The organism is Ferrimonas kyonanensis DSM 18153, assembly GCF_000425405.1.
Lineage (GTDB): Bacteria > Pseudomonadota > Gammaproteobacteria > Enterobacterales > Shewanellaceae > Ferrimonas > Ferrimonas kyonanensis.
This window is the reverse complement of the sequence record NZ_KE384366.1, coordinates 111437-169107: the sequence shown is the minus strand read 5'-3', so window position 1 is coordinate 169107 and position 57671 is coordinate 111437. Positions and strand designations below refer to the sequence as shown.

General features: G+C 59.7%; 56 protein-coding genes and 1 tRNA gene (1 of these 57 cut by a window edge). 35 read left to right on the top strand and 22 right to left on the bottom strand.

What is annotated here, in order from left to right; genetic code table 11:
* The 4 genes from H598_RS0119555 to H598_RS0119540 all read right to left on the bottom strand — a co-directional run.
* On the bottom strand, positions 1–1866 hold the 5' portion of the coding sequence (locus H598_RS0119555; protein WP_028114509.1) for an efflux RND transporter permease subunit. The gene continues 1263 nt to the left of window position 1, outside the view; the window shows 1866 of its 3129 coding nt (coding positions 1–1866); the start codon lies at positions 1864–1866; its stop codon lies beyond the left edge, outside the window.
* Positions 1863–2969 (bottom strand): efflux RND transporter periplasmic adaptor subunit, encoded by a 1107-nt coding sequence (locus H598_RS0119550; RefSeq protein ID WP_051252893.1) that lies wholly within the window; start codon positions 2967–2969, stop codon positions 1863–1865. Before H598_RS0119550 ends, H598_RS0119555 begins: the two co-directional genes overlap by 4 nt.
* Before the next feature lie 130 nt (positions 2970–3099).
* Positions 3100–3450: an iron-sulfur cluster insertion protein ErpA gene (erpA, locus tag H598_RS0119545; RefSeq protein ID WP_028114507.1), complete on the bottom strand. Its 351-nt coding sequence runs from the start codon at positions 3448–3450 to the stop codon at positions 3100–3102.
* Between the two features lie 54 nt (positions 3451–3504).
* Positions 3505–4269 (bottom strand): DUF6776 family protein, encoded by a 765-nt coding sequence (locus H598_RS0119540; RefSeq protein WP_028114506.1) that lies wholly within the window; start codon positions 4267–4269, stop codon positions 3505–3507.
* Positions 4270–4325: 56 nt separating this feature from the next.
* On the opposite strand from H598_RS0119540, the gene H598_RS0119535 reads away from it, so the two are divergent.
* Together H598_RS0119535 and hemL are read left to right on the top strand one after the other, a co-directional pair.
* Positions 4326–5990, top strand: coding sequence for a chloride channel protein (locus H598_RS0119535; RefSeq protein ID WP_035416289.1), 1665 nt, complete (start codon positions 4326–4328; stop codon positions 5988–5990).
* Positions 5991–6221: 231 nt separating this feature from the next.
* Positions 6222–7508 carry a glutamate-1-semialdehyde 2,1-aminomutase gene (hemL, locus tag H598_RS0119530; protein ID WP_028114504.1) on the top strand — a complete coding sequence of 429 codons (1287 nt, stop codon included), beginning with the start codon at positions 6222–6224 and terminating at the stop codon, positions 7506–7508.
* A 73-nt stretch (positions 7509–7581) separates the two neighbouring features.
* Here hemL and dbpA read toward each other — a convergent pair whose 3' ends face one another.
* Positions 7582–8961, bottom strand: coding sequence for an ATP-dependent RNA helicase DbpA (gene dbpA / locus H598_RS0119525; protein WP_028114503.1), 1380 nt, complete (start codon positions 8959–8961; stop codon positions 7582–7584).
* Positions 8962–9335: 374 nt separating this feature from the next.
* On the opposite strand from dbpA, the gene pyrB reads away from it, so the two are divergent.
* The 4 genes from pyrB (at position 9336) to H598_RS27125 (ending at position 11529) form a co-directional block, all read left to right on the top strand.
* Positions 9336–10259 carry an aspartate carbamoyltransferase gene (pyrB, locus tag H598_RS0119520; protein WP_028114502.1) on the top strand — a complete coding sequence of 308 codons (924 nt, stop codon included), beginning with the start codon at positions 9336–9338 and terminating at the stop codon, positions 10257–10259.
* 2 nt (positions 10260–10261) lie between these two features.
* Positions 10262–10723: an aspartate carbamoyltransferase regulatory subunit gene (gene pyrI / locus H598_RS0119515; protein ID WP_028114501.1), complete on the top strand. Its 462-nt coding sequence runs from the start codon at positions 10262–10264 to the stop codon at positions 10721–10723.
* Between the two features lie 291 nt (positions 10724–11014).
* Complete coding sequence (locus tag H598_RS0119510) at positions 11015–11392, top strand: hypothetical protein (protein WP_028114500.1); 378 nt, start codon at positions 11015–11017, stop codon at positions 11390–11392.
* An 11-nt stretch (positions 11393–11403) separates the two neighbouring features.
* A complete protein-coding gene (locus H598_RS27125) occupies positions 11404–11529 on the top strand; it encodes a hypothetical protein (protein ID WP_281171328.1) in 126 nt (41 codons plus the stop codon).
* Between the two features lie 189 nt (positions 11530–11718).
* Here H598_RS27125 and H598_RS0119500 read toward each other — a convergent pair whose 3' ends face one another.
* From H598_RS0119500 to H598_RS0119485, 4 genes are all read right to left on the bottom strand, one after another.
* Positions 11719–13326, bottom strand: coding sequence for a polysaccharide deacetylase family protein (locus H598_RS0119500; RefSeq protein ID WP_028114499.1), 1608 nt, complete (start codon positions 13324–13326; stop codon positions 11719–11721).
* Positions 13327–13504: 178 nt separating this feature from the next.
* Positions 13505–14317 (bottom strand): DUF2797 domain-containing protein, encoded by an 813-nt coding sequence (locus H598_RS0119495; protein WP_028114498.1) that lies wholly within the window; start codon positions 14315–14317, stop codon positions 13505–13507.
* 110 nt (positions 14318–14427) lie between these two features.
* Positions 14428–14703 (bottom strand): YihD family protein, encoded by a 276-nt coding sequence (locus tag H598_RS0119490; protein ID WP_028114497.1) that lies wholly within the window; start codon positions 14701–14703, stop codon positions 14428–14430.
* A gap of 131 nt (positions 14704–14834) precedes the next feature.
* On the bottom strand, positions 14835–15704 hold the full coding sequence (locus tag H598_RS0119485; protein WP_028114496.1) for a LysR family transcriptional regulator: 870 nt from the start codon (positions 15702–15704) through the stop codon (positions 14835–14837).
* Positions 15705–15948: 244 nt separating this feature from the next.
* Between H598_RS0119485 and H598_RS0119480 the strand changes: the two genes are divergently transcribed.
* The 10 genes from H598_RS0119480 to rsmS all read left to right on the top strand — a co-directional run bounded on the left by H598_RS0119480 (position 15949) and on the right by rsmS (position 25522).
* On the top strand, positions 15949–17079 hold the full coding sequence (locus H598_RS0119480; protein ID WP_028114495.1) for an S-(hydroxymethyl)glutathione dehydrogenase/class III alcohol dehydrogenase: 1131 nt from the start codon (positions 15949–15951) through the stop codon (positions 17077–17079).
* 48 nt (positions 17080–17127) lie between these two features.
* On the top strand, positions 17128–17967 hold the full coding sequence (fghA, locus tag H598_RS0119475) for an S-formylglutathione hydrolase (protein ID WP_028114494.1): 840 nt from the start codon (positions 17128–17130) through the stop codon (positions 17965–17967).
* 120 nt (positions 17968–18087) lie between these two features.
* Positions 18088–18492 carry a thiol-disulfide oxidoreductase DCC family protein gene (locus H598_RS0119470; protein WP_028114493.1) on the top strand — a complete coding sequence of 135 codons (405 nt, stop codon included), beginning with the start codon at positions 18088–18090 and terminating at the stop codon, positions 18490–18492.
* Entirely contained in the window at positions 18447–19214 is a 768-nt protein-coding gene (locus H598_RS0119465; protein ID WP_211227329.1) for an SDR family NAD(P)-dependent oxidoreductase, read from the top strand. The genes H598_RS0119470 and H598_RS0119465 overlap by 46 nt, the downstream gene beginning before the upstream one ends.
* A 133-nt stretch (positions 19215–19347) precedes the next feature.
* The gene (locus H598_RS25060) at positions 19348–20226 is read left to right on the top strand and encodes an HAD-IIB family hydrolase (protein ID WP_051252892.1); all 879 of its coding nucleotides are present in this window, start codon (positions 19348–19350) and stop codon (positions 20224–20226) included.
* Entirely contained in the window at positions 20199–21437 is a 1239-nt protein-coding gene (locus H598_RS0119455; RefSeq protein WP_028114491.1) for a glycosyltransferase family protein, read from the top strand. The genes H598_RS25060 and H598_RS0119455 overlap by 28 nt, the downstream gene beginning before the upstream one ends.
* A complete protein-coding gene (locus H598_RS0119450) occupies positions 21424–23139 on the top strand; it encodes an alpha-amylase family glycosyl hydrolase (protein ID WP_028114490.1) in 1716 nt (571 codons plus the stop codon). Before H598_RS0119455 ends, H598_RS0119450 begins: the two co-directional genes overlap by 14 nt.
* Before the next feature lie 167 nt (positions 23140–23306).
* Complete coding sequence (locus H598_RS0119445) at positions 23307–24605, top strand: BamA/TamA family outer membrane protein (protein ID WP_028114489.1); 1299 nt, start codon at positions 23307–23309, stop codon at positions 24603–24605.
* Between the two features lie 163 nt (positions 24606–24768).
* Entirely contained in the window at positions 24769–25155 is a 387-nt protein-coding gene (locus H598_RS0119440) for a hypothetical protein (protein ID WP_028114488.1), read from the top strand.
* A 217-nt stretch (positions 25156–25372) separates the two neighbouring features.
* Positions 25373–25522 carry a pleiotropic regulatory protein RsmS gene (rsmS, locus tag H598_RS0119435; RefSeq protein ID WP_028114487.1) on the top strand — a complete coding sequence of 50 codons (150 nt, stop codon included), beginning with the start codon at positions 25373–25375 and terminating at the stop codon, positions 25520–25522.
* On the opposite strand, the gene mrcB is transcribed toward rsmS, so the two are convergent.
* Complete coding sequence (gene mrcB / locus H598_RS0119430; protein ID WP_028114486.1) at positions 25519–27918, bottom strand: penicillin-binding protein 1B; 2400 nt, start codon at positions 27916–27918, stop codon at positions 25519–25521. The two genes, rsmS and mrcB, sit on opposite strands and share 4 nt — an antisense overlap.
* Positions 27919–30381 (bottom strand): ATP-dependent helicase HrpB, encoded by a 2463-nt coding sequence (gene hrpB, locus H598_RS0119425; RefSeq protein WP_028114485.1) that lies wholly within the window; start codon positions 30379–30381, stop codon positions 27919–27921. It lies immediately after the preceding gene.
* 135 nt (positions 30382–30516) lie between these two features.
* Between hrpB and thpR the strand changes: the two genes are divergently transcribed.
* Together thpR and H598_RS0119415 are read left to right on the top strand one after the other, a co-directional pair.
* Positions 30517–31029: an RNA 2',3'-cyclic phosphodiesterase gene (gene thpR / locus H598_RS25055; RefSeq protein WP_051252891.1), complete on the top strand. Its 513-nt coding sequence runs from the start codon at positions 30517–30519 to the stop codon at positions 31027–31029.
* A gap of 136 nt (positions 31030–31165) precedes the next feature.
* Entirely contained in the window at positions 31166–32041 is an 876-nt protein-coding gene (locus H598_RS0119415; RefSeq protein ID WP_028114484.1) for a GGDEF domain-containing protein, read from the top strand.
* 56 nt (positions 32042–32097) lie between these two features.
* Here H598_RS0119415 and pepB read toward each other — a convergent pair whose 3' ends face one another.
* Positions 32098–33369, bottom strand: a complete 1272-nt coding sequence (gene pepB / locus H598_RS0119410; RefSeq protein WP_028114483.1) for an aminopeptidase PepB — start codon at positions 33367–33369, stop codon at positions 32098–32100.
* A 95-nt stretch (positions 33370–33464) separates the two neighbouring features.
* On the opposite strand from pepB, the gene H598_RS0119405 reads away from it, so the two are divergent.
* The 9 genes from H598_RS0119405 (at position 33465) to panD (ending at position 40784) form a co-directional block, all read left to right on the top strand.
* Positions 33465–34109 carry an NAD(P)H-binding protein gene (locus H598_RS0119405; RefSeq protein ID WP_028114482.1) on the top strand — a complete coding sequence of 215 codons (645 nt, stop codon included), beginning with the start codon at positions 33465–33467 and terminating at the stop codon, positions 34107–34109.
* Between the two features lie 25 nt (positions 34110–34134).
* Entirely contained in the window at positions 34135–34845 is a 711-nt protein-coding gene (gene sfsA / locus H598_RS0119400; protein ID WP_028114481.1) for a DNA/RNA nuclease SfsA, read from the top strand.
* A gap of 160 nt (positions 34846–35005) precedes the next feature.
* Positions 35006–35452, top strand: a complete 447-nt coding sequence (gene dksA, locus H598_RS0119395) for an RNA polymerase-binding protein DksA (protein ID WP_028114480.1) — start codon at positions 35006–35008, stop codon at positions 35450–35452.
* 120 nt (positions 35453–35572) lie between these two features.
* A complete protein-coding gene (gluQRS, locus tag H598_RS0119390; protein WP_035416287.1) occupies positions 35573–36460 on the top strand; it encodes a tRNA glutamyl-Q(34) synthetase GluQRS in 888 nt (295 codons plus the stop codon).
* Between the two features lie 135 nt (positions 36461–36595).
* Complete coding sequence (pcnB, locus tag H598_RS0119385) at positions 36596–37969, top strand: polynucleotide adenylyltransferase PcnB (protein WP_425402379.1); 1374 nt, start codon at positions 36596–36598, stop codon at positions 37967–37969.
* The gene (folK, locus tag H598_RS0119380; protein ID WP_028114477.1) at positions 37969–38487 is read left to right on the top strand and encodes a 2-amino-4-hydroxy-6-hydroxymethyldihydropteridine diphosphokinase; all 519 of its coding nucleotides are present in this window, start codon (positions 37969–37971) and stop codon (positions 38485–38487) included. The genes pcnB and folK overlap by 1 nt, the downstream gene beginning before the upstream one ends.
* A 78-nt stretch (positions 38488–38565) precedes the next feature.
* A complete protein-coding gene (gene panB / locus H598_RS0119375; RefSeq protein WP_028114476.1) occupies positions 38566–39360 on the top strand; it encodes a 3-methyl-2-oxobutanoate hydroxymethyltransferase in 795 nt (264 codons plus the stop codon).
* Between the two features lie 11 nt (positions 39361–39371).
* On the top strand, positions 39372–40223 hold the full coding sequence (gene panC / locus H598_RS0119370) for a pantoate--beta-alanine ligase (protein ID WP_028114475.1): 852 nt from the start codon (positions 39372–39374) through the stop codon (positions 40221–40223).
* A gap of 180 nt (positions 40224–40403) precedes the next feature.
* Positions 40404–40784, top strand: coding sequence for an aspartate 1-decarboxylase (gene panD / locus H598_RS0119365; protein ID WP_028111008.1), 381 nt, complete (start codon positions 40404–40406; stop codon positions 40782–40784).
* Positions 40785–41094: 310 nt separating this feature from the next.
* Here the strand turns inward: panD and trmB are convergent, their stop codons facing one another.
* From trmB to mpl, 6 genes are all read right to left on the bottom strand, one after another.
* Positions 41095–41814 (bottom strand): tRNA (guanine(46)-N(7))-methyltransferase TrmB, encoded by a 720-nt coding sequence (trmB, locus tag H598_RS25050; protein ID WP_051252890.1) that lies wholly within the window; start codon positions 41812–41814, stop codon positions 41095–41097.
* A gap of 55 nt (positions 41815–41869) precedes the next feature.
* Entirely contained in the window at positions 41870–42640 is a 771-nt protein-coding gene (locus H598_RS0119350; protein WP_028114474.1) for an ABC transporter permease, read from the bottom strand.
* On the bottom strand, positions 42637–43575 hold the full coding sequence (locus H598_RS0119345) for an ABC transporter ATP-binding protein (RefSeq protein WP_028114473.1): 939 nt from the start codon (positions 43573–43575) through the stop codon (positions 42637–42639). Before H598_RS0119345 ends, H598_RS0119350 begins: the two co-directional genes overlap by 4 nt.
* A gap of 150 nt (positions 43576–43725) precedes the next feature.
* A complete protein-coding gene (gene hpt, locus H598_RS0119340) occupies positions 43726–44262 on the bottom strand; it encodes a hypoxanthine phosphoribosyltransferase (RefSeq protein WP_028114472.1) in 537 nt (178 codons plus the stop codon).
* Positions 44263–44279: 17 nt separating this feature from the next.
* Positions 44280–44906, bottom strand: coding sequence for a flavin prenyltransferase UbiX (locus H598_RS0119335; protein WP_028114471.1), 627 nt, complete (start codon positions 44904–44906; stop codon positions 44280–44282).
* Complete coding sequence (mpl, locus tag H598_RS0119330; RefSeq protein WP_028114470.1) at positions 44903–46258, bottom strand: UDP-N-acetylmuramate:L-alanyl-gamma-D-glutamyl-meso-diaminopimelate ligase; 1356 nt, start codon at positions 46256–46258, stop codon at positions 44903–44905. The genes H598_RS0119335 and mpl overlap by 4 nt, the downstream gene beginning before the upstream one ends.
* 225 nt (positions 46259–46483) lie before the next feature.
* Between mpl and H598_RS0119325 the strand changes: the two genes are divergently transcribed.
* The 3 genes from H598_RS0119325 to H598_RS0119315 all read left to right on the top strand — a co-directional run bounded on the left by H598_RS0119325 (position 46484) and on the right by H598_RS0119315 (position 48553).
* Positions 46484–47815, top strand: coding sequence for a Na+/H+ antiporter NhaC family protein (locus tag H598_RS0119325; protein ID WP_028114469.1), 1332 nt, complete (start codon positions 46484–46486; stop codon positions 47813–47815).
* A gap of 75 nt (positions 47816–47890) precedes the next feature.
* On the top strand, positions 47891–48220 hold the full coding sequence (locus tag H598_RS0119320) for a hypothetical protein (RefSeq protein WP_028114468.1): 330 nt from the start codon (positions 47891–47893) through the stop codon (positions 48218–48220).
* Positions 48221–48292: 72 nt separating this feature from the next.
* Positions 48293–48553, top strand: coding sequence for a hypothetical protein (locus tag H598_RS0119315; RefSeq protein WP_028114467.1), 261 nt, complete (start codon positions 48293–48295; stop codon positions 48551–48553).
* Positions 48554–48603: 50 nt separating this feature from the next.
* On the opposite strand, the gene H598_RS25045 is transcribed toward H598_RS0119315, so the two are convergent.
* A complete protein-coding gene (locus tag H598_RS25045; RefSeq protein ID WP_084144543.1) occupies positions 48604–50793 on the bottom strand; it encodes a S9 family peptidase in 2190 nt (729 codons plus the stop codon).
* Between the two features lie 95 nt (positions 50794–50888).
* The gene (locus tag H598_RS0119305) at positions 50889–51284 is read right to left on the bottom strand and encodes a bactofilin family protein (protein WP_028114466.1); all 396 of its coding nucleotides are present in this window, start codon (positions 51282–51284) and stop codon (positions 50889–50891) included.
* Between the two features lie 279 nt (positions 51285–51563).
* Here H598_RS0119305 and H598_RS0119295 point away from each other — a divergent pair, with 279 nt between their 5' ends.
* Both H598_RS0119295 and ppa read left to right on the top strand, forming a co-directional pair.
* The gene (locus tag H598_RS0119295) at positions 51564–52532 is read left to right on the top strand and encodes a class 1 fructose-bisphosphatase (protein ID WP_028114464.1); all 969 of its coding nucleotides are present in this window, start codon (positions 51564–51566) and stop codon (positions 52530–52532) included.
* A 32-nt stretch (positions 52533–52564) separates the two neighbouring features.
* The gene (gene ppa / locus H598_RS0119290; RefSeq protein ID WP_028114463.1) at positions 52565–53095 is read left to right on the top strand and encodes an inorganic diphosphatase; all 531 of its coding nucleotides are present in this window, start codon (positions 52565–52567) and stop codon (positions 53093–53095) included.
* Between the two features lie 54 nt (positions 53096–53149).
* Here the strand turns inward: ppa and H598_RS0119285 are convergent, their stop codons facing one another.
* Positions 53150–54289, bottom strand: a complete 1140-nt coding sequence (locus H598_RS0119285; RefSeq protein ID WP_028114462.1) for a tetratricopeptide repeat protein — start codon at positions 54287–54289, stop codon at positions 53150–53152.
* Between the two features lie 208 nt (positions 54290–54497).
* On the opposite strand from H598_RS0119285, the gene H598_RS0119280 reads away from it, so the two are divergent.
* Entirely contained in the window at positions 54498–55637 is a 1140-nt protein-coding gene (locus H598_RS0119280) for an MFS transporter (RefSeq protein WP_051252899.1), read from the top strand.
* Positions 55638–55667: 30 nt separating this feature from the next.
* Positions 55668–56489 (top strand): TIGR03899 family protein, encoded by an 822-nt coding sequence (locus H598_RS0119275; RefSeq protein WP_028114460.1) that lies wholly within the window; start codon positions 55668–55670, stop codon positions 56487–56489.
* Here H598_RS0119275 and cobA read toward each other — a convergent pair.
* On the bottom strand, positions 56451–57254 hold the full coding sequence (gene cobA, locus H598_RS0119270) for a uroporphyrinogen-III C-methyltransferase (protein WP_028114459.1): 804 nt from the start codon (positions 57252–57254) through the stop codon (positions 56451–56453). The two genes, H598_RS0119275 and cobA, sit on opposite strands and share 39 nt — an antisense overlap.
* Before the next feature lie 340 nt (positions 57255–57594).
* On the opposite strand from cobA, the gene H598_RS0119265 reads away from it, so the two are divergent.
* Positions 57595–57671, top strand: a tRNA-Pro gene (locus H598_RS0119265).

Sequence of the window (57671 nt, the reverse complement as noted above, 5' to 3'; positions counted from 1 at the left end):
ATCCCAATCCAGCAGATTCAGGCGAATGTAGCCGGCCCGGTCTTCGCCACCGGTGCGGCTGTAGAGAGTCTCCAGGCTGTCCATTCCCAGCAGCCGCTGCTCCACGTCGCGCATGATCTCGTCCTTCTCGTCGATAGACAGATCGCCATAGGCGCGCACATACAGATTCAGTCCCGGCGGCTCCACATCGGGGAAAAACTCCACCCCGGCGCCAAATTTCACGTAACTGCCAACAATGGTGGCCAGCACCAGCAGCACCGCCAACAACACCTTCCACGGATGGCTGATGGCCAACGCCAAGGTACGAATGTAGGTACCGGTAAAGCCGGACAGCGAGGTCAGTTCCCCCTCTTCGGCCAGACGCTGATTCTCCCTCTGGGTCGGCGTCATCGGCAGCGGCTTGCCAAACAGGCTGCCCATGGCCGGCACAAACACCAGCGCCATCACCAGCGAGGCGGTCAGGGTAGCGATCAGGGTCATCGGCAGGTACTTCATGAACTCACCCATGATGCCCGGCCAGAACAGCAGCGGCGCAAACGCCGCCAGGGTGGTGGCCGTGGAAGCGATGATCGGCCAGGCCATGCGCTGGGCCGCCTCCAGATAGGCGGCGCGCCGGTCGGCGCCGTCGGTCATGCGCCGGTCGGCGTACTCGGTCACCACGATGGCGCCGTCCACCAGCATCCCCACCGCCATGATCAGCGCGAACAGCACCACCATGTTGACTGTCAGCCCAAACACCGCCAGCACCAATAGACCGGTCAGGAAGGAACCTGGAATCGCCAGCCCCACCAGGCCGGCGCTGCGCATTCCCAGGGCGGCAATGATCACAATCACCACCAGTAGAATGGCCGAGGCGACGTTGTTTTGCAGATCCGACAGCATCTGCTCCACCTCTTCGGAGCGATCGCCGGTAAAGGTCACCTGCAACGAGTCCGGCCACTGCTCACTGGCCTTGGCCATCACCGCCTTGACCTTGGCCACGGTGGCGATGATGTTTTCCCCGGGGCGCTTTTTGACCTCCAGCGAGATCGCCTTGTTGCCATCCAGGCGAGCGTAGGAGTTGGGATCTTTGAAGGCGCGGCGCACCGTGGCCACGTCGCCAAAGGTGATCACCTGCTCTCCCTGCACCTTGATGGGCATCTCCATCACATCCTTGATGGTTTCAAACACCGACGGCACCTTAACCGCAAAGCGGCCGCGGCCGGTGTCCATGGTGCCGGCGGGCACCAGGCGGTTGTTGCGCGACAGCAGGTTGAAGATGTCGTTCTGGTCGAGCTGATAACTCTCCATCAACAGCGGATCCACCAGAATCTCGACGATGTCATCGCGATCGCCACCGATCTCCACCTCCAGCACCTCGGGAAACGACTCCAGCTTGTCCCGCAGCGCCTTGGCGATCTGCACCAGGGTTCGCTCCGGAATCGGTCCGGACAGGGTTACCGTCAGCACCGGGTTTTCCTCGGCCATGGTCACTTCGTGCACTTCGGGCTCTTCGGTATCGGACGGCAACTTGGCCTTGGCCAGGGTCACTCGGTCGCGCACGTCCGCCAACGCCTGTTTCGGATTCAGCCCGGCCTCGAACTCCAGCACAATGGAGGCATGGCCCTCGGAGGCGGTGGAGCGCATCTCGTCCACGCCCTCGATGGAGCGCAGTTCGGTCTCCATCGGCCGCACCAGCATTCGCTCGGCGTCTTCCGGCGAGATGCCGTCGTGCACAATGGAGATGTAGATAATGGGGATGGTGATGTCCGGCTCCGACTCCTTGGGGATCTGCACATAGGTGACCGCCCCGGCCAGCAGCAGCATCACAAACACCATCAGCACCGGTCGTACCCGGCTCAGCAGTCCGGCCAGCAGGGTACTCATGCGCCGTCTCCCTGGTCGTACTCCACCTCGACCGGGTCGCCATCGCGAACGAAGCCCTGGCCCTGAGTGATGATCTCCACCTGCTTGCCAACGCCACCGGTCCACACCCCTTCGGCATCGGCCATCACCACCTCAATGGGGATGAACTTGACCAGACCGTCTTCGACCGACTTGACCCCCAGGTTGCCGGCCTCGTCCAGCGCCAGCAGCGCCGGACTCACCTTGATGGCGTAATGGCTGTCCAGCGGCAACGACAGCTCGGCACTCTTACCGGCCCACAGGCTGCCATCGGCGTTGTCGAATGCCACCTCGATGTCGAAGGTGTTGGTGCCGCCATGGGACACGGTGGCGATGTAGCGCACCGTGCCCTGGGCGGTTCTGCCATCGACAAAACGGGCGCGGGCCGCCTGACCCAGGCTCAACTGGGCGATGTCACTTTCGGTGACATTGGCTTTGACCACCAGGGGGTCGAGGTCCGCCAGCTCACCCACAGGGTCGCCGACGCCGACGTAATCCCCCTGTTCCACCATGCGCTGGTGGAACACGCCACTAAACGGCGCCCGAATCTGGGTATGATCCAACGCCAGCTGCAGCCGCTTCAGCTCTGCCCGGGCCAGCTCCAGCGCACTGAGATTCTGCGCCAGTTGAGACTTGCCTTGCAGGCCCTGGTTAGCCAACTTGCTGGCCGCCTGGTAATCGAGCTCCCGCTGCGCCAATACCGCCTCGGCACTCTGCAGTTGCTCCGGCAGATCCCGAGCATCCAGTTCGATCAACAGCTGGCCCTGGCTCACCTTGGCACCGCGCTTGGCGTGCACTTTCAACACCCGGCCGCCGATCTCCGCCGCAATCCGGGTCATGCGATCCGGCTCGGTACGGCCGTACAGCTGCACCTCGCGAGTGACTTCGGACGAGGTGATGCGTTTCACCGTCACTCGGGTCACTGGTACCTCGCTGGTGGCGGTATCCTCGGTGAGCGGCGCTTCTTCGGCAGCATTGCCGAATTGGCCGGAGGCCACCCACAGAACCAATAACACGCTGATGGTGCTGGCGATAACATAGGGGTGACGGTACCAGCGACGGGCTGGCGGGGTAATCTTGTTCACGAGTGAGTAACTCCTTTTACGTCGACGTTACAAGGTTACGTGAAAGCCGCGGTCGGAAAAAGGGAGCTCACATCCTCTGAAACAAAAAAGGCACCTCAAAGGTGCCTTTTTGCATTGTGGCGATCGTAATTCAGATGGAGAACGACGCGCCGCAGCCACAGGTGGTGGTGGCATTAGGGTTGTTGACGAAGAAACGACTGCCTTCCAGCCCTTCGGTGTAATCCACCATACCGCCAACCAGATACTGCAGGCTCATGGCGTCGACGATCAGGGTCACGCCCTCTTTGTCGATGGTGGTATCTCCGTCATTCACCTTCTCATCGAAGGTAAAACCGTACTGAAAACCGCTGCATCCACCGCCGGTAACATAGACCCGCAATTTCAGATTAGGATTCTCTTCCTCCTCCAACAGCCCTTTCACCTTAATGGCGGCGGCATCGGAGAATTGGATCGGCATTGCTTGTTCTGCTGCAGCTGTCATGCGTACCTCTAAAACGTCTGTCTGCGCGGATTATCTAATACCCGACTGTTAGGTTCAAGTTTTGTCCGTTACCGATGTCGGCGATCCCTCATCGCTGGCCGGCTGGGTCAGCACCGCAAACTCGTACACCTGCTCGGTGGAGGCCGCCTTCTGGCCCCCGCCGGCGGCGGTTTTTACCTTCACCGTCAGCCGTTCAGGAACGAAGTGCTCAGGCAGATCAAAGCTGCCTTCCAGTTCTTGAAAGTAACGGAACGAGAATTTCAGCTGTGACCGTTCCACCCCAAGACGCTCCAGGTTGAGCGTGGTCGGACTGCCATCCTGGCTGCCGGTCAGCAACATCGAGGCCTGACCTTTGGCAAACCGCTTACGCTTCTTCTGCTGGGTCAGCACCAACTTGTAGCGGAAGTGACCGGGACTGTGACTGTTCTCCACCGCCACTTCATGAATCACCACCCCGTCGGCATTTTGCTCCGGCGCCATGATGTTGCGATAAAAGGTCAGTTCGGTTTCCGCCTGGGCCAGTTGCTGACGCAACTGCGCCATCATGGCGACGGTATCAGCCTGGGAGCGACGTTCGGTTTCCAGCTCGATCTCCAATGCCGCGTGAGACTCGGTCAACACCCGAATCCGCTCCTTTTGCAGTCGCTCCGCCACCTCGGCGTTTTCCTGCTGCTGTTGCAAGGTCAACCGCTGCGGCCAGGACAGCAGGTAGCCAGCGGCCACCGCCACCAGCAGGATCGCCACCAAAACCAAGCCTCTGGGATTAAATTGGCGCTCAAACTGTTTGAGACCGTGCCAACGATGTTTCCAATTCTGCATAGTGAAACAAACTTTTTGTTGTTAGACTTTAGTCACTTGAAATCGCTTTCAATATTATGTTCCGGAACAGCAACCTAACGCTCTCTCAGGCAAAGCTCAGCATCCACCTGTGCCTGCTTGGCCTGCTTGTGGGCCTGGCAGCGGGTGTGCTGCTGCTGCTGTTTCGGGTCGTCATCGATTTAGGCCAGGGCTTCATCCTCGACAGCCCGGACGATTTTAGCGGCCTGCCGCCACAATGGCGAGCGCTTCTGCCCATCGCCGGTGCGGCAGGGATCGCAATTATCGCCGCGGTTACCGCCAGCAAATACCGCCGTCTGGGGATCGCCTACGTCATCCACCGCATTAAACTTCACTACGGCCGCCTGCCGTTAGGCAGCGCCATGAACCAGTTCTTCAGCGCCGTCATCGCCCTGGCCAGCGGCTTCTCCGTTGGCCGTGAAGGCCCGGCGGTGCACCTGGGTGCCACGGTGGCCACCGGCTTTGCCCGTCGCTGGAAACTGCCGGACAACGCCTTGTCGATCCTCGCCTCTTGTGGCATAGCGGCTGGCATCAGCGCCACCTTTAACTCGCCGCTGGCGGCGGTGCTGTTTGTGCTGGAGGTGGTGTTGCGGGAATACCGCATTCACAGCTTCCTACCGATACTGATCGCTTCGGTCACCGGCAGCGTGGTCACTCAGAGCGTGTTTGGTAACACCCACCTCTACGGCCACTTCAGCATGGACGTGATCCCCCTGGCCCAATACCCGCTGCTGCTGGGCACCGGGTTGATCATCGGCTGCGTCGCCGCCGGGTTCAGCCATGGCCTGCTGACCATCACCGAAACCACCAGTCGCTGGCCACTGACCCTGAAGCTGTTGTTGGCCGGAGCCTGCACCGCCGCCATCGGCCTGCAGCTGCCGCAGGCATTGGGCACCGAGCATGCCGCCGTCTCCATCGCCCTCAGTGACAACCCCGGGCTGTGGCTGTTACTGGCGCTGCTTGGGGCCAAGATCCTCGCCACCTGGGTGGCCCTGGGGCTGGGCATTCCCGGCGGCATCATCGGCCCGCTGTACGGCATCGGAGCAGTACTGGGCAGCCTGATCGCCTGGGGCATGACACCGCTGTTTCCGCAGATGCAGGCCTACATTCCGCTGTACGCGGTACTGGGCATGACCGCCATGATGGGCGTCTGCTTGCACGCCCCCATGGCGGCCTTGCTGGCGCTGCTGGAGCTGACTCAGGATGCCAGCATCATCCTGCCCTCACTGCTGGTGACCCTGCCCGCCTATCTGCTGGCCTACAGCGTGTTTGGTTCCCGATCCATCTTCCTGCGGCAACTGGACGCCATGGGGCTGGACTACCGGGTGTCGCCGACGGAGCTGGGGCTGCAAAAAACCGGCGTCATGGCCATTGCCGACCGCCAATTTGTCATCGGCACCCCCAAACAGACCGATGAACAGCTGCTGCAACTGATGAACGACGCCCACCAACAGCGGCTGCTGCTGCGACTGCCTCAAGGCTGTGAGCTGGTGGCCCTGCACGCCAACTACGACGACGATACCCCCCTGACCCGCACCGAGGCCTTTGGCCTGCCGATGACCGCCACCCTGGCGGAGGTACACAAGTTGCTCAACCGCAACCGTCAGAAGGCGGTGTACATCTATGATGAGCACCCGGAGCACCCGGTGGGCATCATCACCTGGTCCATGCTCAGGCAGGAGATACGGGCACGGCGATTTTAGAATGACTAATGACGCAACTGTGATGGCCGTCCTTGCCAACACAGGTCACAAAATGCCACCCTGCTTCGATCTACCGGGGAACTGTATTCAGGTGGCATTTGTCGATACCATGCACACAGTTTCCAGACGCATTCAGGGGTTCGTCCGGCCAATGCCCGCACGGACTCCGACCGTACACTTAATTACTCATGACCGGGTGTGCCTCGGCCACCCAACCCAGGAAGGATAACGATGAATCGCTCCGAATCCCTGTTCGAACAGGCTCAAAAAACCATCCCAGGTGGTGTGAACTCTCCCGTACGCGCCTTTAAAGGCGTGGGCGGTACTCCGGTATTTATCGAGCGCGCCGACGGCGCCTACCTGTACGACGTCGACGGCAAGCAGTACGTCGATTACGTCGGCTCCTGGGGCCCCATGATTCTGGGCCACAACCACAGCGCCATCCGCGAAGCGGTGGTCAAAGCGGCCGACAACGGCCTGTCTTTCGGTGCTCCGACCGCCTCCGAAGTGGAGATGGCCGAACTGGTGTGTGACATCCTGCCTCACGTTGAGCAGGTGCGCATGGTTAACTCCGGTACCGAAGCCACCATGAGCGCCCTGCGCCTGGCCCGCGGCTTCACCGGCCGTGACAAGTTCATCAAGTTCGAAGGCTGCTACCATGGCCACGCCGACTGCCTGCTGGTGAAAGCCGGTTCCGGCATGCTGACCTTTGGTGAGCCGACCAGCCCGGGCGTTCCGGCGGATTTCGCCAAGCACACCCTGACCGCCACCTACAACGACCTGGAGTCGGTGAAGGCGCTGTTTGAGTCCAACCCGGGCCAGATCTCCTCCATCATTCTGGAGCCGGTTGCCGGTAACATGAACTGCATCCCACCGGTGGAAGGCTTCCTGGAAGGTCTGCGCGCCCTGTGTGACGAGCACGGTGCCCTGCTGATCATCGATGAAGTCATGACCGGTTTCCGCGTCTCCCTGACCGGTGCTCACGGCCATTACGGCGTCAAACCTGATCTGCTGTGCCTGGGTAAGGTGATCGGTGGTGGCATGCCTGTCGGTGCCTTCGGCGGCCGCGCCGACGTAATGCAGTACCTGGCCCCGGCGGGTCCGGTGTACCAGGCCGGCACCCTGTCCGGTAACCCCATCGCCATGGCAGCCGGTATGGCGCAACTGAACTTGCTGCGCGAGCCTGGCATCTACGACGCCCTGGCCGCCAAGACCGAAAAACTGGCGCTGGGCCTGAAAGCCGCCGCCGACAAAGCCGGTGTGCCGATGAGCGTCAACTACGTTGGCGCCATGTTCGGTGTCTTCTTCACTACCGAAGAGAAAGTGACCCGCTACCAGCAGGTGACCCAGTGCAACATGGAGCAGTTCAACGCCTTCTTCCACGGCATGTTGGAAGAGGGGGTGAACCTGGCCCCGTCCGCCTATGAAGCCGGTTTCCTGTCCTTGGCTCACAGCGATGCCGACATCGATGCCACCATCGCCGCCGCCGAGCGGGTACTGGCTAAGATCGCCGCCTAAGCCGCGACCACAGAAACAAAAAGGGCAGCCGAGGCTGCCCTTTTTTGTTGCCGTTACTCGGCGCGATGATGACTCAGCGGTGCATGCGCACAATCAGGTTGCGGCCCTTAATCTTATCACCCTGCAGCACCTGCAGCGCTTCTTTGGCCCACTGGCGCTCGATGGCCACGTAGGAGAGCCGATCGGCAATCTCAATCTTGCCCACCGCCTTGCCCGGGATCCGCTTTTTGGCGGTCAAGGCCCCAAGAATGTCACCGGCACGCAGCTTACTCTTGCGACCGGCACCGATGGACAGGGTCACCATTGGCGGCACCAGATCGATGCGGGCCGGTACGCTGAGCTTAGAGAACGGCAAGCGCGGGATAGGCTGGCCCTGCAACGCTTCGATCTCCTCCACCCGGTGCAGTTCACCGCCGGCGGCCAGGCTGATGGCGCGGCCCTTGGTGCCCGCGCGGCCGGTACGGCCGATGCGATGCACGTGCACCTCGCTCTCGAAGGCGATGTCGTAGTTGACCACCAGAGACAGATCCTTGATGTCCAAGCCGCGGGCCGCCACGTCGGTCGCCACCAGCACCGATACGCTCTTACTGGCAAAGCGCACCAGAGTCTGATCCCGCTCACGCTGATCCCGATCGCCGTGCAGCGCCACCACGTACACGCCGGCGTCTTCCAGCACCTCGGCCACCTGCTGACAGGCGCGGCGGGTGTTACAGAACACCACAGTTGACTCCGGTTGGTACTGAGCCAGCACCGCCAGCAGCGCGTCGTCTTTCTGGGCCGGGCTCACCTCCACCAGCTTCTGCTCAATCTTCTCCTGGGCTTCGCTGCCTTCGACGGTCACCATCAGTGGATCGCGCTGAACCCGGTGAGTCATGGCGTCGATCTGCTCCGGGTAGGTGGCGGAGAACAGCAGGGTCTGGCGTCGCTGCGGCAACAACTCCAGGATGGCGTCGATGTCGGCTTCGAATCCCATGTCCAGCATCCGATCGGCCTCATCAAACACCAAAGTGTTCAGCGGCTTAAGCCGAATGCGCCCACTTTTCATGTGCTTAAGAATTCGACCCGGAGTACCAACGATGACGTGGGCTCCGTGATCCAGCGAGCCCATCTGCGGCCCCATGGGCACACCGCCGCTGAGGGTCAGTACCTTCACATTAGGAATGGCCCGCGCCAGGCGACGAATCTCTTTGGTGACCTGATCCGCCAGTTCGCGGGTGGGGCACAGCACCATCGCCTGGGTGCCCTGAACCGACAGATCCAGTTTATTCAGCAGCCCCAGGCCAAAGGCCACGGTCTTGCCACTGCCGGTTTTGGCCTTGGCCACCACATCCTGGCCCGCCAGAATGGCCGGTAGGGACTGCGACTGGATCGGCGTCATTTCGCTAAAGCCCAGTTGCGACAAGTTATCCAGACAGGCGCCGGACAGAGGCAGAGAAGAGAAAGCGGTGGACATATCGGTACTCCATGGTCTTCAGTGGCAAACGGCCACGAACGCTGCCATGGGGTGAACCGATGGCAAAAGGGCGGCGACTATAGCACCCTTTGGCCACAGAGTGTACTGCCAGCATCGCCACCTCGCCCTTGCCAGCACCCGCGGTGGTGTCGATTCGATGGCTCGGCTCGGCGCGACTCGGATCGAACAACCCGGCTCAGGGCCGCAAGCGCAAGGTGGCTGACGCCAGCAGACTGAACCCCATTACCGTCCATTAAACCGGCGTTTTTTACCCACCGCCTGTAGGCGAACCGGCGCCATAATGCTACAATTTCGTTCCGGCTGTGTCTGGCCCGCAGACACATTCGGTGAATGCCGAAACCTAGGGATTCAGCATGACAAACCCTCTGTATAATAAGAACATCGTCTCAATTGCGGATCTGTCCCGCAGTGAGCTGGAACTGATCGTTTCCACTGCTCAATCCATTAAAACCACCCCCAGACCGCAACTACTGGCCGGCAAAGTGATCGCCAGTTGTTTCTTCGAAGCCTCCACTCGCACCCGGCTGTCGTTTGAAACCGCGGTGCAGCGCCTTGGCGGCTCGGTCATCGGCTTTGACTCCGGCGGCAATACCTCGCTGGCGCAAAAAGGCGAAACCCTGGCCGACTCGGTGAAAGTCATCTCCTCCTACAGTGATGCCTTCTTCATGCGCCACCCGCAGGAGGGCGCGGCGCGACTGGCCAGCGAGTACTCCAGTGTGCCAGTGATCAATGGCGGCGACGGCGCCAATCAGCACCCGACCCAGACCCTGTTGGATCTGTTTAGCATCTACGAAACTCAAGGGTCGCTGCAGGGGCTGAAGGTCGCCTTCGTCGGTGATCTGAAGTACGGCCGCACCGTTCACTCCCTGGCCCAGGCGCTGTCGCTGTTTGACTGCGAGTTCTTCTTTGTCGCCCCGGAGCCGTTGCGCATGCCGGATTACCTGTGCGAAGAGCTCAGTGATGCCTGCATACGTTTCACCCATGTGGACGATCTGGAGCAGGTGCTGCCGCAATTGGACGTGCTGTACATGACCCGAGTGCAGAAAGAGCGCTTCGATCCCACCGAATACCAGCACATGAAATCCAAGTACGTGCTGTCGGCGGGTATGCTGGGTGGTGTCAAAGACAACCTGAAAATTCTGCACCCGCTGCCGCGGATCGATGAGATCACCACCGACGTCGACGCCACCCCCTACGCCTACTATTTCCAGCAGGCTGAAAACGGTGTCTATGCCCGCCAGGCGCTGCTAGCCCTAGTTTTGTCTGAGGAGCTGTAATCATGGCGAAAAACAAATTGAAAGTGGAAGCCATTGAGCGCGGCACCGTCATCGACCACATCCCCGCCGGCATGGGCGTGCGCATTCTCAAGTTCTTTCAACTGACCGACAAGAACGAACGCATCACAGTCGGCCTGAACCTGCGCAGTGGCGATGAGGCCAAGAAGGACCTGATCAAGGTGGAGAACACCGTGTTCACCGTCGAACAGGCCAACCAGTTGGCGCTGTTTGCCAGCGAGGCCACCATCAATGAGATTCGCAACTTTGAGGTGGTCAACAAGTACCTGGTGCAACTGCCCGAGTCCATCGATGGCGTCTTGCGCTGCCCCAACAGCAACTGCATCACCCATCATGAGCCTGCCACCACCCGGTTCTACGTGCGGCAGAAGCCCCGACAGACGGATCTCAAGTGTCACTTCTGTGAAAAGAGCTTCCATACCTCGCTGTTCAGTGAACTGAACTGATGCCCAGCGGTTACGTCACCGGCGATGGTGATGTAACCGCTTTTATGCCAGTTAATCGCCAGCCTGTTTACCCCGCATACCCGATCCGCTCATTGTGTAATTTTCCCTGACCGGGCAGCGAAAACCCCGCCGCCGGGATCCCGGCAGCGATCGGGGCCGATCAATTGCATGTCGTCATTGGAATTTTGCCCCAATCTGGGCTAGAGTAGCGCCGCTGAAACCGCGGCCTGCGCCGCCCATTGCTGTCCACATCCGGCAGCGCCCCTTCTGCTGTAGACAAGAGAGACAGAGATGAACATTACCGCCGTTGCCGAATTCCCGAAACCGGAAGTCAAGCGTCACCACAAACCTCGCCACCTGAAAAAGCTGGCCATCGGTGAGTTCGCTTCCACCTGCGTTCACATCCGTTTCGACGGCGACATTGCACTGTTCGAAAAGCTGGACGAAGCCGTATTTAACGCCGCCAATGACACCGTGGGCACCTTCCTGGCCTACTTCAATAACCAGTATCATGTGGCCATCCACTTCTTTACTGCCGAAGCCAACATCGAAGAGCAGGCCGCTCGCATCGCCGCGCTGATCGAAGCCACCCTGGGCAGCCAGCCTGAGCTGACCATCTTTGCCGGTGACGAGAACTACGGCGACTGGGATGCCACCTTCCAGAACTAAGGCCTTCGGTCTTGAAAAAAGCCGCCCGATGGCGGCTTTTTTTGTGGCTGGAAATGATGGCCATTGATGGCGGCAACCTGGCAGCCGCACTCAAAAAGAAGCCGCCAGGCGGCGGCTATAAAGCAGGATGGTATTGACGCTAACGATTCATTGGCCTCCTCTTGACGGTTCAGGGCATCACGGCATTCAGCATTGCCGCGCCCCCTGCAGTTCTGAGACTGGATAAACGGACAAATTCCCTCCTCCTTAAGATTGAGTTCTCAACTCAGCCGACACCGTCGGCTCCGGCTACTGCATGCTTATCGAACCCTCTGCGCGGGCCTTCCCTAAATCGGTGGAGTGGCGGCGTTGGGCAGCCGCGACATCCGTTTCTCGGGCCTGGCTTTCAGCCTCGGCGGACAAAATCCCTCGATCATCGCCCTGAACGCCACGTCACTGCAGTTGGCGTCCACCCCCATGCGTTTGACATCAAAGGGGTCGATGCGGCCCTCGTTGGTGCCTCCATGACAGGAGACACACCCCCGGAATCCCAACGCCTTTACCTGTGCCATCACCGCATCGTTAATGTCAGACGCTTTGCCAAACGGATAGGCAAACAGCACGTCTGATGCCCCCAGGTGATGCTCCAGCTGCCGTTTGCTGGCCTGCAGTTCGGCCACCACCTTTGAGAACGATGCCTTGGCACAATTGAGATGAGTCTGGGTGTGAGCACCGATGGTAAATCCTCGCTGCTGCATGCTAGTCAGTTGAGCCCAGGTCATGGTCGGCAAGCCGCGCCCCAGAGCATCCAGATCATGTTGAAACGGTTGGTTGCTGCCGATCATGGCAGTACTGACGAAAAAGGTCGCCGGAATGCCGTGTCGCTCCAGCACCGGCACCGCATTGTCGTGATTATCCAGATATCCATCATCGAAGCTGATCGCCACCAGGGGTTTGGCCGCATCCTTGGGAATGTTGCCGGCCATCAGGCTGGGCAGAGACACCGGGGTACAGTGACGGGCCACCATGGCCATTTGATGCTCAAACTGCTCGATACCCACAGTCAAGCTGTCCCTAAGGTCGTCGTTGACCCGGTGATACGCCAGCACCACCACCCGTTGGCAGCCTCGAAAACCGGCAAGGCCACGCCATAACGGTCGCCAGACATGGCTGTACCCTTGAAAAAACAGCGACTTCATTCGAGTACGCAACCCACTCTGAAGAGAGACCCAGCGCCGCTGTTGCTGCAGTTGCCGACGCTGCTGCAAACTGGGCACCTTCTTACGCCGGGGCAGAGGTTCCTGGGAATGACGCACCATCTCTTCGCAACTGATCATCCCCACGGCACCACACAGCATCTGAATCAGGCACTCCTCCAGCTGAATCTGAAGCCCGCGCTCACTGCTGTAGGCGGACAGCGCCAGCTCCGTCTGCAGCAGAATCGACGCCGGTCGGTGGTCAGGTTCCAGTCGCTGCACGCGGATGGTCACGCTCGGCTTTTGCTCCCACAGGGCCCAGAACAGCGCATCCCGACCCTCATCAAAGGCTGCACCCAACTGAATGGCCAGCGTGCCCCAATGCGGTAACTGGTGCAGAGCCGGCCGTAACGACAGATCGCCGTAAGACAGCCCGAGATCCGCCTGATACTGCTCCACCAACACTCTGATCCTCAGTGAGTTAATGTCGTCCACCACCTTGAACTGAACCCGCGGATGATGACGAAGTCGGCCCGGATCGTACCGGTTGAGGGTATCCGCCAACGGTGAGGGCGAGTTCAAAGGCCAGCGACACTGCGACCAATGCGGTGTCGGCCGACGCCACTGTGAGGCCCAAACGGCGGTGGCTGGCTGTCTCAACACCAGCAGCTGCAGCTTGGGGTACTGCTCCAACAACTGCACCAGTGTCTTGCACAGACAAAAATCCAGCTCGGAGGTAAACACCACCAGTTTGTCCATCACCACCTCGGCACATTCAGAAAACCATGCTCAGACTATTCAAACCCCGTGCCAACTAGTAAGTCATTGAAATAGTTATCTGGGTTTTGCGCGGTGGCGGCCTCGTTGCAAAATGACAGGCAGAATGAAAAACGCCGGCCCTCATGGGCCGGCGTGTTGTGGGTTTCGAGTCCCGAGATCAGCGACTGACGCGGACCTCGTAACCGGTGAACTTACGAATGTTGATCACACCGGTATCGAAGATCAGATACTGGCCCTTTATGCCCAACAGAATGCCGGACACCAACGGGGTCTTGTCGAAGTTGTGGGATGCCACCTTTACCGGAAACTGCTTCACCGGGTAATCGATGGCGACGATGGATTCGTCCAGAATCTCATAGGCATCGTCACCGAACTCAGCGCGAATGGCCGCCAGTTTCTCCTCAATCTTCGGCAACAAACAGTGCGCCTGGGCCTTGAGGTCCAGATCGTCGTTATTGCCTTTGAGCATCGCCCGCCAGTTGGTCTTGTCGTTGATGAACGCCCCCAACGCCACCTCCACCAACCCGGAGATGTATCGGCTGCGCACTCGAATGATCGGCAGCCCCTGAGTGGCACCCTGATCGATCCAGCGTGTCGGCAATTGCGTGTGTCGAGTGATGCCCACCTTCAGGCCCGAGGTGTTAGACAGGTAGACGTAGTGAGGCACCATGCACTGGGCTTCGCCCCACTCCGGCTCCCGGCAGGTGCCAGCGGCAAAATGACAGGTCTCTGGCTTCATGATGCACATGTCACACCGGGCCAGCTTTTTCATACAGGGAAAACAATGCCCTTGAGAATAACTCTTGTTGGTCTTGCGGCCACAGGCATCGCAGAAGATGTTGCCGGTGTGCTCCAGGGTCAGCGACTGGCCAATAACGTCATTTAACGGCAGGGCTTCCTCGCCCACCAACAGGGTGTAGTCGACGTCGCCCGCCAACTGGCTGCGCATCTTTTTCAGGGTTCCTTGCATGCTTGGTTTCTTCTGTCACGGTCGATGGGGCCAGTGTAACAACTCCCACGGTCAGCCCAAACAAAAACGGCCGCTCGAAAGCAGCCGTCTTCATTGATAGCGGGTTAAGCTTATTCGTCGTCGATGCCGCGAGCCTTTAGGATCGCCCCTTTCCAGTCAAAATCCTCGACGTAATCTTTCTTGATGCCGGGGATCATGGTGTCCTTGCTGGTTTCGCCCATCTTCAGCTGATAGATCAGCATGTCGTCGGTCAACTCCGACAGGGGGCCGTCAAAACCGGCTTGATCGGCCACTTTTTGCAGCATCTGCACCAGATTCAGTTCCTGATCTTTCTGCCACACCGGCTCCAGCAATTCCAGCAGTTCTTCAATTCGATGGCACGCCATGGGGTCTCCCTCCGTTCCCGTTTTCAGGCATCATATCCTGCCAAACTGTGATCTCAAGCGCTTTTTGCACTGACAAAATTCATCCGAGCCTGAATCCTGACCATGGCAGCCGAACCGCCCTGTTTGAGACCTCAACTCAGGTGCTCGGCCAGGTGATCCACCAGCAACCGCACTTTAGGCGACAGGTGACGGTTATGGGGGTACAACGCCCAGATACCGTCATCCTGCTCATTAAAATGATCCAGCACCGACACCAACTCACCGCGATCCAGGTAGCGCTGAACGTAGTAACCCGGCAGTTGCACCAGCCCCAGTCCTTTGCAGGCGGCGTCGGTCAACGCCCGGCCACTGTTGCACCTCAGGCTGCCCCTGACCCGAATGCTTCTGGGCTTACCCGACTCCTGAAAGCGCCAGAATTCCAGCGTGCCCACCAGGCAGTTGTGGCGCTCCAGTTCCGACAGCGAATGAGGCACCCCATGGGCCTGCAGATACTCGGGGGCGGCGCACACATACTGGGTACGACTGCTCAGGCGTTTGGCCATCATGCTGGAGTCTTCCAGACGTCCCAGGCGTACTGCCAGATCGAAGCCCTCCTCCACCAAATCGATTTTCTGATTGGTAAGATGCAGTTGTACTTCCAGCTCCGGATACTTTAGGGCAAAATCGTTCACCAGCGGTGCAATGGTGCGCTCGCCATAGGTCACCGGCGCCGTAATTCGCAACCGCCCCCGGGGCGAGCTTTGCAGGTTGCTGATGGCCCGCTCCGCCTCTTCGAGGCCGTCCATTACCTGACGACAGTGACGGTAATACACCCGCCCGACGTCGGTCAGAGACACCTTGCGAGTGGTACGGTAGAACAGCTTGGCCGCCAGCCTGGCCTCCAGCGCGGTGATCTGCCGGCTGACCTGAGCGGTAGAGATCCCCAGACGTTTGCCGGCGGCGGTAAAACTCTCGGTCTCTGATACCGCCACAAATTCACTGACCCCATTCCAATCAGACATCGCCCCCCCTTTGCTTCATTAACGGCTCATCAGTGCCCTACACACAACTTCTCTGCCTCACCCTCGTGCAGGAGGCTAATCTTACCTGACAAATCAGGTCAGCCTGACGCTCAATTATTACCACCAGGTAAAAGTAATTTACCTTAGTGGCCGATTATCAACAATTCAGAAGCAAATATACTACTCAGCATCGAAACGGCGCCAACCGGCGTCCCCAATACAATGATGACAACAGGAAACGTTAATGACTGCACAAATCATTAAATCCAAGGCCGCCGTCGCCTGGGCCGTTGGTGAACCCCTCTCCATGGAAACCGTTGACGTGATGCCGCCGCAAAAAGGCGAAGTGCGGGTCAAGATGATTGCCACCGGTGTCTGCCATACCGATGCCTTTACTCTGTCCGGTGACGATCCTGAGGGAATCTTCCCCTGCATTCTGGGCCACGAAGGCGGCGGCATTGTCGAGTCTGTCGGCGAAGGCGTCACCAGCGTCAAAGTCGGGGATCATGTGATTCCACTGTACACCCCGGAATGTGGTGAGTGTAAGTTCTGCAAGTCCGGCAAGACCAACCTGTGCCAGAAGATCCGCGAAACCCAGGGTAAGGGGCTGATGCCCGACGGCACCACCCGCTTCTCCAAAGACGGTCAACCCATCTACCACTACATGGGCACCTCCACCTTCTCCGAATACACCGTCCTGCCGGAGATCTCCCTGGCCAAGGTTAACCCCCAAGCGCCACTGGAGGAGGTGTGCTTGCTGGGCTGCGGTGTCACCACTGGCATGGGCGCGGTCATGAACACCGCCAAGGTAGAAGAAGGCGCCACCGTGGCCATCTTTGGTCTGGGCGGCATCGGCCTGTCTGCCATCATCGGTGCCACCATGGCCAAAGCCAGTCGCATCATCGCCATCGACATCAATGAGAGCAAATTCGAACTGGCCCGCAAACTGGGTGCCACCGATTGCATCAATCCGCAGCAGTACGACAAACCGATTCAAGAGGTGATCGTCGAGCTCACCGACGGCGGCGTTGACTACTCCTTTGAGTGCATCGGCAACGTCAACGTGATGCGCAGCGCCCTGGAGTGCTGCCACAAGGGTTGGGGTGAGTCGGTGGTCATCGGTGTTGCCGGTGCCGGTCAGGAGATCTCGACCCGGCCGTTCCAACTGGTAACCGGCCGAGTGTGGCGCGGATCCGCCTTTGGTGGCGTCAAGGGGCGCTCCGAACTGCCCGAGTACGTAGAACGCTACCTCAATGGCGAGTTCAAGCTGGATGATTTCATCACCCACACCATGGGACTGGACGAGGTCAACACCGCCTTTGATCTGATGCACCAGGGCAAGAGCATTCGCACCGTAATCCATTTCGACAAGTAATCCACCGCATCCCGGCCCCTGGCCGGGATTCTGCCACAGGATCCCCAGATGACTTTAGAAAACGTCAGCATCAACAAGAGCTTTGGCGGTTGGCACAAGCAATACAGCCACCACGCCGACAGCCTCAACTGTTCGATGCGATTCGCCATCTTTCTCCCACCGGGCGCCAGCAACGATCAGCGAGTTCCAGTGCTGTATTGGCTGTCCGGCCTGACCTGCAGCGACGAGAATTTCATGCACAAAGCCGGAGCGCAGCGTCTGGCCGCCGAACTGGGAGTCGCCATTGTCGCCCCGGATACCAGCCCTCGCGGCGACAAGGTGCCCGACGATGAAGGCTATGATCTCGGCCAGGGCGCCGGGTTCTATGTCAACGCCACCCAAGCCCCTTGGCACCGCCACTACCGCATGTACGACTACCTGGTCGAGGAGTTGCCGGCTCTGATTGAAGCCACCTTTCCGGTCAACGATCGCCGTGCCATCGCCGGCCACTCCATGGGCGGCCATGGCGCACTGATGATTGGCTTACGTAATCCCGACCGCTACCGCTCCATGTCGGCGTTCAGTCCCATCAGTAACCCCAGCCTCTGCCCCTGGGGACAGAAAGCCTTTGGCGCCTACCTGGGCAGTGACAGCGCCGCCTGGCACCAGTACGACGCCAGCCTGCTGATGCGCGACGCCGTCAATGGCCCGCCGGCACTGGTGGATCAGGGCAGCAGCGATCCTTACCTGACCGAGCAGCTGCAACCGCAGGCGCTGCAAGCCGCCGCCAAGGCCAGCGGCTACCCGCTGCAACTGAATCTGCGCGAAGGCTACGACCACAGCTATTACTTCATCGCCAGCTTCATCGATCAGCACCTGAAGTTTCACGCCAGCCACCTGCAAGACTGACGCTGCCGAACCACCTGGCACCACCTAGGCCCTCAGGCCGAGGTGGTGCCATTGGTCTCAGTGCGATCCCAATCCGCCACCTGTACGTACTGGTTGCATCCCCCTGATGTGGAAGCCAGCATGACCTTTACTCTGTTTATCGACGATCGCTGTCCCCTGTGCAGCCATGAAGTCAGCCTGCTGCGCCAGCGCGATCCCCTCGGACGGCTGCGGTTTGTGTCCATCTACGACGACCAGTGGCACTCGGAATTTCCCCAGGTCGACCCGGCGCGCTGCCTGCAGGTGCTGCATGCGGTCAACGAACGTGGTCAGGTGGTCACCGGTCTGGATGTCACCGTCGGCGCCTGGCAGCGAGTGGGGCGCGGCCATCTGGTCGGCTGGCTGCGCTGGCCACTGATACGGCCGCTGGCCGACTGGGGTTACCTGCGCTTTGCCCGACATCGACACCGGGTCTCTGCCTGGCTGATGGGAGCGCCCCGTTGCGACGGCGATCAATGTTCGCTGCCACCGAAGTCGCGCCCATGACCCTGCATCTGATCATTGGCGCTGGCGGCGGCATCGGCCAGGCGTTGACCAACCACAGCCTGTCGCAGTCGTCGCAACGAGTGGTGGCCGTCAGTCGTCAGGCCGACTCCGGGTTAAAGCCGGTGTCCCACCCCAGATTAACCCGGCTGCAGTGCGACAACAGCGCCGCTGCCATTGCCGGGGTTATGGAAACATTGATGCCACAACGGCATCAACTCACCAGGGTCACCCTGTGCAATGGCCGCTTGCACCACCGCGACTTATCCCCGGAAAAACGCATAGAGCAGTTGAATGACACCGCCCTGACCAAGCTGTACCTCAGCAATGCCGTGGTGCCGGCACTGTGGCTGTCCCAGTTACTGCCGCTGCTGCAGCGCAGCCGCCACTGCGTCATTACCGTACTTAGCGCCCGGGTCGGCAGCATCGGCGATAATCGCCTCGGGGGCTGGTACGGCTACCGAGCCAGCAAAGCGGCCCTGAATCAACTGCTGCAAACCGCGGCGGTGGAAGCCAGCCGCCGCGCCAAAGGGGTCAAGCTGGTGGCCTATCACCCCGGTACCGTCGACACGGCACTGTCGCGACCATTTCAATCGCGGTTACCACCGGGTCAACTGCTCAGTCCACAGCAGGCAGCGCACCAGCTTTTTCGGGTCACCGAGACGCTTGAGGCCGACGGCCAGCTCAGCTACCTGGACTGGCGCGGAGAAGCCATTCCCTGGTAATCCCTTAGCGCGCCGCTTCGGCAACGGCAACCCCGGTTCTGATTACCATTTCAAAACTGATGCTTATTTGACCAGGTGCCGTCTCGACATGAATGCTTACTCATAAATGGGTAGTTTTTAGTCAGGAGTCCGCATGCAGGGAATGCCACCGACATCCGCAATTACGCACCGTGTCGCACCGCCGTTGGTGGTGGTCACCGATCTCGACGGCACCCTGCTGGATCATCATCACTACCACTTTCGGGCCGCCTTGCCGGCCCTGTCCCGCCTGGCAGCACTGGCGATTCCGGTGATTCTCAATACCAGCAAGACGCAGGCGGAAGTGGCCCAGTTGCGCCGCCAATTGGATAACCACTGCCCCTACGTGGTCGAGAACGGTGGCGCCCTGCTCTGGCCCGAGGGCAACGATGTGCGAATACAACGACTGGGCCGCCCGCGACAGGCGATCCTGGAGATATTGCAGCGCCTGCACAGCCCTCTCGGGCTGTCGCTGCAAGGCTTTGCCAACTGGGACGTCGACCAGTTGTGTCAGCACACCGGTCTGACGCCCCAGGCCGCAGCCCAGGCGCTGGATCGTCACTACTCCGAACCCCTGCTGTGGCCACACGACGACGCCACCCTGGCTCGGCTGCGCCAACTGTTGGCCCCCCACCAGCTGCAGGCATTGAAGGGCGGGCGTTTCCTGCACATTCAAGGCCACCACGATAAGAGCGATGCCCTGGCGCCGCTACGGCAACACTATCAGCGGCTGTGGGGCTGCCCGCCGGTGATCGTCGCCCTTGGCGACGGCGGCAACGACCGGCGCATGCTGGAGCTGGCAGACTGGGCGGTGGTGATTCGAACCCCTGACCGAGCCCCACTGCATCTGTCACCGCGCCGAGGCCGCACCACCCTGCTGCCCACCGGAATCGGCCCCGAGGGTTGGAACCAGGCCATACAGCGTATTCTCAATCACTACCGTTCCTCAGACTTAGGGAGAAGCACATGGGCGACTTTCACCAAAACGGGGTGATCACCACCCTGCACAACCTGACCCGCCGGCCCATCGACGAATTGGAACGGGAGTTGAGCAGCTTTGCCCGCTCCCGCCCCATGAGCCTGGTATTGCCGTCGCTGTACAGCGAGCTGCAGGGACCAGCCCTGGACAACATCGTGGCCGAGTTGTGCCAGGTGCCCTATCTGCAGGAGATCGTCATCGGCCTGGATCGCGCCGATCGGGACCAATACCGCCACGCCCTGGAGTTCTTTGGCCGCCTGCCTCAACAACACCGAGTGCTGTGGAACGACGGTCCACGCCTGAGCGCCATCGACGCCATGCTTCGAGAGCAGGGATTGGCGCCGACGGAACTCGGCAAAGGTCGCAACGTCTGGTACTGCCTGGGCTATGTGCTGGCCCGTGGCAACAGCGAGGCGGTGGCGATGCACGACTGCGACATCCTCACCTACGATCGCAGCCTGCTGGCCCGGTTGATCTACCCGGTGGCCAACCCCACCTTCAACTACGAGTTCTGCAAGGGCTACTACGCCCGAGTGGCCGCAGCCAAACTCAACGGTCGAGTTACTCGATTGCTGGTCACGCCACTGTTGAGATCCCTGAAAAAGATCTACGGCAACCTGGAATACCTCGAGTACCTGGACAGCTTCCGCTACTCCCTGGCCGGTGAGTTTTCATTCCGCATCGATGTCATCAACGACCTGCGCATTCCCAGCGACTGGGGACTGGAGATCGGCGTGCTGTCCGAGGTCAAACGCAACTACGCTAGCAACCGCCTGTGCCAGGTCGACATCGCCGATTGCTACGACCACAAACATCAGCAGTTGTCCAAGGACAACGACGACGGCGGTCTGTCGAAGATGTCCATCGACATCGCCAAGGCCATTTTCCGCAAGCTGGCCACCAATGGGGTGGTGTTCTCGTCGGAGACCTTCCGCTCCATTAAGGCCACCTACTACCGCATCGCCCTGGATTTCATCGAAACCTATCGCAACGACGCCGCCATCAATGGCTTGGCGTTTGACGTTCACAGCGAAGAGGAATCGGTGGAGTTGTTTGCCGAGAACGTACTCAAAGCGGGCCTGCACTTCCTCGACAACCCCATGGAGACACCGTTCATTCCCAGTTGGAGCCGGGTTCGCAGTGCGGTGCCGGACATCTTTGAACAGCTGATCGATGCCGTGGAAGCGGATCACCGTGAGATGGTTCGCCAGTATGACCGCGCTTAACGCCCGGCTGTGCGACCACCTGCGCCGCCTCTACCCCGAGGGCGACCATTCGGCGCTGGCCAGCGAGTTGATCCAGGCCATGGGCGGACCACAGCCCCTCAGTAACATCACTGCGCCGCTGTGGGACCAACGGGACGCGGTGCTGATCAGCTACGGCGACAGCATACTGACGCCGGGGCAAACGCCCCTGGCCAGCCTCAGTCGCTTTATCCGCCGTCACCTGCAACACCGATTTACCACCCTGCACCTGCTGCCCTATTTTCCTTACAGCTCCGACGACGGCTTTGCGGTGATGGACTACCGTCAGGTTAACCCCAGCCTCGGCGACTGGAGTGACGTAGCCACCCTGGCCCGGCAGATGACCCTGATGACGGATCTGGTGCTCAACCACTGCTCCAGTCGCAGCCGCTGGTTCGAGCAGTTCAAGGCTGGCCAAGCGCCGGGCAGAGACTACTTTGTCACCGCCGATCCCGGCGAGGATCTCAGCCAGGTGGTGCGACCGCGCACCTCGCCGCTGCTGCGAGCGGTACAGACGCCGCAAGGGCAGCGCCATGTCTGGTGCACCTTCAGCCCGGATCAGGTTGATCTCAATTTCGCCAATCCGGCGCTGTTGATTGAGATGGTGAAAATACTCAGGTACTACCTGGACCAGGGCAGCCGCTGGATTCGACTGGATGCGGTGGCCTTTTTGTGGAAACAACCCGGCAGCGACTGTCTCAACCTGCCTCAGACCCATGAGATCATTCGGCTGCTGCGCACCTTGGTGGAGGCCCTGGCCCCCGACACCGTGCTGATCACCGAAACCAACATTCCCAACCGCGACAACCTGAGCTATTTTGGCAACGGCAACGAAGCCCACCTGATCTACAACTTTACCCTGCCGCCCCTGGTGTTGCATGCCCTGCTCAGCGGCAGCAGTACCGCGCTGCGTCGCTGGCAGATGAGCATGCCGCCCACCCGGGAAGGCACCGCCTACCTCAACTTCCTGGCTTCCCACGATGGCATCGGCCTGCGTCCGGTCGAGGGTCTGCTCAGTGACCACGATATCGATGCCATGGCCAACCGCATGCAGGCCTTTGGCGGCAAAATCTCCTGGCGTAGCCTGTCGGGCCAGCACCCACGTCCCTATGAGATCAACATCAGCCTGTTTGACGCCTGCCGGGGCACCCTACTGCAGCAAGACCAGTGGCAGATGGCACGGTTCCTGTGCGCCCACACCCTGATGCTGGGGCTGGAGGGGATTCCGGCCCTGTACCTGCACTCGTTGCTGGCCACCGAAAATGACCAGCAGAAACTGGCCAATACCAGCAATAACCGCGCCATCAACCGTCACAACTGGTCGGCAGTCGAGTTAGAAGCCGCCCTCATCGACCCTTCCAGTCCGCGACATCAGGCCCTGGAGCAGTTGTCGCAGCGACTGAAACTGCGGCAACAACAGCCCGCCTTCCACCCCAATGCCACTCAGTTCACCCTGCATCTGGGCGAGTCGCTGTTTGGCTTGTGGCGCCAGAGTCGGGATCGCCGGCAGAGCATTTTTGCCGTTCACAACCTCAGCCATCAACCTCAGTCCCTGTGCCTGGCGGATCTGAACCTCATCGAACCCGATTGCTGGCGCGACCTGATCGGCAATCAAACCCTTGAGCGCACCGATGCGCGCCTGACCCTGGCCCCCTATCAGTGCCTGTGGCTGACAAATCAATAAAACGCTCTTTCACTTTTTACTATTGCTTAAAATGCTGGTACAACGAGGCTGCAGCCAGGAATCACCGCGTCGCCGCTCATCAACCGTTACACTCGCTCACAACAGCATTACGGTTTTTCGACGCCAAAAACGGTACCCTCGGCGCCAACATTGCCAGAGGACGCTCCATGTACCGCACCACACTCTTTGCCCTGACTCTTGTCACCAGCGCTGGCTGGGCCAGCGACCGTGCCCAGTCGCCCTCCGACAGCCCGGACGGAGGCGGTGCCGTCCATGATACCTCCGGCAGCGGCGCCCGCCCCGAAGGCCAAAGTCGCAACGCGGTGGTGCCCTTCGTATTCTCCTCCTCCAGCATGGGCTTTACCGGTGCCGCCGCCGGCAGTTTTCAGGGGCTGTTGCAGCCTCAGTCACAGATCGTCGGGGTCGGCGCCTACTCCGACAACGACAGCTACGTGGCCTTTCTCGGCATCTATAACCTGACCTTCAGCGACAGCAGCCGCTGGTTTGTGGATCTGGAAACCATCAACGCCACTTTTAAGGAGTCCCAGGTCTACGTCGACGGCGCCCCCGGGTTCAACGGCGGCGCCGGTGGCCATGGATCCGATAAGAACAATTTTGTCCTCGGCCAGGAAGATCAGCAGCGCTACGCCGCCAGCTTTCGCTACGTGCTGCCCTTCGGCGCCGGGGAAAGCCGCCCGTTTCGGCTGCGTCAGGCCTTTGGCCCGGAGCCGATGCTGCCCGTCGATCAACAGCTGGATGGCGAGTCGCCCCAGCCCCTGTCCAGCATCACCATCAAGCCATTCTATGAATCGCGGCAGATCGCCGATGGCGATGAGGAACAAACCGGCGGCATCGCCCTCAGGCTCGACATGGACGCCCGCAACTACGTGCCCTCCCCCAGCCGCGGCTATCGGTTCGAGCTTGATCTGCAGCGGGATTGGGGCGATGACGACCGCAGCAGCTACACCAGTTGGCAGGCCCAATACGCCCACTACCTCAACCTGGGCAGCAACAACTGGAGTCAACAGCAGACCCTGTCGCTGACAGCGTATCTGGCCGACGTCCCCACCTGGGACAGTGGCAGCGAAGGCAATGAGCACCGCCCGCCCTGGTTTGCCCAATCCAAGCTGGGAGGCTGGGACCGGCTGCGCGGCTACCAGTCGGATCGCTTCCACGACCGCAGCGCCATCTACTACGGAGCGGAATACCGCAGCGTTCCCACCTGGCAGCCGCAAGGCAGCATCCCTTTTATTGACCGCTACTATTTTCCCTGGTGGCAGTTCGCCGCCTACGTCGGTGTCGGCCGGGTGCACGATCAATTCGACCTGTCGACCCTGCATCAGGACATGAACTGGAGCGCCGGCTTCGGCATCCGCTTCTGGGTCGAAAACGTGCTGGCAAGGCTGGACATCGCCTATGGCGAAGAGGGCAATCAGGTACGAGTGGTGGTCAATCAGCCCTTCTAAAATCAAAGAAGCCGGCCATCACTCTCGATGGCAACAGCACCGATGGCGGTGATTGCCGCCATCGGCAAAAACCAAATACGAAATTCGAACAAAATTTGCGCGGCGCAACTCAGGAGGGTTATTCTGGCCAACCACTGTTAAGAATCTGAATGGAATCAGACCTATGTACCTCTTTATCTATGTGGTTCTCCTGGTTGGCCTCGGCCTAGGCAACAAGGCGCTGCAGTCGCTGTCCGGCCACTATGGCCTGATGGATTTTGTCACCGATCTGCCACTGATTGTGTTTACCTACTTCGGCCTCATTGCCCTCTGGGGCCGTGCCAGGCAAGGCCGTTACCTGACCGCCAGCTTCTGGAAAGGCTACTTTTTTGCCATCCTGCTGAGCATCGTGATCCTGCCGTTTGTGCAACCGGAGCTACAGCAAATCATGGCCGAGGCCGGTTCGCTGCAGATGCTGGTGGCCTATGGAGTCATGTCGGCCGTCATGCTGCCCTATTACTGGGGCCTGTATCGCTACGCCTTTCGCTCACCGCAATTGTGGCGGGACTGACCGCGGCGGCGACAGCCACAGTTGCCGCGCACCAACAAAACACGACACCGCCAAAACAGAATGGTCGTTGACCCTGCAGATTCCGTTTTACCTGCAACTGGATCAGCAGTATCTGGTGCCCATTCGCTGATCCTGGCGTCGAATCGCCGGCGGCGGGCTACACCCGCTGCCGCCAACGTCGTACACTGTGGCCTCCTGTTACCACTGTGAGGCCACCATGTCATTGGAACACGCCCCCGACGAAGTCAAACTGGCGGTGGATCTGATCTACCTGCTGGAATCCAACGAAGTGGACCCGGCCACGGCGCTAAAAGCCCTGGCCATCGTCCAGAAAGATCTGCAAGCCAAACTGGCCAGCGACGACTAGAAGCCGAACACCCGCTCCAGCCAGTTTTTCTCCCGGCTGCCACCGGCACAGCCCGAGGGGCTCGGCCAGCTTTTGACATCGGCAGGCAGGCGAACCGCACCCGTGCAATCCGAGGCCACCGCCAATCCCTGGCCATTGAAATAACCCTGGACGGTGCCATCGGGGGGCGTCAGCACCAGAGACAAGGGATCGCGCTGTTGCAGGTAGCGCCGGTACAGGGGCAGCGCCGCACTGGAACCGTACAGGTTGGCGGCACTGTTGTCGTCCCGCCCGACCCAGGTGATCACCACGTCACGATCATCGAAGCCGGCAAACCAGGCGTCGCGACCGTTGGAGGTGGTGCCGGTCTTTCCGGCCAGGGTCACGTCCGGATAGGTCTGCTTCAGGCGCCGACCGGTGCCCCGCTCCACCACTTGAGTCAGCAGGTAGTTGGTCAGGTAACTGGCCTGAGGCGACAGCGCATGAGTCACCTTCTCCTTGTGCTCCGCCAGAGGCTGATTGTCCTCATCCAATACCGCTTTGACGCTGTACAACTGCCGATAACGACCGCCATCGGCCAGGGTCTGGTACAACTGGGCTAATTGCAGCGGGCTGGCCTCCATCGACCCCAGCAACATCGACGGTCGGGGCTGCAACGGCAATGGCCAACCGGCCTGCTGCAGGGTGTCGTTGACCGCATCCAGGCCCACTGCCATCCCCAGGTTCACCGTCGGCACGTTATAGGAGCGCACCAGGCCGTCCGCCAGCGACACCTCACCCCGGTATTGCTTGTCGTCATTCTTTGGCGCCCAGACGCTGCCGCCGCTGCTCTTGAGCTTGATGGGCTGATCCTTGATACGGCTGGCGAGATGGTAGTGCTGGGGATCCGCCAACGCGGTCAGATACACAAAGGGTTTGACCAAGGAGCCGATGGGGCGAATGGCATCGGAGGCTCGGTTAAAGCCTTTGAAGTCGGGATCCTTGTCCCCCACCATCGCCAAAATCCCAGCCTGGTAGCGATCCACCACCACCATGGCGGCCTGCAGCTTGGGATCGTTACGATCCTGGCTCAGGCGAGCCATCCCCTTCTCCACCGCCTGTTCGGCGGAGCGCTGCGCCAGCGGATCCAAGGTAGTGTATACCTTGAGGCCCGAACGCTTCAGGGTCTGTGGTCCATAGCGGGTGGCCAGCTCCTGACGCACCTGCTGCATAAACGCCGGCAACCGATGCCGCTGCCTGGATTTAGGATCCCGGACTCCGACGTCCTGAGACGCCGCCAGCTGGTACTGATCTTTGCCGATCATTCCCTGTTCCAGCATCAACCTCAGCACCAGATCCCGTCGTTTCAGGGTCCGCTGTGGATAACGCCAGGGATTGTAGTAGGAAGGCCCCTTGATGATCGCCACCAGGGTGGCCTGCTGGGCGATGGTCAGCTCTTCGATGGGCCGATGAAAATAGAAACGGGCGGCCAGGCCGACGCCGTGCACGCCGATGCTGCCATCCTGGCCCATGTACACCTCATTGAGGTAGGCCTCGAGAATGGTGTCTTTGTCGTAGCGGTAATCGATGATCAGCGCCATCAACGCCTCGCGGACTTTACGCCACAGGGTGCGGTCCCGGGTCAGGAAGAAATTTTTCGCCAACTGCTGAGTCAAGGTGCTGCCGCCCTGAACCGTGCGCCCGGCCTTGATGTTCACCAGCAGCGCGCGAGCGATGGCCAGCGGCGCCACCCCATGATGGTGATAGAAATCCTGATCTTCGGTGCGCAGCAACGCATCCACCAGGCTTTCGGGTATCCGCTCCCGGGGCACAAACAGCCGGTCTTCCCGATCCCCGGCAACGATGCGATCCATCAGCAAAGCTTCCAGGTGCACAAAGCCCAGATCCCGACCGTCGCTGGATCGCTGCAGTCGAGTCACCCGGTTATCGGAAAAGGTGATGAACACCCGCTGCGCCGGCTCATAGCCACTGGGGCCGTCGTAAGCCCGCTTGTACAGCTCCACCTTATGACTGGCAACGGCAAACTCGCCTTCGCGACGGGGGGTGCCGGTATTGCGGTACCCCAGCAGCGCCAACTCCTGCTTCAACTGAGCATGGGTGATGGGGGCACCGGGGTAGATGGCCATGGGCCGGGCAAAGATCTGCGCCGGCAGGTGCCAGCGCTGACCTTCAAACTTTTCGGCAATGATCTGATCCAGGTAGACGCAGTAGGCGGCGGTGATGCCCCCAAGCAGCACCAGTGACAACAAGGCCAGCAGCCCCAGTCGCTTGCCCCAACTGCGCCCCTGAGCACGGCGCCCTGGCGTACGCCGGCGCTTAGCCGACGTCGCTTTGGGTTTTGAGGTCGATTTCGCCGGCCGCTTTCGGGCCGGGGTACGGGCGGGACGCTTGCCGCCGTTGCTGGATTGCTTGGCCATCTACTGCTGCTGCATCCTTTTCTTGGTTAATCGGGTGGCCTGAGTCTGGGCCGGATCGTCTGGCCACAGATGGCGGGGGTATCGGCCCTTCATCTCCTTCTTGACCTCATTCCAGGATCCCTTCCAGAAAGCGGCCAAATCTTCGGTGACCTGTAACGGCCGCCGAGCCGGCGACAGCAACTCCAGGGTGACCGCCAAGCGGCCATTGGCCAGCATCGGTGTGCTGGCCTCACCGTACATCTCCTGTACTCGAACCGACAGTTTCACACCGTCATCGTGGTACTCCAGCTTGATCTTGCTGCCGGTTGGCACCTGCCAATGGGTCGGCAACAGGGCATCCAACTGCTGCTGCTGGCTCCAGTCCAGTTGATTGCGGACAATGCTGCCCAGATCCAGCGTCTTGAGTTGCGAGCGCTTTTTCAATCCGCTCAGATAGGGCGCCAGCCACTGTTCCAGGGAAGCCAGCAGCGTCTCATCGTCCAGGTTCGGCCAGGCCATCTCCGGCAATGTCTGCCGAGCCAGGCGAAGGCGCAGGCGCCATTGTTGCAGCGACTCGGTCCATGGCAAGCAGGCCAACCCCTGTTGTCGAACCACCTCAATCAGCGCCTGAACGTAATCCTGCTCACTGATGTCGGTCAGTGGCTGCGTCTTGATCACCAGCGCGCCCAGGCACAGCTGCTTCTCCGCCACCAGTTCGCCGCTTTTGGCGTCCAGATGCTGACGACGCTGCCAGCTCAGCAGGTGCGGTAGCTGCTGCTCCAACTCGGTCAGCTCCACCTCGGCCGCCAGGTGCACCAGGGCATCCCCCTGGCCCTGACGCTCGGACAACTGCGCCGCCACCAGCAATTGCCGCCGCCCCTGCCAGGGGTCGTCCTGAGGCAGCGCCGCACCGCTGCCGCCGCTGAGCTGATAACGACCGCCGTTGCCCCGAGGCTGACCAATACGATCCGGGTAGGCCAGTGCCAACAGCAGGCCGCAATAGCCACTGCTGGCCACTCGACTGCCACAACCAAGTTGGCGTCGCCATTTGTCTCGCTGAGACTTGGCCGCGGCGGACAGCTTGCCGATGCGCAGCTCGATGTCGACTCCGGGTTGACGGCCGCGAAGGGGATCCCCCTCCTCCAGCAGTGCCGCCAGTTCACAGGCCAGCGCCTGTAGACCGTCAATGCCCAGATCACCGGATTTGATCAGCATATGGCCCAAACGAGGATCGCTGCCCAGGCCGTGCACCCGCCGGCCCATGGCGGTGAGACGATGCTGCTCGTCCACCAACTCCAGCTGCTGCAACAGAGTCCAGGCCCGGGTCATGGCCGCCGCCGGAGGGGGAGTCAGCCACAGCAACTCCTCGGCCTGCCGGCAGCCCCAGGCGGCCAATTCCAGCGCCAAAGTGGTCAGATCCGCCTGGCTGATCTCCGGCGCGTCGGCGTCCGCCAGCCCATGCTGCATCGACTCACTCCACATTCGCACGCCATGGCCTGCCATCAGTCGGCCGGCACGGCCACTGCGCTGCGCTGCCGAAGACTGGCTGATGCGGGCGGTCTCCAGCCGGCTGATACCCGATTTGAGGTTGTAACGGGCCACACGCTGCCAACCGGCATCCACCACCACCGAGATCCCCTCGATGGTCAGGCTGGATTCGGCGATGTTGGTGGCCAGCACCACCTTTCGGCGCCCATTAGCCGGTGGCTGAATCGCCCGATCCTGTTGCTGCGGTGACAGCTGGCCGTACAAGGGACACAGGTCTACCTCCTCACCCACCCGCTCCTGCAGCAGGGTGTGGGCCCGGCGGATCTCGCCTTGTCCGGGTAGAAACACCAGCAGGTTACCGGCTCGCTGGCTGAGCTGGCGCTGCACCTGATTGACGGTGTCCGTTAACCACTGGTGTCCCTGAGGCACTGGCTGGTACTCCAGGGTCACCGGAAAGCTGCGCCCTTCACTGGCCACCAGGCGGGCGTCCGGCAAACAGCGTTGGAAGGGTTGCCCCTCCAGGGTCGCCGACATCAGCATCAGCGTTAGGTCCTCACGCAGCCCCCCCTGCACCTCCAGCGCCAGGGCCAGCGCCAGATCCGTTGCCAGGTGGCGCTCATGAACCTCATCGAACAGCACCAACGCCACCCCATCCAGTTCAGGATCGCTCTGAATCTGCCGGGTCAGCACCCCTTCGGTGACGATCTCCAGTCGAGTGGCGGCACTGACCCGAGTCTCGCCCCGAACCCGTAGGCCGACCGTCTGCCCCACGGACTCCCCCAACTGGGCGGCGAGGTAGCGGGCAATGGCCCGGGCGGCGATACGCCGCGGCTCCAGCAGAATAATCCGGCCGTCAATCTCCGGCCAGTTCAGCATCGCCAGGGGCAACGCGGTGGATTTACCCGCCCCGGTCGGGGCCTGGAGGATAATCTGATTGCCGCCGGCTAGCGCCTGGCGAAGGGGAACATAGACCTGTTCAATGGGCAGTGTGGACAAGGGGCAACGGCATCCTGACGGTGACAAAGGGATCAGTGTACCGCCGTGCCGCCAGCAGGCCAATAGTCCGACCGGGTCGCAATCGGCTTCGCAGGGGAATATACTGAAAATGGTATTCTTTTCTACGAGTGCGACATGGCTGAACGGCTGTTTTTTGCCATTCCGGTTGGCATCAGTCACCAGATGGCACTGATCAAACATCAAACCCATCTCGGCAACATCGGCCGAGTGGTGCCCTCGACCCAGTTTCACCTGACGCTGGCGTTTCTGGGGCCGGTGACCCAGACCCAGAAACAGGAGTTGCTGCAACGCTGGCAGGATCTGCCGGTGCCCGAACTGCACCTGAGCCTGGATCGCTACCTGCATTTCGAGCGGGCCGGCGTGGTGTGTCTGGGCTGCGGCGATACCCCCATAGCCCTCAGCAGGCTGGCCCAACGGCTACGACGGGACGCCGCCCAGCACGGGCTGCACGCCCACCGGGCACCGTTTCGCCCCCACGTGACCCTGTATCGCAATGTGCACGGTGCCATTGAACTGCCCCAACCGGAGCCGCTGTCCCTGCCGTTGAATGAGGTGCAACTGGTTCGCTCCTACCGCGACATGGGCAAACTGGTGTACAGCCCGCTGATGCGCTGGCGCAATGCCTGAGGACTCCGCCGGGTCACACTCTAGCCATCGAGAAAACTCCTTTCGCAACTCCTGTGAAGCACCTAACAGAATCAGAGAGTTAAATTCCAGATCATGGTTCCATCACCGGCAGTAATGCTGATAAAGGGGCCAAGGGATGGACGCACTTTTTTTCTGGATCGGAAACCTGATGGTGGTGGCAGGCATTGCCCTGCTTGCCGCGGCCACAGTTAAGGTCACCGCACTGCTCAGGCGCTTGCCGAACCGAGCTCTGCAGTACCACTGGCAAGGGTTGCGAGTACTGATCCTGCTGTTTATCTGCGGATACGCCGGCTACAGCCTGCTGCACTGGGACACCTATGTGGACGGCTCCAGCATGATCGTGCCGACGATCTTTCTTGGCGGCGCCCTGTTTGTCCTGTGGGTGTGCACCCTGTCTCTGCGCACCACCAAAGTGGTGCAAACCGTTTACCATCTGCAGAAAGAGGCGATCACCGATCCCTTGATGAAGATCTTCAACCGCCGTTATCTGGACCGGCGCTTGCAAGAAGAGGTGCTGATCTGCCGGACCGGCAATCGCCCCCTGACCCTGATGATGCTGGACATCGATCACTTCAAACTGGTCAACGATCGCTACGGCCACCCGGTGGGAGACGAAGTACTCAAAGCGTTGGGGCAGTTACTGATGCGCCACACCCGTCATGCCGACGTGGTGGCCCGTTATGGCGGCGAAGAGGTGGTGGTGCTGTTACCCAACACCTGCGGCAACGAAGCCCATGCCCTTGCACGGCGACTGCACAAAGAGGTGGCACAGCTGTCCATCGCGTTACCGGAACTCAATCAACAGCCCCGACCACCACTGACCTTCTCGGTCTGCATCGGTGTGGCCGGCTGCAACGCCAGTAATGCCGATGCCAGTCAACTGCTGGCCGCCGCCGACATGGCCCTGTACCAGGCCAAGCAAAATGGCCGCAACCGGGTCGAGTGCTGTCCGGATCTGCGCCTGGCCGCCAACGCCACCCATACCGGTTAGGCTAGCAAAAAAACGCCCCGCACTGGGCGAGGCGTTGTTGCTGTTGTCACTGCGGCTTATTTCAACAACTGCGCCAGGGTCAGCATGCCAACGGCGGTCGCCCCTTCAGACCACATGCCGTTGCTGCTGTCGGCGTAACACGCCGCCAGATCGAAGTGCAGCCAGCCATTTTCCGGCTCTCCGGCAAACCGGCTTAAGAAGCCCGCTGCGTTGGACGCACCACCGGTACCACCACCTTTCTGAGCCCGGCTGTTGGCGGTATCAGCAAACGCCGACGGGCACTTCGACTGATGGAATTTGGCCAGCGGCAGGCGCCACAACCCTTCATCCACTTGCGCCGCCGCCGCCAGGGCGTCATTGCAGGCACCGTCATGCAGACCGAACAGGCCGTTGTAGTCATCCCCCAGTGCCACCATCACCGCACCGGTGAGAGTCGCCGCATTGATGATCCGCTTGGCCCCGGCCTCGTTGGCGGCCAGCAGGCCGTCGGCCAGTACCAGGCGACCTTCGGCGTCGGTGTTGACGATCTCCACACTGGTGCCGTTCTTGTAGGTGAGGATGTCACCCAGCTTGTAGGCATGGCCGGAGATCAGGTTCTCGGCGCAGCACAGGAACAGCTTCACTCGCTTATCCAGGCCGTTGGCAATCGCCAGGTGCAGGGCCGAGGCAACGGTGGCGGCCCCACCCATGTCGCACTTCATCGCCACCATGGAGGCGCTGGGCTTAATGCTGTAGCCGCCGGAATCGAAGGTGATGCCTTTGCCGACCAACGCCACCTCAACCGGCGCATCGGCCTCGCCGCTGGGGTTGTAATCGAGCTCCAGCATCACCGGTGGTCGCTCTGAACCCCGGCCTACGCCGTGGATGCCGACCCACCCTGCCGCCAGCAAGGCTTCGCCAACCCATTGCTTAGAACTGACTTTGTCCGGGGCCAGTTCGGTCAATTTCTCCGCCACCCGATCCGCCAGCACTTCCGGGCTCAGATCTTCCGGTGTCATGTTGACCAGCTCCCGCAGCCAGGTAGCGGACTGCCACTGACGAGCCAGCTGGGCATCTTCATTGAGCCACTGAATCTCCGCATCCAGCTTGGCGGTCTGGAAGCCACCGCCAAATTGCCACTGCAGTGCAGCGGTCCAAAGGTCGCCACAGAGACGAACCGATCGAATTCCCTGTGAGCTCAACTTACGGGCCGCGGCCTGCACCTGGCGGCCATGATCGCCGTCGCTCAGGTGGATGGAGGCGGTGTCACCGTCAAAGGAAACGCTGGCGTCTCCCCAGTGAGCCGCGGCGCTGTCGTGAGTCAGAACCACTTTCATAACCTTGCTCATGCTGTATTCCCTTTCATTTTGTTATTCAACGCAGTGTATCATTGCAGCTTCTCGGGCGTCACCATCGCCCGCCTCGGTCACATAAGGAGATTGTCATGACCCAGACTGCCATCGTCATTGGCGCCACCGGAGTAGTGGGTCGCGCCGTGGTGAATCAACTGGCGGCCACTCCGGCCGTCGACCGCATCGTCACCCTGACCCGGCGGCCGGTACCCCATGACAGCGACAAGGTGGTCAACCAGGTGGTGGACTTTGAGCAACTGGACCGCTACCAAGCATGGTTTGAGGGGCAATGGCTGTTTTCCTGCCTTGGCACCACGCTCAAGCAGGCTGGCAGCCTTGATGCCCAGCGCAGAGTCGATCTGGACTACCAGTACCAGGCGGCACAACTGGCCGCCGCCAACGGCGTCAGCCACTACCTGCTGGTGTCCTCCAGCGGTGCCAACCCCAATTCAGGTAACGCCTACCTAAAAATGAAGGGGCAACTGGAGCAACGAGTTCAGGCATTGCCCTTTAACCGCATCAGCGTGTTTCAACCCAGCCTGCTGCTGGGCGAGCGAAGCGACTTCCGCCTCGCCGAGCGACTGGGCGCCGCCGTGATGCCGATCCTGTGCCTGCTGCCGGGTCTGAGGCGATATCGGCCCATTCGCGGTAGCCAGGTGGCCGCCAAAATGGTCGCCGTGAGCCAGCAACCCGGCCATCCACTGCAAACCTACCGCCTCGACCAACTGTTCGATTGATTGTGAATCCACATAGGGACCCCAGATGAAATACCCTCAGCCGCTGCAATCCGCCACCCTGATCAAGCGCTACAAACGCTTCCTGGCGGACGTCAGCCTCGACAACGGCGATGTGATGACCCTGCATTGCGCCAACACCGGCGCCATGACCGGCTGCGCCGAACCCGGCGACACCGTCTGGTACTCCACCTCTGACAACCCCAAACGCAAATACCCCTGCAGCTGGGAATTGACCCAGACCCAGGATGGCCACTTTATCGGCATCAATACCGCCACCGCCAACACCCTGGCCGCCGAGGCCATCGAACAAGGGCTATTGGCAACCCTTGGCGGTTACGACCGCATTCAGCGGGAGGTTCGTTATGGCGAAGAAAACAGTCGCATCGATTTGCTCCTCAGTGGCAACCACCTGCCTCTGTGCTACGTAGAAGTAAAAAGCTGCACCCTGTTGCAGCAACAGCAAGGGTATTTTCCCGACGCGGTTACCGTTCGGGGTCAAAAGCACCTGCGGGAATTGATGCAGATGGTAGACCAAGGTCACAGAGCGGTGCTGCTGTTTATGGTGCAACATAGCGGTATTGACTCAGTCTCCCCGGCGGATCACATCGATCCCGCCTACGCGGCGTTATGCCGGCAAGCCATGGATAAGGGCGTGGAAATCCTCGCCGTCGGGACCGAGATCTCGCCACAAGGAATAACTGTGATGGGCTCAGTGCCCGTGAAAGCCACGGTTTGAGTATTGCTTGTCAGCAGCTCATATTGGTGATATACGGGTAGAGAGGAACGGCTATAGAATGAAATTTCGGGTGGCGATTGCGTAAGCGAATGCTATCTGCTATAGATACCGCCACTTTTCGAGGACCGCCTCGCGCTTGGACATAACAGGAGACGCGTGTATGCCGGAGGGCAAAGCGAAAAAGATCGGTGTACTAGCCTATGCCAACGTAGAACCTTACCGTGAAGAAGCCGGTGAGGAGTATATGAATGACAAGCAGCAGGAGCACTTCAAGAAGATTCTTGAAGGTTGGCGCACCATGCTGCGAGAAGAGGTAGACCGCACGTTAAACCATATGCAAGACGAAGCTGCCAACTTCCCTGATCCGGTAGACCGCGCTGCCCAGGAAGAGGAATTCAGCCTTGAACTTCGCACCCGGGACCGTGAGCGTAAGCTGATCAAGAAGATCGAGAAGACGCTGGTAAAGATCGAAGAGGATGACTTCGGTTTCTGCGACTCCTGTGGCATTGAAATCGGCATTCGACGCCTGGAAGCCCGGCCAACGGCTGACCTGTGCATCGACTGCAAGACACTGGCCGAAATCAAAGAGAAACAGATGGCTGGCTAGCCTCGACCATAACGGGAGCTGCGGCTCCCGTTTTCAATTCCATACCAATGGGATTAGTGTGGCTGGCATTGGGCCGTCTTCATTAATCCCATTGGTATTTTTGTTTGTGCACTCGACACCATGACTGATTATATCGGGCGTTTTGCCCCCTCCCCTTCCGGGCCATTGCATTTTGGCTCACTGGTGGCCGCCCTTGGCAGTTGGCTGCGCGCCCGCAGTCAACGGGGCCAATGGCTACTGCGCGTCGAAGACATCGATCCCCCCCGTGAAGTGGCCGGCGCCGCCGACGACATCCTGCGCACCCTCGAGGGCTTTGGCCTGCACTGGGATGGCCCAGTGCTGTACCAGAGTCACCGCCACGATGCCTATGACCACACCCTGGACTGGCTTCGCCACAACCAGCTGGCGTATTACTGTGATTGCACCCGCAAACGGATACGAAGCCTGGGCGGCCATTACGACGGTCACTGCCGGCAACGCCAGCTCGACGGCCTCGATTGCGCCACCCGGTTTAGAAACCTGAACCCAATCAATCAGTTTGACGATCGGCTGCTGGGCAGCATCGACACCGATCCGGCCTTCGCCGCTGAAGACTTCATCATTCACCGCCGTGACGGTCTGTACGCCTATCAATTGGCGGTGGTGGTGGACGACGCGTTTCAAGGCATCACCGAGGTGGTGCGCGGCAACGATCTGCTCGACACCACGGTTCGCCAGCTTAGTCTGTTCCGGGCCTTGGGCCTGAGCGCCCCGGCCTACCTGCACCTGCCCCTGGCGGTACAGTCCGACGGCAACAAGCTGTCCAAGCAAAACCACGCCCCGGCCATAGACCCCGGCCAACCCGGTACCACCCTGAGCCGGGCGCTGGCGTTTTTGGGCCTGCCGGTGCCCGCCATGCTGTTCGGCGCCCCGGTTGACCAACAACTGCAATGGGCCACCGATGCCTTCGCCCTGGCGTCGTTACCGCGGCAACGTCAGATTGAAATTGGCCCCGAAACCACTAAATAGGCCGGCTTAACGCTCACCAACCGGGCTTAAATTGGACTAAGCCCCCTTATGGCTTATCATTTCAGCAGTGATGCGGTATTATTGCGCGCCGCACACACTCTCTTTTTTACAGCCTTAATCCAGTCGAGGTGTACCATTCTTAAGCGTCTGACAAAACTGGCGAAAAAACTTGTTAATCGGGAACAAGCGGTCCAGTTAGAACCCGAGCTCCAGGTTTACCCCCGCAAATCCCACGGGGTGTCCCGCTCAGACATCAGTGAAAATGCGCTCAAAGTGTTATACCGACTGCATAAAGCCGGCTATGAGGCCTACCTGGTGGGCGGCGGTGTCCGGGATCTGCTGCTGCGCCATCAGCCCAAAGACTTTGACGTGGCCACCAACGCCACCCCGGAGCAGGTTCGTCGCCTGTTCCGCAACTGTCGGTTAGTGGGTCGCCGCTTCCGGCTGGCGCATATTCTGTTTGGCCGTGACGTCATCGAGGTCGCCACCCTGAGGGGCCACCACGAAGAAGAGAGCAAGCACGCCAAGAAGGATGACAGCGGCCGCCTGCTGCGTGACAACGTCTACGGCAGCATCGATGAAGACGCCGAACGGCGCGACTTCACCGTCAACGGCCTCTACTACGACATCAGTGACTTCTCCATCCGCGACTACTTCGGCGGCATGGACGACCTGGAAGCCCGGCGTCTGCGCCTAATTGGCGATCCCAGCAAGCGCTACAGCGAAGACCCGGTTCGAATGCTGCGGGCGGTGCGATTTGCCACCAAACTCGACTTCGATCTGGATCCCAGCGTCGCCAAGCCAATCCACAAGATGGCGCCACTGCTGAGCGACATTCCGGCGGCACGACTGTTTGAAGAAACTCTGAAGCTGTTTATGTCCGGCAAGGGGCTGGATAACTTCCGCATGATGCGGGAATACGGCCTGTTTGCGCCGATGTTCCCCATGCAGGACAGCCTGCTCAACAAGGAAGGCGGCCACCAGGTTGAAACCCTGATCGAAGCGGTACTCAAAAACACCGACCAGCGGGTGAACGCCGACAAACCGGTCACCCCGGCGTTCCTGTACGCCGCCATGCTGTGGTACCCGCTGCAAAAACTGATGGCGGAGCGCACCAGCCGTGGCGTCTCCGAATACGACGCCATGATGGGCGCCTGCTCGGAGGTGGTTAGCCAGCAAAGCAAGACCATCTCCATGCCTCGGCGTTTCTCCACTCCGGCTCAGGAGATCTGGCAACTGCAGATTCGCCTGGACAAGCGAGCCGGGGCTCGAGCGTTCCGCATCTTCGAGCACCCCCGTTTCCGCGCTGCCTACGACTTCCTGGTGTTGCGTGGCGAGGCGGAAGGGGGCGAAGTGGCCGAACTGGCACGCTGGTGGACCCAGTTTGTCGACGCCGATGACCAGGGACGCCGCCTGATGGTGCGCAACCTGGGTTCAGGCTCAGGCCAACGTCGACGCCGTCGCCCCCGCAAACGCAAACCGGCAGCAGCCAAGTCCAGCGACAGCTAATGCCCAACCGTTGCCACATCGCCCTGGGCAGCAACCTGGGGCCAAGCGTCGATCACCTGCACGCCGCCATCCGTGCCATTGATGGTCTGGACCACACTCAGGTGATCGCCAGCTCCTCGCTGTACACCAGCCCACCGATGGCGGGCATGAAACAGCCGGATTACACCAATGCGGTGATCGCCATCGACACCGCCTTGGATGCCCTTGAGCTGCTGGACGCCCTGCAGGAGATCGAGCGAGCTCAAGGCCGGGAGCGACACCTGCGCTGGGGCGCCCGTACCCTGGATCTCGACATCATCAGCTACGGTCGCCACTGTCTGAATCTGCCCCGGCTGACGGTGCCCCATTACGGCGTGGCCGAACGAGCCTTTGTGTTACTGCCCCTGTTTGAGATTGCCCCCCACTACCAGTTTGCCGACGGCCGTCAGCTCACCAGCCTGCTGGCCGCCTGCCCGCCGCAATCACTGACGCAGATGCCAGACTCAAAACCCGATTTCAGTGGCACAAGCCAGGCTTAAGGTGCAACCCATTTGCAACTGGGCCGCCATTAGAATATAAACTCCGATCCAACTACGTGTCTTAATTGAGCCGTTCACATGAAAGCAATCACCACCGCAACCCTCAAAAAGTGGAAGCAAGAGGGTAAGAAATTCGCTTCCCTAACCGCCTACGACGCCAGTTTCGCGTCCACCTTCGAAGCCGCCGGCGTACCGGTAATGCTGGTCGGTGACAGCCTGGGCATGGTACTTCAGGGCAACAGCGACACCCTGCCGGTGACCGTCGAGCAGATCGCCTACCACACCCGCTGCGTTCGCGCCGGGGCCCAGAAGGCGTTGGTGATCGCCGACATGCCGTTCATGAGTTACGCCACCCGAGAGCAGGCGTTTGCCAGTGCCGCCACCCTGATGCAGGCCGGTGCTCAGATGGTGAAACTGGAAGGCGGCGACTGGCTGCTGGATACGGTAAAAGGCCTGACCGAACGCGGCATCCCGGTGTGTGCCCACCTGGGACTCACCCCACAATCGGTGCACCAATTTGGTGGCTTTAAGGTTCAGGGCCGCGACAACAAGGCGGCGCAGCAGATGCTGGAACAAGCCCAGAGAATGGAGCAAGCCGGTGCCAGTCTGCTGGTTCTGGAGTGCATCCCCAGCCAACTGGCGCGTCACATTACCGAACACCTGAGCATTCCGGTGATCGGCATCGGAGCCGGCCCGGATACCGACGCCCAGATCCTGGTGATGCACGATGTCCTGGGAATCACCAGTGGCTACATTCCCAAGTTCTCCAAAAACTACATCAATGACCACGGCACCATCCAGGCCGCCGCCGCCGCCTTCGTTCAGGAAGTGGCCGACGGCAGCTTCCCTGGTCCTGAGCACGGATTTGAATAAGAGAGCCTAAGATGCAAACCATCAGTGACATCCATCGCCTGCATCAATGCCTGAAACAGTGGCGTCAGAATGGCGACAGCATTGCCTTTGTGCCTACCATGGGCAACCTTCATGACGGCCACCTGCTGCTGGTTAAAGAAGCCAAGCAACGAGCCGACCGGGTCGTCGTCAGCATCTTCGTCAACCCGATGCAGTTCGGCGCCGGCGAGGACCTGGACAATTACCCACGCACCCTGGAGCAGGATCAGCAATCGCTGGTGGAGCTGGGGGCGGATCTGCTGTTCACGCCAACGCCACAACTGCTCTACCCCCAAGGACTGGACAACCAGACCTACGTCGAGGTGCCCGGCATCTCCATGCTGTACTGCGGCGAGAGTCGCCCCGGCCATTTCCGCGGTGTTGCCACCGTGGTGTGCAAGCTGTTTAACCTGGTGCAACCGGATGTGGCCATCTTCGGCAATAAGGACTACCAGCAACTGGCGATCATTCGGGCCATGGTGCGGGATCTCAATATGCCCGTAGACGTCATGGGCATCGATACCGTTCGCAACCCGGACGGTCTGGCCCTGAGCTCTCGCAACGGCTACCTTACCGACAGTGAGCGCTTACTCGCGCCAGAGCTCAAGCAAACTCTGGACTGGGTCGCCGAACAACTGCAACAGGGAGGCGACGCTCGGACTCTGGAGCAGCAGGCCGGTGACCGCCTTAACGATCATGGTTTCAGCACAGATTATATTCATATCTGCCACGCCGACACCCTCAATAAAGCCACCGCCGATGACCGCCAACTGGTGGTGCTGGCCGCCGCCAAACTCGGCAGTACTCGGCTGATCGATAACCTGCGGGTAGATCTGACGGCCTGATTTGGCTATAGTGCTTTGGTTAAAATGCTGTGACATTGTCATCACAACAGACTGCATTGAAGGATAAGATCTTTACCGATTCTTCTTCAAGGCGACCATAACGCTGACAAAATGAAATGCGGCCCAAACAGGCCGGACCGTGATAGCACGGTCTTTTCCAGAAGTAATAGGAATATCTAGATGCAACGAATCATGTTGAAGGGGAAACTGCACCAGGCTCGCGTGACCCACGCCGAACTGGAGTATGAAGGCTCCTGCGCCATTGATCAGGATCTGTTGGACGCCGCAGGCATTCTCGAATACGAGAAGATTGAGATCTACAACATCGATAACGGTGAGCGCTTCAGCACCTACGCCATCAGTGGCGAGCGCGGCTCCAAGATCATCTCCGTTAACGGCGCCGCCGCCCATAAGGCCAAACCTCAGGATCGAGTGATCATCTGTGCTTACGTGGTCATGGACGATGAGGAAGCCAAGGCTCACAAGCCTCAGCTGGTGTACCTGAATCAGGACAACGACATCAAAGGCACCGCCAACGTCATTCCGACCCAGGCAGCCTGAACCCTGTCTCGCCGCTCGTCGGCACCAGGGCTAAGATGTTAAAAATGCGTCGCTTTTGCGGCGCTTTTTTGTACCTGACGCCTACAGCGTTGCCATCACCAGCAGTGCGCCCTCACTGGCAATCACCACTCCCATGCCCACACTAATGACCAACCATTTCTGCTGTAACCTGCTCATTGCGCTCTCCGTTTCGGATCGAACTGAATACACTGCTACATACTGCGAAACTTGTGCCAACACATTGCTCTATTAAAATCATAGACTTAAAAATAGAAGTTGCCATGAGCCTGCGCAAGGTTGGTCAAATTCACTAACTGTTGGTTAAGGGTGGCAGCGACAGGCCCGCCTGCCAGGGCAGGGTAAATCCGCTGAGGTCGGCCTGCAACTGATACAGGGGCTGACCGCTCAGGCGGTACTTGCGCTCAAACGGCGTCAGGTCATCGCCGCTGGGCGACAACGGCGCCAACTGTGAGGGCACACCGGCCAAGGTCAGGGCGCGGGCGAACTCCTGCAGATACACCGGCCAGTTGGATCGCATCTCCAGTTGCCCTCCCAGCATCAGCAGATAGGGGAACGCCGCCGCGCCGTGCCAACGCCGCTTCAGGTGCGAAGATTTCGGCCAGGGATTGGGGTACAACAGGTAATGATGACTCAACTGCCAACCATCGGCCACCGCCAACCGCCACAGATCGTTGAGATCGACCCGGGCCAGCAGATAGTTGTCCGCCTGCTGGCGATAGTTTTCATGCTTGTCCAGCCGGTGCGCCGACTTGTCCATGCCAATGAGCACCGCCTCCGGATGACGCCGGGCCAGGTTGGCACTGCTCTCGCCGACGCCGCAGCAAGAATCGAAGATCAGCGGCCGACCATCTGCCTCGATCCACTGCTTGAGTCGGTAAAACGTCTCCAGGGTGGCATCGTGAAACGGCTTGTTGAACGGCGTCGCCAGGTGCTTGAGCACCGTATCATCCAGGCGTTGATGCAGGCCCTGTTGGTTGGATTCAATGGCGCGGGAGTTGGCAATGGTCATAGTCGGCTCAGACAGAAAGGGGAGCCCCAGGCCCCCCGGTTCAACAAAAGAAAGGCTAGTGGCGCAGGCCGGTGCCTTTATGAATCAAATAGTAGGCCAGGGAGAAAAATCCGCTGATGAACACCAGAATCACCGCAAAGGCGGCACCAAGACCGATGTCGCTGGCCCCCAGGAACCCGTAACGGAAGGCGTTGATCATATAAACAATGGGGTTCAGTTTAGACACGCCCTGCCAGAACTCCGGCAGCAGGCTCATGGAGTAAAATACCCCCCCCAGGTAGGTCAACGGCGTCAGCACAAAGGTCGGAATGATGCTGATGTCATCGAAGCTGTTGGCAAAGATGGCATTGAGCAGTCCCGCCAGAGAGAACAACATCGACGACAGCACCACCACCGAGATCACCACCAGCGGGTGTTGAATCTGCAGATCCACAAACAGCATCGCCACCACGGTCACGATCACTCCGACGCACAGGCCTCTGGCCATGCCGCCGCCGACATAGCCAAGAATGATCAACACATTAGGCACCGGCGCCACCAGCAACTCCTCGATGTTGCGCTGAAACTTGGCGCTGTAAAAGGAGCTGGCCACATTGGAGTAGGAGTTGGTGATCACCGCCATCATGATCAGCCCGGGCATGATGAACTCCATGTAACTGAAGCCACCCATCTGGCCGATCCGCGATCCCACCAGATTACCGAAAATTAAAAAATACAGGGTCATGGTGATGGCTGGTGGCACCAGAGTCTGAATCCAGATTCGGGCAAACCGGTTCACTTCTTTGCGCAGCAGACTGCTGAAGGCAATGGTATAGGGGTGACTCACGCCTGTTCCTCCTTACGGCCATTTTCCACCAGGGAGACAAACAACTCCTCCAGCCGGTTGGCCTTATTTCTCATGGACAGCACCTGCACGCCGCGCTCACTGAGCTGGGCAAACACCGCATTGAGGCTGTCCTTCTTCTCGACGTCCACCTCCAGGGTGTGGTCATCCAGACGACGGTGAACAAACCCGGATAACGCCAACTCCGGGCTACCGGGCTTCAAATCCAGAATAAACGTCTCGACGCTGAGCTTGGACAACAACTGCTTCATGGAGGTGCACTCCACCAGTTCGCCCTTGTCGATGATGCCGATGTTGCGACACAGCATCTCTGCCTCTTCCAGATAATGGGTGGTGAGAATGATGGTCACCCCCTGCTGGTTGATGCGGCGCAGAAATTCCCACATGGAGCGGCGAATCTCGATGTCGACCCCGGCGGTGGGCTCATCCAGGATCAGCAGTTTCGGTTCATGCATCAGCGCCCGGGCGATCATCAGCCGTCGTTTCATGCCACCAGACAGGGTCCGGGCCGGAGCGTCACGTTTATCCCACAACTCCAGTTGCGACAGGTACACCTGGGCACGCTCGGCCGCCACCGCTCGCGGCACGCCATAGTAGCCGGCCTGATTCATCACAATCTGGTGCACCGTCTCAAACTGATTGAAATTGAACTCCTGGGGCACCAGGCCGATCTGACGCTTGGCAGCCTCCAGCTCCCGGCTCAGCGGATGACCAAACACACTGACCTCACCCGCACTCTTGTTCACCAGCGAACTGATGATGCCAATGGTGGTGGACTTACCGGCGCCATTGGGGCCGAGCAGGGCAAAGAAATCCCCGGCTTCCACGGTCAGGTTGATGCCCTTGAGGGCTTCCACTCCGCCGGCGTAGGTTTTGCGCAGCTCGGTGATCTGCAACGCGCTCTGTGGCTGGGTCATGCTGGTCTCCAAAAAAACGTAGCCCGCTATTATAAACCCCTTAGGTCTGGATAAACATGGAAAAATGACCCGCCGGAGCGTGGGGATACCGGCCGGCCGGCGGCCACAAAAAAAGCGCCCTGAGGGCGCTTTTCTGAAACAGGGTGCGAATTATTCGCCGTCGCTGGGCACCACTTTGGCGATGTAGGGCAATTGGCGGTAGGACTCGGCGTAATCGAGGCCGTACCCCACCACGAACTCATCGGGAATCGCCACACCGATGTATTTAACATCCACCTCCACCACTCGGCGGGTGGGCTTATCCAGGAACGAGGCGATGGCCAGTGACGCCGGCTCACGGGAATTCAGCAGCGCCAGCACCTTGGACAGGGTACGGCCGGTATCAATGATGTCTTCCACCAGCAACACATGGCGGCCTTTGATGGACTGAGCCAGATCCATGACGATCTTCACGTCGCCGCTGGACTCGGTGCTGCTGCCGTAGGAGGAAGCGGTCATGAAGTCCATCTGCACGTTGCCATCGAGACGGCGCACCAGATCGGACATCACGATAACAGAACCTTTGAGCAACCCCACCACCAGCAGCGAATCGACGCCGGCGTAATCACGGTTGATCTGCTCGGCCATGGTATCCAGGGCCTGGTTAATCTCCTGTTCGGAGATCATCACTTCAAGGGTATGCTTCATGGTTATACTCAATTATTTTAATGTGTAGGGTTACCGTAGCCCCAGCGGGGCAACAGTTGATGTTCTATGTTCAGGTGGTCCAGTATTCTGGCCACCATAAAATCCACCAAATCGTCGATGGACCGGGGCTGATTATAGAACCCCGGCGCCGCCGGCATGATGGTGGCACCCACCTGACTGAGCTTTAACATATGCTCCAGGTGAATGGCGTGAAACGGTGTCTCTCTGGGCACCAACAACAGCTGTCCCCGCTCCTTGAGTACCACGTCCGCCGCCCGCTCGATCAGATTGTTGCTCATTCCGGTCGCCACGGCGGCCAGAGTGCCGGTCGAACAGGGACAGATGATCATCTGCCTCGGTGCTGCCGAGCCCGAAGCCACCGGAGAAAACCACTCCTCCTTGCCAAACACCTGCAACTGGGCCTCATCGACACCAAAATGCTGGCGCAGTTTATCGGCACAGGCCTTGGGATTGGCGGGCAACAGGAAATCCTGCTCCTCGGCAAACACCACCCGCGCCGCCGATGACACCATCAGAAACACGGTTCGGCCGGATTTTAGCAGACACTCCAGCAAGCGCAGCCCATAGGGCGCCCCGGAGGCACCGGTAAAAGCCAAAGTGATAGCTTGATCACAGTTTGTCATTTTGCAGCCTCCAGTGCATCCAGCAAACGGCCATGTATCCCACCGAAGCCGCCATTGCTCATCACCACGATGGTGTCGCCAGCCCGAGCTTGGGCAACCACCGACGTCACCAGTTCATCCAGAGTCGCCGCCACGCTGACGGGCACCGGAGCCGTTGCCATCGCTGCCGCCAGATCCCAGCTCAGCGTCGCGGGTTGATACACAAAGGCGGCATCGGCATCCGCCAGAGAGGCCGCCAGCGTATGCTGATGAACCCCGGCTTTCATGGTGTTGGAACGCGGCTCCAGCACCGCCAGTACCCGTCCTTGTTGCTTACGGGCCTGCAGCGCCTTCAGCGACGTGGCGATGGCGGTGGGGTGGTGAGCGAAATCATCGAACAGCTGAATGCCCCCGGCCTCTCCTCTCAGCTCCATGCGCCGCTTAGGGCCGGCGAAACGACTGAGGGAGTCAATGCCATCGAACGGGCGCACCCCCACGTGCCGGGCCGCCGCCAGGGCCGCCAGGGCATTGCTGATGTTGTGGTCGCCAATCAACGACCAGCGCACCGTTCCTTGAACCTCGCCGTCGAGACACACCTCAAAGGCGCTGCCATCGTCACAGAGTTTCCTGGCTGACCAGCCCCCCTCACCCAACAACACCTGTTCGCTCCAGCAGCCTTTGGCAATCACCTCAGCCAGGTACGGTTCGGACTCGGGCCAGATCACCTGACCGCTGCCCGGCACCGTGCGCAGCAGGTGATGAAATTGCTTCTGAATGTCGGCAATGGAATCGAAAATATCGGCGTGATCGAACTCCAGGTTGTTCATCACCAGCGTCCGGGGATGGTAGTGAACAAACTTGGAGCGCTTGTCGAAGAAGGCGGTGTCGTACTCATCCGCCTCCACCACAAAAAACGGCGTCTCGCCGAGGCGGGCCGACACCCCAAACTCGCGGGGTACGCCACCGATAAGAAAACCGGGGGCCAACCCGTTGTCCTGCAGCAGCCAGGCCAGCATAGAGGCGGTGGTGGTCTTACCATGGGTTCCGGCTACCGCCAGTACCCAGCGCTGATCCAAGACCTGCTCGGCCAGAAACTGTGGACCACTGGTGTAACTCAGCCCCTTGTCCAGCACCGCTTCGACACAGGGGTTGCCCCGGCTCATGGCATTGCCGATCACCACCAAATCCGGAGCCGGCTCGAGCTGCGCCGGGTCAAAACCCTCAATCAAGGCGATGCCCTGCTGTTCCAGCTGGGTGCTCATCGGAGGAAAAACATTGGCGTCGCTGCCGGTGACGGTGTGGCCCAGGCTGCGGGCCAGCAGGGCGATGCCGCCCATGAAGGTGCCACAGATACCAAGAATATGAACGTGCATCACGGATTCCATAATCAAAACTGCCGCCAGTGTACCAACCCGTCACCGTAAGCCGCAAAACAATCAGTTATGGCAACCAAGATGGAAAAACATCGAAACGTCTAGACGTCTAAATTGACATGACCGAACGGATGGGACACAATGCCGCCATAGACCGCTCGACATGAGGTTGAGCCAGCACCGCACACCAGGATGGCCGTGGGTAACAAGAGTAGTAAAAAAACAATGAGTCAGACCGAAACCCTAACCAACCCTGAGATCCGCTCCCGCTCCGCCGTGGCGCTGCTGCCACTGCTGCTGTTCCTGGCCACCTTTGTCGGTGCCGGTGTCTACCACCAGAGCCAGGGCACCGAGTTTGCCTTCTATCAATTGTCACCGGTGATCGCCATCCTGCCAGCGATCGTGTTGGCGCTTGCCCTGGCACGCCAGGCCCTGGATAAGAGCCTCAATCAATTCATTGCCGGTATTGGTGACAGCAACATCATCGCCATGTGTCTGATCTACTTACTGGCAGGCGCCTTTGCCGCCGTCGCTAAGGCCACCGGCGGTGTGGATGCCACCGTGGCGCTGGGACTGACCCTGATCCCCGCCTCGCTGCTGCTGCCCGGCTTCTTCCTGATCGCCGGCTTCATTGCCACCTCCATGGGCACCTCCATGGGCACCATCGGCGCCCTGGCCCCGGTGGCCTATGGCATCTGTCAGCAGACGGGCATCGACCCGGCGCTGATGGCCGGCGCGGTGATCTCCGGTGCCATGTTTGGCGATAACCTGTCGATCATCTCTGACACCACCATCGCTGCCACTCGCACCCAGGGCTGCGAGATGAAAGACAAGTTCCGGGAAAACATCCGCATCTCGGCCCCGGCCGCCGTGCTGACCTTTATCCTGTTTGTGGTCGTCGGTTCGGGCCAGAGTGCGGTGGAAGCTCAGTCGTTCGATCTGATTAAGGTGCTGCCCTACCTCACCATTCTGGTACTGGCGGTCGCCGGCGTGAACGTGTTCCTGGTACTGCCGGCAGGCATTCTGCTGGCCGGTGTCAGCGCCATCGCCGGCGGCGACTACGCACCGATGCAGTTGGGTAAAGACATCTACGCCGGTTTCACCAGCATGCAAGAGATCTTCCTGCTGTCGATGCTGGTGGGTGGCCTGGCGGCGCTGATGAAGCATCAGGGCGGCCTCAACTGGCTGGCAGACAACGCTGCGGCGCTGATCGCCCGCTTTTCGAAAAAAGCCCAATCGCCGCGCGCCGCCGAGTTGGGGATGGCCGGCATCGTCTCTGCCACCAACCTGTGCACCGCCAACAACACGGTTTCCATCATCATCACCGGTTCGGTAGCCAAGGACCTGGCTCAGCGCCACGGCGTCAAAAAGCGCCGCGCCGCCTCGATGCTGGACATCTTCTCCTGCATCAACCAAGGTCTGATCCCCTGGGGTGCCCAGGCACTGCTGGCCGGCGCCACCTTTAAGCTCTCCCCCCTGGTGGTGGTCAGCCACGCCTGGTACTGCATGGTGCTGGCGGCGGTAGCCATTGTCATGGTGAGCCTTCGCAAGGCATAATCAAAGCCATTAATCCCGTTGACGAAAACCAGAGCCCCGGGCTCTGGTTTTTGCGTTACCTTAGTGGAGAGTCCTGTGACCCCTTCAAACCATGGCCTGAAGCACTTTGCCATCGCCGCCGCCATCTACCTGGTCAGCTTTTTTGTGGCCTTTGCCCCCTACGCCTTTATTCAGGATCCCGAGCAGGTGGCGAAGATGATGGGCGGAGCCGGAGGCTGGGCCCTGATCGCCGCCACCCTGTTTGCCATGGTGGCCTTCGTCATGAACCTGCTGGGCGTCTGGACCAGCCTTAAGGCCCTGCGCCAGGGCCCCAGCAGCAAGGCCACTTTTGGTCTACTGCTGAATCTGTTGCCTGTGATGGTGATCCTGTCACTGTTGTACAGCTACCGAGCCATGATGTTTTGATCGGGATCACACTGATCTTGAGCGACTAACCCTATAATTGCATTAATAATGCATCTTTAAGGTTTGACGCCCATGGACACCTTCACCCTGGTCTTTCTGTACGGCTTCATCGGCATGATGTCGCTGCTGGCGCCGTACCTGCTACTGGTGTTCCTGTTCGCCGGCCATTGGTGGACCCCCTTTATCGGCATCGGCCTGTTTGTCAGCATTCTGACCTTTCTGCCTCCGCCGGTGGCACTGGTATCCTGCCACCTGGCCGTGGCCGGACTGGTGCTGACCCTGGCAGTCAAGCTGTGGCGCCGCTACCGGCCTACGGGACCGACGCCAGGTTAACAGCATAAAAAAACCCACCGAATCAGGTGGGTTTTTTATTGCGCCTGGGATTACAGCCGCCGTTTCAAGAAGTCCTCGATGGTGGCCATCAGGTGCAGCTGCACCGACTTGCCGCGCATGGAGTGCTTGGAGCCGGGGTAATCTTTGGACTCATACAGTTTGCCCGCATCCTGCAAGCTCTTATACAGTTTGGTGCTGTTCTGGTACAACACGTTGTCATCGGCCATGCCGTGATACACAAACAGTTGCCCTTTCAACTGGTCCACATAGGGAAAGACCGACGACAGACGATAGCCCTCGGCGTTGCTGGCCGGATGGGCCAGGTAACGCTCGGTGTAGTGGGTGTCATACAGGCTCCAATCGGTCACCGGCGCGCCGGAGACTCCGGCGGCAAACGAGTCCGGCGCGGTAAACAGGCTCATCAGGGTCATGTAGCCGCCGTAACTGTGGCCATAGATGCCAATGCGGTCGGGATCGACCCACGACAGGCTCTTGAGGTACTGTGCCCCCACCACCTGATCGGCCACCTCGACCTGACCCAGACGCCGGTAGATCTCGCTCTCAAACGCCAATCCGCGAGCGGCCGAACCCCGGTTGTCCAATTGAAAGACGGCAAATCCCTGCTGCACCAGGTACTGAGTAAAGTAATCGTGACGACTCCAGCTGTCCCGAACCGTCTGGGCATGAGGGCCGCCATAGACACGCACCACCACCGGATAGCGTTGACCTGGGCGAGTCTTCGGCTTGAACAGCCGGTAGTACAGCGTCATGCCGTTGTCGGCCTTGAGGGTGCCGTACTCGGGTTGGGTCCAATCGCTCCAGTAGCGCACCAGAGGGTGATCGCCTTCAATGGCATTTTCGGCAATCCAACTGATGGTTTTGCCATCGGCCTGATGCAAGCTCAGCTGCGGCGGTTGCCGGGTGGAGGAGAAATGATCCAGGTACACCGAGCCGTCGTCGCTGAATACCGGCTGGTGGAATCCAGCCCTCTGGCTTAGACGCTGCACCTCACCACCTTTCAGAGAGACGCGATACAGGTGCCGCTGCAGCGGCGTATCACGACGGCCACTGAAATAGACCCAGCCACCGGCTTCGTCGATGGCTTCCACCGCATCCACCGCCCAGTCACCCTCGGTCAGTTGCCGCACCAGGTTGCCCTGATCGTCCATCAGGTACAGGTGACGGAAACCGCTGCGCTCCGAACTCCAGATAAACCCGGGCTGGGAGTGCAGGAAATGCAGATCATCACTGAGGTTAATCCAGCTGCGGCTGGTCTCGGTCAGCAACAACGAACGGCGCTGGTCGGCCTTACGCCACTGCCACAGCTGCAGGGTCTGCTGGTCGCGGCTTTGCCATTGCCAGGTGACCGCACTGCCGTCGGCATTCCAATTCACCCGCGGCAGGTAGCCGCCGTTGTCTCTGGCCCCTGGCAACCACTGAATGGCGCCACCATCCAGGCTGACTACCCCAATCCGAACACTGGCATTGTCCTTACCGGCATAGGGGTATCGCTGCTCCGTCAGCTTGATGCCATCGGCAAAAATCTCATTGCGAATCACCTGCTCCACCGGAGACTCATCCACCTGCAGGAAGGCGATGGCGGTTTCGTCCGGCGACCACCAATAACCGCTCATGCGGTCCATCTCTTCCTGGGCCACAAACTCGGACATGCCGTTTTTCAGCGCCCCTTTGCCGTCCAGTGTCAGCAACTGCTCCTGGCCGGTGCGCAGATCGATCACCACCAGGTTCTGCTGGCGAATGAACGACACGTAGTTGCCCTTGGGGGAAAAACGGGCGTCGGTTTCAAACGCCTCGGTACGAGTCAGTTGTTGTGGCTTACCGCTCGCCAGTCGATACAACCAGATGTCGCCGCCAATGGGAAACAGCAGCGCCTTGCCCTGGGTATCCCACTGATATTCCAATAATCCTTTGCCATAGATACGCTGACGCTCGCGTCGGGCCTTTTCCTCTTCCGACAGCTCGCCCTCTTCAAACAGGGTCGAATCCACCAGCCGAGTGCGTTGGCCACTGCTCAACTGGTACTGCCAAAGATCGTAGCGCTCCAGGTCGTCTTCACGAGGCGCCAGCCAGGTGACTCGCTGGCCATCCGGAGACAGGGCGGGTTTAGAAGGTTGAGAGCCCGCCAGTGAGGGTTCACTGACGATACGGGACAGGGTCAGCGGCTCGGCGCTGAGCCACGCCGAGCAACACAGTAGCCCGGTGAACAGAATCCGTCTCATTGTTATTATTCCTGATATGACAATGAGAGGGATTGTCGCTAAAGCGGAACAAAATCACAAACCCGCCCTCAGAGGAGCGGGCCGGGACTCAAGCCTTAACTGGCTTTGGAGCAGGCAATCTCCAGCTCTGGCTGCTTGTTCTCCAGCAGCTTTGGCTTGTCTTTCACTCGGGAACCGATGAACTGACCGCCATTAAAGATCTCGATCTTATCGGTGACAATTTCACCCTCGACGGTACCGCTGGCGGCAATGGTCAGGCGCTGACACTCCAGGTTACCGGTAATCTTGCCTTCAACTTGAACCTGTTCGGCGGTAACCTGGCCCTCGATGATGCCGGCACTTTCGACCACGATCAGGCCGGTGGCGGTCAATTCGCCGATAATATGGCCATCCACCACACAATCGCCTTCAACATGAAGACTGCCTTCCAGACGCGTTGATTGCGCAAAATAGGTTAAACCTGCGCGACTCTTTTTCGTTTTACCAAACACGGTTAATCACCCTCAATATCTATGCGAATACCAACGTTCGCGGCGCTAGCATTAACTCACAAACGAGATCCTCAGCCAGTGAGATCTCTTCCCATAGGCGACTCGTTATAATCAAAACTGTTGCCCATCACAAGCGAATAAAATTCACTCGGTGGTATCCCCCGACGCCACCCCGGGGCCGGTTTTGCCATTATCCCTTCGTAGCACTGCAAAAGAGCGGATTTTTCGCTATCATTGGCGGATAATTTACCCTGCCAATCATTCAGATAGGACCCCTGCATGCAGCGCCTTCGCGAAACGCTTAGCCTACAAGGCTTACCCTCAGAGTTACAACAATTGATCCTGACCCTGGCCGACTGTGGCGTGGAGATCAGCCAACTGGTTCGAGGCGGCGCCCTGGCGGGCGTGCTGGGGGTAGCCGACAGCGAGAACGTTCAGGGTGAGACTCAGAAGAAACTGGACATCATTGCCAACGATCTGATCAAGGACAAACTCGGTGCCAACCCGCTGGTGAAGGGAATTGCCTCCGAAGAGGAAACCGACGTGGTTGCCGCCAACGCCGATGGTCAATACCTGGTGTGCTTCGACCCACTGGACGGCTCCTCCAACATCGACATCAACTCCCTGGTCGGCACCATCTTTTCGGTGCTGCCTGCCCCTCAGGGCGAAGTCAATGAAGCGGCCTTCATGCAGCCGGGTACCAACCAGCCGTGCGCCTGCTACATCCTCTATGGCCCGGCCACGGTGATGGCACTGACCACCGGCAAGGGCACCCAGATGTACAGCCTGGATCCCGCCAGCAATGAATTCGTCCTGGTGGACGAACAGGTCACCGTACCGGCCCAGACCGGCGAATTTGCCATCAACATGTCCAATCAACGTTTCTGGCAGGCACCGATGCAGGACTACATCGCCGACCTGATCAGCGGCAAAGAGGGCCCTCGGGGTCGCAACTTCAACATGCGCTGGATCGCCGCCATGGTGGGCGACGTGCACCGAGTGCTGAGCCGGGGCGGCCTGTTTACCTACCCACAGGACACCAAGAACCCGGAGAAACCTTTCAAACTTCGTCTGATGTATGAAGCCAACCCAATGAGCTTCCTGGTGGAGCAGGCCGGCGGCAAAGCGTCCACCGGTTACGAGCGCATCATGGCCATCGAGCCAGAACAGATTCACCAGCGGGTCGCGGTGATTCTCGGCTCCGCCGACGAAGTGGACACCTGCCTTGGCTACCACAGCAAAGGCTGATTTTTAGTAAAACGGCTGTTTAAGGAAAAATTATGAGCCTGAATAACGTACCTGCGGGTAACTCTCTTCCGGATGACATCTACGTAATCATCGAGATTCCGGCAAATCATGACCCCATCAAGTACGAGGTCGACAAGGACAGCGGTGCACTGTTTGTTGACCGTTTTATGAAATCACCGATGTTCTACCCGGCCAACTACGGCTACGTTAATCACACCCTCAGCCTCGACGGTGACCCGGTTGACGTGCTGGTTCCGACCCCTTACCCGCTGGCACCGGGCTCGGTGATCCGCTGCCGTCCGGTCGGGGTACTGAACATGACCGATGAGTCGGGCGAAGATGCCAAGATCATCGCCGTGCCCCACAGCAAGCTGACTCAGGAATACGACCACATTCAGGACATCGACGATGTGCCTGCCCTGCTGAAAGCCCAGATCACCCAGTTCTTTGAACGTTACAAAGAGCTGGAACCCAACAAATGGGTCAAGGTAGAAGGCTGGGCCGATGCGGCTGCGGCCCGTGAGGAGATTCTCTCCTCCGCCAAGCGCTATCAGGACCAGTAATACCCAGCAGCAACAACAAGGGGGGCCAACGGCCCCCTTTTTTATCGGCTTGCCCTAATAGTGCCGCAGCGCCCGCAGTTTCAATTGGTAACGCTGCCTTTCATCCACAGGGGCAAGACGGACAGCCGCCTGCAGTGCATCCTCACTATGGTTCAGCTGCCCCAGTTGGAAATAGGCCCTGGAAAGCCCGAAATGGAACTCGTGATGATAATCCGCGAGTTTCACCGCTTTGCGGTATTGGCTCAGGGCCTTGGAAAAGTCGCCGCGCTGATACGCCAGCTCGGCCATGTCGTAGTAGTAAAATGGGTTATTCAGTCGTGCCAGCTCAATCTTTTTATGCACCTGGGCCCATTCGGTAAGCCGCCCCTGACTGGCCAGCAACAGCGCCAGATTGTGCAGGGCATGGCTGTCGTCACCGGCCAGGGTGGCGGCGTACTGGTACACCTGCTCGGCCTGGGACTCCAATCCCTGACGACGATAGAGCACTCCAAGGGCATTCCAGCCGGCACTCAGATCCGGGTCCTGCTGCAGCGCCCGCTTCAGATAATGGTGGGCCAGATCCGGCGATCCGTCGATCATCGCCTCGGCAGCCAGATTATTGTAAAAGCGAGCGATCATCTCCGATTCGCTGATGCGCTCGGTGTGATAGCCGCGAATCTGATAGGTGGGCAGAAAATCGATGGTGGTCGATATCGAGCCGCTGATGTCCCAGGCGCTGGTGCCAATCTTCGGGGTCAGCCGAATGTTGATATGGTCATTGAGCAGCACCACTCCGCCCTGTCGATCCCACACCGGTGGCGATTTCACCATCTGGTATTCCACCCCCAACCCCAACTCCCTGGCCAGGGCCGCGGTCATCACCACCAGAGACATGCAGTTGCCGGCCCGACGGGCGTAGGTCTCTCTGGCCACCAGGGTGGCACTGTTGTCGTACTCGAAGCCGTGCTTCAGGCTTACCAGATCCGCCAGCATTCGAATTCGCACCGAGGCACTGTTGCCATGGCGGGAGGCTCGGCTGACGAAGGCCTTCATCTCCGAGTCCAGTTGAAACAGCTGTTCAGGCCTGACCGCCTCGGCTACCGGGTCAAAATGCTCATTGGCAAACGCTGGCACAGGCACGGTCTGCGACGGTGAATGAGCACAGGCCGTCAACAGTAATAACAGGGTGGGAACAACGTGTTTTAAACAGCGCATACTCCAAGCCTAGCCGCTGAGCGAAAAGTGTCCAGCCCGGATTGCGGCCAGCTTGTGTCATATCAATGACGCGAAGATGACACTTTAATGATCGCGACAGGATGGTTTTATTTGTTCAATGGCCATCAAGCCCCTAGGATGGTGCCTCTGCCCACTAACCCCATCAGGATCCCCCTTGAATCTGTCCCGCCCTCAGCTGTTGCTGGTAATGACCTTTGTCATGTCGCTGGTGTTTGCCGTCTGGCAGGTACTGCTGAATAATTTTGTGGTGGAAGCGGCCGCGTTCACCGGCAAAGAGATTGGTATGCTGCAATCCCTGCGGGAGGTTCCCGGATTTCTGGCCTTTACCTCCATCCTGGTACTGCTGGTGATCAGAGAGCAACGCTTTGCCCTGGTGGCGCTGCTGTTGATGTGCGTCGGCGTCGCCGCCACCGGCTGGTTCCCATCGGTGCTGGGGCTGTACTGCACCACGGTGTTGATGTCCATCGGCTTTCATTACTACGAGACCTGCAATCAATCACTGACGCTGCAGTGGCTGCCTAAGCACCAGACCGCCCAGTTCCTGGGGCAAGCCCTGTCGGTGAAAGCCGCCGGCGCCCTGCTGGGTTACGGCAGCATCTGGCTGCTGATGACGGCCCTGAACTGGCCCTACGCCTGGGTCTACAGCGCCGTCGGCGGTCTTGGTGCGGTGATGGTACTCGGCGCTTGGTGGGCCTTTCCCCAGTTTCAACAACACCACCAGCAGCAGCGCAAACTGATTCTGCGACGCCGCTACAGTCTCTATTACCTGCTGACGTTCCTCTCCGGCGCCCGGCGGCAGATCTTCATGGTGTTTGCCGCCTTTATGATGGTGGAGAAATTTGGCTACAGCGTCAGCGAAATCACCGCGCTATTTCTGATTAACTACTTGTTCAATCTAATGTTTGCCAAAAAAATCGGCGGCTGGATTGGCCAAATTGGCGAGCGGCGCACCCTGATCATCGAGTACCTGGGGTTGATTGCGGTGTTTGTCAGCTACGCGGCGGTAGAGCATCCGACGTTGGCCGCCGGCCTGTACGTCATCGACCACCTGTTTTTCGCCCTGGCCATCGCCGTAAAAACCTATTTTCAAAAGATTGCCGACCCGGACGAAATCGCCGCCACCGCAGGAATCAGCTTTACCATCAATCACATCGCCGCAGTGGTCATTCCGGCAGTTTTGGGACTGGTGTGGCTACACTCCCCGGCTCTGGTGTTTTATATTGGGGCAGGCATCGCGCTGTGCTCATTGCTGGCGGCGATGAGTTTGCCGGCGCTCCCGGCACCGGGCAACGAAACCCGCTGGGGTGCCCTGTTTCCATCGCGGTAACGGGATGCCCCATCAACAGTGTGAAGGATTATGACTGACAAGCTTATGAGCATGCCCTCCGGGCGCACCGACAGCAGCCGTACGGCCCGTCAGCAAGTGGTGTCTCTGGCCCGTCGCATCGGCCTCAATGGCGACAGCGACACCGCCAAAAGCCTGGCCCTGCGAACCGAGAAACGGCTACAAGATTGGCACGAACAACGACAGGCGAACTTGGAAAATGTGCTGCGGCAAGCGATTCCGCTGGCGGGAAGTACCGTCAGCAACAAGGAGTTGGATCCGGACTGGCAGTTCCAGTTTTGCCAAATGGCGGAGCAGATTCACAACGACAAGATGCAGAAGTTGTGGGCCCAGATCCTGGCCACCGAACTGAGTCTGCCCGGCAGTTTCAGCTTGCGAACCCTGGATACCCTCAAAAGCATGACTCAGCGGGAAGCGATGCAGTTTGCCCGTACCGTCAGCCTGTCGACGCAGATCGGCCAGGATCCCAGCCGCAAGGTGATCACCGGCTACCGCCGCGAGGCCGGGTTTGGTGGTTTCAGCTCCGCCAAGCAGGAAGGCCTGAACCTGTCCGGGCAGGGGTTGCCTTACAGTGCCATTTTGACCCTCAGGGACTTGGGACTGCTGTTTGCCACCGAACTGGAAACCGGCCCCCTGGCCGCCAAGCAAACGCTGCTGCTGCGATGCCAGGGGCACAACATGCGCTTTACCCCCAAAAGCGGGCGCCTGCGCCTGCGGTATTACCGCTTCACTCAGGTGGGCGATGAACTGGGCCAGTTGATCACCGATGCCGCCAACGAAGAGTATTGCCAGGCGCTAACCAAACTGCTGCTCGACGACTTCGTCACTGCCTGACGGCGGCACAAACCAATGCAAGTCGTCTGACAGAGCCACCACCTCGCCAATCACCAGTGCCGCCGGTGTCTGCACCTCTGGCTGCGTTACCATCTGCGCCAATTGTGCCAGGGTGCCGGTAAGCACCTGTTGTTGCGGCTGGCTGGCCCGGCTGACAATGGCCACCGGGGTCGCCGGACTGCGACCTCCGCGCATCAGGCCTTCGGCAATGGCCTCGGCCCGCTTAATGCCCATGTACACCACCAGAGTGTGGTTCTCCATGGCCAGTTCGGGCCAGTTATTGATCTCTTCACCGCCCTTTCCATGACCGGTAACGAAGGTCACCCCTCGGGACAGAGTGCGATGGGTCAGTGGCATGGCCGCATAGGCCGAACAGGCGGACGCCGCCGTCACTCCGGGCACCACGTAGTAATCGATGCCCGCCTGTTTCAGCGCCTGCATCTCTTCACCCCCACGGCCAAACATCAGCGGATCGCCTCCCTTCAGCCTGACCACAGCCCGATCTCCACGGGCCTTGGCCACCAACAAGCGGTTGATCTCGTCCTGGGTCATGCTGTGTCGACCACAGCGCTTCCCCACCGCAATGCACTCGGCCTGAGGATTGATCAGATCCAGAATCGGTTGACTCACCAGAGCATCGAACAGCACCACGTCCGCCTGCTGCAGCGCCTGCAACGCCTTAACCGTCAATAACCCGGGATCCCCGGGACCGGCTCCGACAATGGCAACCGGGCCACTGCCACCGGGCAAAGTTACTAAGCTCACCATAGACTCCCTGATCCGTTTCGCACCAGCTTAGGGGAGCCACTAATAACCAACAAGAATCAAATTGGAACTTTTAATAACCTTATTGCATATCAGGACACAAAGGCCAACACAACGGTCTGTAAAATCGCCACTTAGCACGATTTCAGTAAACATCACTTGCACCGCCGGGGAAAATCGCTATCATAGGCCGCCGTTGAGTTCGGTAGCCAATTTGGTTAAGGTCAACGAATTGAAATACTGTCGGTGATTAGCGCAGCCTTGGTGGCGCATCCCGGTCTTGGAATCAGCGGACCAGAGAGCCCCTCTGGAACACAGCCTGACCCAAGTAAAATACTGTCGGTGATTAGCGCAGCCTGGTAGCGCATCTGGTTTGGGACCAGAGGGTCAGAGGTTCGAATCCTCTATCACCGACCA

Bases quoted from the DNA above. Each gene is read 5' to 3' on its own strand.
- folK (WP_028114477.1), top strand. From the start codon at position 37,969: ATGCCCAACCGTTGCCACATCGCCCTGGGCAGCAACCTGGGGCCAAGC.
- H598_RS0119405 (WP_028114482.1), top strand. From the start codon at position 33,465: ATGACCCAGACTGCCATCGTCATTGGCGCCACCGGAGTAGTGGGTCGC.
- H598_RS0119470 (WP_028114493.1), top strand. From the start codon at position 18,088: ATGACCTTTACTCTGTTTATCGACGATCGCTGTCCCCTGTGCAGCCAT.
- H598_RS0119450 (WP_028114490.1), top strand. From the start codon at position 21,424: ATGACCGCGCTTAACGCCCGGCTGTGCGACCACCTGCGCCGCCTCTAC.
- H598_RS0119295 (WP_028114464.1), top strand. From the start codon at position 51,564: ATGCAGCGCCTTCGCGAAACGCTTAGCCTACAAGGCTTACCCTCAGAG.
- H598_RS0119535 (WP_035416289.1), top strand. From the start codon at position 4,326: ATGTTCCGGAACAGCAACCTAACGCTCTCTCAGGCAAAGCTCAGCATC.
- H598_RS0119315 (WP_028114467.1), top strand. From the start codon at position 48,293: ATGGACACCTTCACCCTGGTCTTTCTGTACGGCTTCATCGGCATGATG.
- gluQRS (WP_035416287.1), top strand. From the start codon at position 35,573: ATGACTGATTATATCGGGCGTTTTGCCCCCTCCCCTTCCGGGCCATTG.
- fghA (WP_028114494.1), top strand. From the start codon at position 17,128: ATGACTTTAGAAAACGTCAGCATCAACAAGAGCTTTGGCGGTTGGCAC.
- H598_RS0119280 (WP_051252899.1), top strand. From the start codon at position 54,498: ATGACCTTTGTCATGTCGCTGGTGTTTGCCGTCTGGCAGGTACTGCTG.
- hpt (WP_028114472.1), bottom strand. From the start codon at position 44,262: ATGAAGCATACCCTTGAAGTGATGATCTCCGAACAGGAGATTAACCAG.
- H598_RS25060 (WP_051252892.1), top strand. From the start codon at position 19,348: ATGCAGGGAATGCCACCGACATCCGCAATTACGCACCGTGTCGCACCG.
- H598_RS0119325 (WP_028114469.1), top strand. From the start codon at position 46,484: ATGAGTCAGACCGAAACCCTAACCAACCCTGAGATCCGCTCCCGCTCC.
- H598_RS0119285 (WP_028114462.1), bottom strand. From the start codon at position 54,289: ATGCGCTGTTTAAAACACGTTGTTCCCACCCTGTTATTACTGTTGACG.
- panC (WP_028114475.1), top strand. From the start codon at position 39,372: ATGCAAACCATCAGTGACATCCATCGCCTGCATCAATGCCTGAAACAG.
- hemL (WP_028114504.1), top strand. From the start codon at position 6,222: ATGAATCGCTCCGAATCCCTGTTCGAACAGGCTCAAAAAACCATCCCA.
- panB (WP_028114476.1), top strand. From the start codon at position 38,566: ATGAAAGCAATCACCACCGCAACCCTCAAAAAGTGGAAGCAAGAGGGT.
- sfsA (WP_028114481.1), top strand. From the start codon at position 34,135: ATGAAATACCCTCAGCCGCTGCAATCCGCCACCCTGATCAAGCGCTAC.
- rsmS (WP_028114487.1), top strand. From the start codon at position 25,373: ATGTCATTGGAACACGCCCCCGACGAAGTCAAACTGGCGGTGGATCTG.
- H598_RS0119480 (WP_028114495.1), top strand. From the start codon at position 15,949: ATGACTGCACAAATCATTAAATCCAAGGCCGCCGTCGCCTGGGCCGTT.
- H598_RS0119490 (WP_028114497.1), bottom strand. From the start codon at position 14,703: ATGGCGTGCCATCGAATTGAAGAACTGCTGGAATTGCTGGAGCCGGTG.
- mpl (WP_028114470.1), bottom strand. From the start codon at position 46,258: ATGCACGTTCATATTCTTGGTATCTGTGGCACCTTCATGGGCGGCATC.
- ppa (WP_028114463.1), top strand. From the start codon at position 52,565: ATGAGCCTGAATAACGTACCTGCGGGTAACTCTCTTCCGGATGACATC.
- H598_RS0119495 (WP_028114498.1), bottom strand. From the start codon at position 14,317: ATGCAAGGAACCCTGAAAAAGATGCGCAGCCAGTTGGCGGGCGACGTC.
- H598_RS0119445 (WP_028114489.1), top strand. From the start codon at position 23,307: ATGTACCGCACCACACTCTTTGCCCTGACTCTTGTCACCAGCGCTGGC.
- H598_RS0119455 (WP_028114491.1), top strand. From the start codon at position 20,199: ATGGGCGACTTTCACCAAAACGGGGTGATCACCACCCTGCACAACCTG.
- thpR (WP_051252891.1), top strand. From the start codon at position 30,517: ATGGCTGAACGGCTGTTTTTTGCCATTCCGGTTGGCATCAGTCACCAG.
- H598_RS0119540 (WP_028114506.1), bottom strand. From the start codon at position 4,269: ATGCAGAATTGGAAACATCGTTGGCACGGTCTCAAACAGTTTGAGCGC.
- dbpA (WP_028114503.1), bottom strand. From the start codon at position 8,961: ATGTCCACCGCTTTCTCTTCTCTGCCTCTGTCCGGCGCCTGTCTGGAT.
- pyrB (WP_028114502.1), top strand. From the start codon at position 9,336: ATGACAAACCCTCTGTATAATAAGAACATCGTCTCAATTGCGGATCTG.
- mrcB (WP_028114486.1), bottom strand. From the start codon at position 27,918: ATGGCCAAGCAATCCAGCAACGGCGGCAAGCGTCCCGCCCGTACCCCG.
- pyrI (WP_028114501.1), top strand. From the start codon at position 10,262: ATGGCGAAAAACAAATTGAAAGTGGAAGCCATTGAGCGCGGCACCGTC.
- H598_RS0119485 (WP_028114496.1), bottom strand. From the start codon at position 15,704: ATGTCTGATTGGAATGGGGTCAGTGAATTTGTGGCGGTATCAGAGACC.
- H598_RS0119415 (WP_028114484.1), top strand. From the start codon at position 31,166: ATGGACGCACTTTTTTTCTGGATCGGAAACCTGATGGTGGTGGCAGGC.
- H598_RS0119345 (WP_028114473.1), bottom strand. From the start codon at position 43,575: ATGACCCAGCCACAGAGCGCGTTGCAGATCACCGAGCTGCGCAAAACC.
- H598_RS0119510 (WP_028114500.1), top strand. From the start codon at position 11,015: ATGAACATTACCGCCGTTGCCGAATTCCCGAAACCGGAAGTCAAGCGT.
- pepB (WP_028114483.1), bottom strand. From the start codon at position 33,369: ATGAGCAAGGTTATGAAAGTGGTTCTGACTCACGACAGCGCCGCGGCT.
- dksA (WP_028114480.1), top strand. From the start codon at position 35,006: ATGCCGGAGGGCAAAGCGAAAAAGATCGGTGTACTAGCCTATGCCAAC.
- H598_RS25045 (WP_084144543.1), bottom strand. From the start codon at position 50,793: ATGAGACGGATTCTGTTCACCGGGCTACTGTGTTGCTCGGCGTGGCTC.
- panD (WP_028111008.1), top strand. From the start codon at position 40,404: ATGCAACGAATCATGTTGAAGGGGAAACTGCACCAGGCTCGCGTGACC.
- H598_RS0119500 (WP_028114499.1), bottom strand. From the start codon at position 13,326: ATGGACAAACTGGTGGTGTTTACCTCCGAGCTGGATTTTTGTCTGTGC.
- H598_RS0119440 (WP_028114488.1), top strand. From the start codon at position 24,769: ATGTACCTCTTTATCTATGTGGTTCTCCTGGTTGGCCTCGGCCTAGGC.
- H598_RS0119275 (WP_028114460.1), top strand. From the start codon at position 55,668: ATGACTGACAAGCTTATGAGCATGCCCTCCGGGCGCACCGACAGCAGC.
- H598_RS0119335 (WP_028114471.1), bottom strand. From the start codon at position 44,906: ATGACAAACTGTGATCAAGCTATCACTTTGGCTTTTACCGGTGCCTCC.
- erpA (WP_028114507.1), bottom strand. From the start codon at position 3,450: ATGACAGCTGCAGCAGAACAAGCAATGCCGATCCAATTCTCCGATGCC.
- trmB (WP_051252890.1), bottom strand. From the start codon at position 41,814: ATGACCATTGCCAACTCCCGCGCCATTGAATCCAACCAACAGGGCCTG.